This window comes from Cobetia sp. MM1IDA2H-1 (assembly GCF_002916775.2).
Taxonomy (GTDB): Bacteria; Pseudomonadota; Gammaproteobacteria; order Pseudomonadales; family Halomonadaceae; genus Cobetia; species Cobetia marina.
The window spans coordinates 1,493,385-1,551,055 of sequence record NZ_CM133225.1; the positions used below are offsets into that span (position 1 = coordinate 1,493,385).

At 54.7% G+C, this 57,671-nt stretch carries 48 protein-coding genes and 1 pseudogene (2 of these 49 cut by a window edge); 46 read left to right on the top strand and 3 right to left on the bottom strand.

The window, feature by feature from the left end:
* The 11 genes and pseudogenes from BOH68_RS06390 to BOH68_RS06440 all read left to right on the top strand — a co-directional run.
* Positions 1–1,152, top strand: partial view of a type VI secretion system Vgr family protein gene (locus BOH68_RS06390; protein ID WP_077373031.1) — the end only. Its footprint begins 1,455 nt before the window's first position; the window shows 1,152 of its 2,607 coding nt (coding positions 1,456–2,607); the start codon falls outside the window, past its left edge; the stop codon is at positions 1,150–1,152.
* A 1-nt stretch (position 1,153) separates the two neighbouring features.
* Positions 1,154–2,047 (top strand): DUF4123 domain-containing protein, encoded by an 894-nt coding sequence (locus BOH68_RS06395; protein ID WP_170877361.1) that lies wholly within the window; start codon positions 1,154–1,156, stop codon positions 2,045–2,047.
* Positions 2,048–2,051: 4 nt separating this feature from the next.
* Positions 2,052–5,588 (top strand): T6SS effector BTH_I2691 family protein, encoded by a 3,537-nt coding sequence (locus BOH68_RS06400; RefSeq protein ID WP_139345422.1) that lies wholly within the window; start codon positions 2,052–2,054, stop codon positions 5,586–5,588.
* Positions 5,588–6,448: a tetratricopeptide repeat protein gene (locus BOH68_RS06405; protein WP_083730704.1), complete on the top strand. Its 861-nt coding sequence runs from the start codon at positions 5,588–5,590 to the stop codon at positions 6,446–6,448. Before BOH68_RS06400 ends, BOH68_RS06405 begins: the two co-directional genes overlap by 1 nt.
* Positions 6,449–6,561: 113 nt before the next feature.
* Positions 6,562–7,425: a tetratricopeptide repeat protein gene (locus tag BOH68_RS06410; RefSeq protein WP_077373040.1), complete on the top strand. Its 864-nt coding sequence runs from the start codon at positions 6,562–6,564 to the stop codon at positions 7,423–7,425.
* A gap of 183 nt (positions 7,426–7,608) precedes the next feature.
* Positions 7,609–8,487 carry a tetratricopeptide repeat protein gene (locus BOH68_RS06415; RefSeq protein ID WP_139345423.1) on the top strand — a complete coding sequence of 293 codons (879 nt, stop codon included), beginning with the start codon at positions 7,609–7,611 and terminating at the stop codon, positions 8,485–8,487.
* Positions 8,488–8,547: 60 nt separating this feature from the next.
* Positions 8,548–9,401, top strand: a protein-coding gene (locus tag BOH68_RS06420) for an IS5 family transposase (RefSeq protein ID WP_456821148.1) whose coding sequence is annotated in 2 segments (ribosomal slippage) — positions 8,548–8,902 and positions 8,902–9,401 — 855 coding nt in all. Because the reading frame shifts where the segments join, the coding sequence is not laid out codon by codon here.
* Positions 9,402–9,767: 366 nt separating this feature from the next.
* A pseudogene (locus BOH68_RS06425) lies at positions 9,768–9,984 on the top strand (IS481 family transposase); the annotation flags it as partial.
* A gap of 103 nt (positions 9,985–10,087) precedes the next feature.
* On the top strand, positions 10,088–10,537 hold the full coding sequence (locus BOH68_RS06430; RefSeq protein WP_139345482.1) for a tetratricopeptide repeat protein: 450 nt from the start codon (positions 10,088–10,090) through the stop codon (positions 10,535–10,537).
* Positions 10,497–10,820 (top strand): tetratricopeptide repeat protein, encoded by a 324-nt coding sequence (locus BOH68_RS06435; protein WP_374700422.1) that lies wholly within the window; start codon positions 10,497–10,499, stop codon positions 10,818–10,820. The genes BOH68_RS06430 and BOH68_RS06435 overlap by 41 nt, the downstream gene beginning before the upstream one ends.
* 7 nt (positions 10,821–10,827) lie before the next feature.
* A protein-coding gene (locus tag BOH68_RS06440; RefSeq protein ID WP_456821148.1) for an IS5 family transposase occupies positions 10,828–11,681 on the top strand; the annotation gives its coding sequence in 2 pieces (ribosomal slippage) (positions 10,828–11,182 and positions 11,182–11,681; 855 coding nt in all).
* 445 nt (positions 11,682–12,126) lie between these two features.
* Here the strand turns inward: BOH68_RS06440 and BOH68_RS06445 are convergent.
* A complete protein-coding gene (locus BOH68_RS06445) occupies positions 12,127–13,116 on the bottom strand; it encodes an IS481 family transposase (RefSeq protein ID WP_456821157.1) in 990 nt (329 codons plus the stop codon).
* 158 nt (positions 13,117–13,274) lie between these two features.
* Here BOH68_RS06445 and BOH68_RS06450 point away from each other — a divergent pair, with 158 nt between their 5' ends.
* Together BOH68_RS06450 and BOH68_RS06455 are read left to right on the top strand one after the other, a co-directional pair.
* Positions 13,275–13,964: a tetratricopeptide repeat protein gene (locus BOH68_RS06450; protein WP_139345499.1), complete on the top strand. Its 690-nt coding sequence runs from the start codon at positions 13,275–13,277 to the stop codon at positions 13,962–13,964.
* A 111-nt stretch (positions 13,965–14,075) separates the two neighbouring features.
* Positions 14,076–14,939 (top strand): tetratricopeptide repeat protein, encoded by an 864-nt coding sequence (locus BOH68_RS06455; protein WP_077380232.1) that lies wholly within the window; start codon positions 14,076–14,078, stop codon positions 14,937–14,939.
* 377 nt (positions 14,940–15,316) lie between these two features.
* Here BOH68_RS06455 and BOH68_RS06460 read toward each other — a convergent pair.
* A protein-coding gene (locus tag BOH68_RS06460) for an IS5 family transposase (RefSeq protein WP_456821148.1) occupies positions 15,317–16,170 on the bottom strand; the annotation gives its coding sequence in 2 pieces (ribosomal slippage) (positions 15,317–15,816 and positions 15,816–16,170; 855 coding nt in all).
* A 649-nt stretch (positions 16,171–16,819) separates the two neighbouring features.
* On the opposite strand from BOH68_RS06460, the gene BOH68_RS06465 reads away from it, so the two are divergent.
* The 31 genes from BOH68_RS06465 to BOH68_RS06615 all read left to right on the top strand — a co-directional run bounded on the left by BOH68_RS06465 (position 16,820) and on the right by BOH68_RS06615 (position 54,566).
* Positions 16,820–17,254 carry a copper resistance protein NlpE N-terminal domain-containing protein gene (locus BOH68_RS06465; protein ID WP_170877445.1) on the top strand — a complete coding sequence of 145 codons (435 nt, stop codon included), beginning with the start codon at positions 16,820–16,822 and terminating at the stop codon, positions 17,252–17,254.
* Positions 17,255–17,300: 46 nt separating this feature from the next.
* Positions 17,301–18,050 (top strand): hypothetical protein, encoded by a 750-nt coding sequence (locus BOH68_RS06470; protein ID WP_077377261.1) that lies wholly within the window; start codon positions 17,301–17,303, stop codon positions 18,048–18,050.
* A gap of 98 nt (positions 18,051–18,148) precedes the next feature.
* Entirely contained in the window at positions 18,149–18,676 is a 528-nt protein-coding gene (gene tssB, locus BOH68_RS06475; protein WP_077377258.1) for a type VI secretion system contractile sheath small subunit, read from the top strand.
* Positions 18,677–18,691: 15 nt separating this feature from the next.
* Complete coding sequence (gene tssC, locus BOH68_RS06480; protein WP_077377255.1) at positions 18,692–20,191, top strand: type VI secretion system contractile sheath large subunit; 1,500 nt, start codon at positions 18,692–18,694, stop codon at positions 20,189–20,191.
* A 116-nt stretch (positions 20,192–20,307) separates the two neighbouring features.
* Positions 20,308–20,796: a type VI secretion system baseplate subunit TssE gene (gene tssE, locus BOH68_RS06485; protein ID WP_233593521.1), complete on the top strand. Its 489-nt coding sequence runs from the start codon at positions 20,308–20,310 to the stop codon at positions 20,794–20,796.
* Positions 20,796–22,631 (top strand): type VI secretion system baseplate subunit TssF, encoded by a 1,836-nt coding sequence (gene tssF, locus BOH68_RS06490; RefSeq protein WP_077377252.1) that lies wholly within the window; start codon positions 20,796–20,798, stop codon positions 22,629–22,631. The genes tssE and tssF overlap by 1 nt, the downstream gene beginning before the upstream one ends.
* Entirely contained in the window at positions 22,595–23,812 is a 1,218-nt protein-coding gene (gene tssG, locus BOH68_RS06495; RefSeq protein ID WP_077377250.1) for a type VI secretion system baseplate subunit TssG, read from the top strand. Before tssF ends, tssG begins: the two co-directional genes overlap by 37 nt.
* Positions 23,809–26,481, top strand: coding sequence for a type VI secretion system ATPase TssH (gene tssH / locus BOH68_RS06500; RefSeq protein ID WP_077377247.1), 2,673 nt, complete (start codon positions 23,809–23,811; stop codon positions 26,479–26,481). Before tssG ends, tssH begins: the two co-directional genes overlap by 4 nt.
* 10 nt (positions 26,482–26,491) lie before the next feature.
* Positions 26,492–27,100: a type VI secretion system lipoprotein TssJ gene (gene tssJ / locus BOH68_RS06505; RefSeq protein ID WP_170877444.1), complete on the top strand. Its 609-nt coding sequence runs from the start codon at positions 26,492–26,494 to the stop codon at positions 27,098–27,100.
* 71 nt (positions 27,101–27,171) lie between these two features.
* Complete coding sequence (tssK, locus tag BOH68_RS06510; protein ID WP_077377241.1) at positions 27,172–28,515, top strand: type VI secretion system baseplate subunit TssK; 1,344 nt, start codon at positions 27,172–27,174, stop codon at positions 28,513–28,515.
* Positions 28,512–29,273 (top strand): type IVB secretion system protein IcmH/DotU, encoded by a 762-nt coding sequence (gene icmH, locus BOH68_RS06515; RefSeq protein ID WP_077377238.1) that lies wholly within the window; start codon positions 28,512–28,514, stop codon positions 29,271–29,273. Before tssK ends, icmH begins: the two co-directional genes overlap by 4 nt.
* Positions 29,274–29,284: 11 nt before the next feature.
* Complete coding sequence (locus BOH68_RS06520; protein WP_077377235.1) at positions 29,285–33,292, top strand: type VI secretion protein IcmF/TssM N-terminal domain-containing protein; 4,008 nt, start codon at positions 29,285–29,287, stop codon at positions 33,290–33,292.
* Positions 33,293–33,296: 4 nt separating this feature from the next.
* Positions 33,297–34,379: a type VI secretion system-associated protein TagF gene (gene tagF, locus BOH68_RS06525; protein ID WP_077377232.1), complete on the top strand. Its 1,083-nt coding sequence runs from the start codon at positions 33,297–33,299 to the stop codon at positions 34,377–34,379.
* A complete protein-coding gene (tssM, locus tag BOH68_RS06530; RefSeq protein ID WP_077377229.1) occupies positions 34,376–36,868 on the top strand; it encodes a type VI secretion system membrane subunit TssM in 2,493 nt (830 codons plus the stop codon). Before tagF ends, tssM begins: the two co-directional genes overlap by 4 nt.
* Positions 36,869–37,104: 236 nt before the next feature.
* Positions 37,105–37,650 (top strand): Hcp family type VI secretion system effector, encoded by a 546-nt coding sequence (locus BOH68_RS06535; protein WP_065392475.1) that lies wholly within the window; start codon positions 37,105–37,107, stop codon positions 37,648–37,650.
* Positions 37,651–38,038: 388 nt separating this feature from the next.
* Positions 38,039–39,151 (top strand): type VI secretion system protein TssA, encoded by a 1,113-nt coding sequence (tssA, locus tag BOH68_RS06540; protein WP_077377226.1) that lies wholly within the window; start codon positions 38,039–38,041, stop codon positions 39,149–39,151.
* Complete coding sequence (locus BOH68_RS06545) at positions 39,151–40,308, top strand: hypothetical protein (protein ID WP_077377223.1); 1,158 nt, start codon at positions 39,151–39,153, stop codon at positions 40,306–40,308. Before tssA ends, BOH68_RS06545 begins: the two co-directional genes overlap by 1 nt.
* A 144-nt stretch (positions 40,309–40,452) precedes the next feature.
* Positions 40,453–43,050: a type VI secretion system Vgr family protein gene (locus BOH68_RS06550; RefSeq protein ID WP_077377220.1), complete on the top strand. Its 2,598-nt coding sequence runs from the start codon at positions 40,453–40,455 to the stop codon at positions 43,048–43,050.
* Between the two features lie 10 nt (positions 43,051–43,060).
* Positions 43,061–43,981, top strand: a complete 921-nt coding sequence (locus tag BOH68_RS06555) for a DUF4123 domain-containing protein (protein WP_170877443.1) — start codon at positions 43,061–43,063, stop codon at positions 43,979–43,981.
* Complete coding sequence (locus BOH68_RS06560; RefSeq protein WP_139345474.1) at positions 43,978–46,743, top strand: T6SS effector BTH_I2691 family protein; 2,766 nt, start codon at positions 43,978–43,980, stop codon at positions 46,741–46,743. Before BOH68_RS06555 ends, BOH68_RS06560 begins: the two co-directional genes overlap by 4 nt.
* Position 46,744: 1 nt before the next feature.
* Positions 46,745–47,782: a DUF6708 domain-containing protein gene (locus BOH68_RS06565; RefSeq protein ID WP_139345473.1), complete on the top strand. Its 1,038-nt coding sequence runs from the start codon at positions 46,745–46,747 to the stop codon at positions 47,780–47,782.
* Between the two features lie 227 nt (positions 47,783–48,009).
* Positions 48,010–48,189: a PAAR domain-containing protein gene (locus BOH68_RS06570; RefSeq protein WP_374700416.1), complete on the top strand. Its 180-nt coding sequence runs from the start codon at positions 48,010–48,012 to the stop codon at positions 48,187–48,189.
* Positions 48,180–48,278, top strand: a complete 99-nt coding sequence (locus tag BOH68_RS06575) for a hypothetical protein (protein WP_456821159.1) — start codon at positions 48,180–48,182, stop codon at positions 48,276–48,278. The genes BOH68_RS06570 and BOH68_RS06575 overlap by 10 nt, the downstream gene beginning before the upstream one ends.
* A gap of 156 nt (positions 48,279–48,434) precedes the next feature.
* On the top strand, positions 48,435–49,388 hold the full coding sequence (locus BOH68_RS06580; protein ID WP_139345472.1) for a DUF6708 domain-containing protein: 954 nt from the start codon (positions 48,435–48,437) through the stop codon (positions 49,386–49,388).
* Positions 49,389–49,537: 149 nt separating this feature from the next.
* Positions 49,538–50,491, top strand: coding sequence for a DUF6708 domain-containing protein (locus tag BOH68_RS06585; RefSeq protein WP_139345471.1), 954 nt, complete (start codon positions 49,538–49,540; stop codon positions 50,489–50,491).
* Between the two features lie 43 nt (positions 50,492–50,534).
* Positions 50,535–50,813, top strand: coding sequence for a PAAR domain-containing protein (locus BOH68_RS06590; protein ID WP_077377212.1), 279 nt, complete (start codon positions 50,535–50,537; stop codon positions 50,811–50,813).
* A 180-nt stretch (positions 50,814–50,993) separates the two neighbouring features.
* Positions 50,994–51,932 carry a DUF6708 domain-containing protein gene (locus tag BOH68_RS06595; protein WP_139345470.1) on the top strand — a complete coding sequence of 313 codons (939 nt, stop codon included), beginning with the start codon at positions 50,994–50,996 and terminating at the stop codon, positions 51,930–51,932.
* Positions 51,933–51,972: 40 nt separating this feature from the next.
* Complete coding sequence (locus BOH68_RS06600; RefSeq protein ID WP_077377209.1) at positions 51,973–52,251, top strand: PAAR domain-containing protein; 279 nt, start codon at positions 51,973–51,975, stop codon at positions 52,249–52,251.
* Between the two features lie 131 nt (positions 52,252–52,382).
* On the top strand, positions 52,383–53,315 hold the full coding sequence (locus BOH68_RS06605; RefSeq protein ID WP_139345469.1) for a hypothetical protein: 933 nt from the start codon (positions 52,383–52,385) through the stop codon (positions 53,313–53,315).
* A 41-nt stretch (positions 53,316–53,356) separates the two neighbouring features.
* The gene (locus BOH68_RS06610; RefSeq protein ID WP_077377206.1) at positions 53,357–53,635 is read left to right on the top strand and encodes a PAAR domain-containing protein; all 279 of its coding nucleotides are present in this window, start codon (positions 53,357–53,359) and stop codon (positions 53,633–53,635) included.
* Positions 53,636–53,933: 298 nt separating this feature from the next.
* Positions 53,934–54,566: a putative quinol monooxygenase gene (locus BOH68_RS06615; RefSeq protein ID WP_077377203.1), complete on the top strand. Its 633-nt coding sequence runs from the start codon at positions 53,934–53,936 to the stop codon at positions 54,564–54,566.
* A gap of 106 nt (positions 54,567–54,672) precedes the next feature.
* Here the strand turns inward: BOH68_RS06615 and BOH68_RS06620 are convergent, their stop codons facing one another.
* Positions 54,673–55,437: an SDR family NAD(P)-dependent oxidoreductase gene (locus BOH68_RS06620; protein ID WP_077377201.1), complete on the bottom strand. Its 765-nt coding sequence runs from the start codon at positions 55,435–55,437 to the stop codon at positions 54,673–54,675.
* A gap of 237 nt (positions 55,438–55,674) precedes the next feature.
* Between BOH68_RS06620 and BOH68_RS06625 the strand changes: the two genes are divergently transcribed.
* Together BOH68_RS06625 and BOH68_RS06630 are read left to right on the top strand one after the other, a co-directional pair.
* Positions 55,675–56,457, top strand: coding sequence for an SDR family NAD(P)-dependent oxidoreductase (locus BOH68_RS06625; protein ID WP_077377199.1), 783 nt, complete (start codon positions 55,675–55,677; stop codon positions 56,455–56,457).
* 339 nt (positions 56,458–56,796) lie between these two features.
* Positions 56,797–57,671 carry the 5' portion of an EamA family transporter gene (locus tag BOH68_RS06630; RefSeq protein ID WP_077377196.1) on the top strand. 22 nt of this gene lie beyond the right edge of the window, so 875 of the gene's 897 nt are visible here — the first part of the coding sequence; its start codon is at positions 56,797–56,799; the stop codon falls past the right edge of the window.

Below are 57,671 nucleotides of genomic sequence, written 5' to 3' on the forward strand. Positions count from 1 at the left end.
GTGCCGCGTATCGGCCAGGAAGTCATCGTCGATTTCCTCGAAGGCGACGTGGATCGGCCGCTGATCACCGGGCGGGTCTACAACGGCGACCAGACCCCGCAATGGCACTCCAACGGTCTGCTCTCCGGCCTCAAGAGCAAGACTTACCGCGGCAACAAGTACAACGAGCTGGTGTTCGATGACGCGACGGATCAGGAGCGCGTGCGCCTGAATTCGGAGCACGAGAAATCCCAGCTCAACCTCGGTTATCTGATCCACCAGCAGGGCAACACACGCGGCAGCTTCCGCGGCACCGGATTCGAGCTGCGCTCGGACGGCTATGGGGCGGTCCGCGCCAACAGCGGCCTGATGCTGAGTAGCTGGGGCCAGATCGCGGCCAGTGGCGAACAGCTGGATCTCTCTCCTGCGCAACAGCAGCTCGCCAGCGCCTATCAGCTGGCCAATACACTCAGCGACAGCGCCACCAGCCACAACGCCGAGGCGCTTGCGGCGCGTACGCAGATCAAGCAGGCCAGCGACGATACCCAAGGCACCTATGGCGCCGATGACAGCGGTAGCCGCTTTGACGGTAGTTCAGCCCAAAGCGCTACCAATGGCGGGCGAGGGCAGGCGGCGCGCCTGAATGCACCCTGGCTGCATCTCACATCGCCCGCCGGCATCGCCACCAGTACGCCGGAATCGACGCATTTGGCACAGGGCCGCTCGCTCAGCGTCACCAGTGGCGAAGACATCAACCTGGCTACCGGGCGCAGTCTGGTAGGCGCCGTGGTTGAGAAGTTCTCGCTGTTCGTGCAGCGCTCCGGCATCAAGCTGTTTGCCGGCAAGGGCAAGGTCGAAGTTCAGGCGCAAAGCGATGCGATGGACCTGACGGCGGAAAAGGACGTCACCATCACCTCCACCGAGAACGACATCGATATCAACGCCGCCAAGGAGATTCTGCTCACCTGTGGTGGTGCCTACGTCCGCCTCAAGGACGGCAATATCGAGCTCCACGCGCCGGGCAAGATTGATGTCAAAGGTGCGCAGCACAGCTTCGGTGGGCCGACGAGTCTGAATGCCGCGATGACGGAATTGCCGGAAGGCGAAGACTTGCTGTGTCCGAGTAAAGGACAAAGCGCTGCCGCCAATGGCGACGGTGTGGTGGAGTCCTGATATGGCCATGCTGGATGAGACTGAATTTCTGCAGGTGGCAAGACAAGCGGCTACCGAGTCACGCCTGTATCGCGTGGTAGATCCGTGCAATACGCCGCAGCGCGCATTGAGTGCGAAGGACCAGAAATCTGCAGGGCTTGTGCGCAACGGCTTCTATGCCCAGACGCCATCGCAGAAACTCTATCTACAACTGGTGCCGCCAGAAACGCACTTGGGCAAAGAGTTGGAGAAGGAGAGGCAGCAACGCTCTGCAAGCCTCACGACTCCGGTCGCGTTCGGTGGCTGGGTCATTACAGCCCAGCCGCTCTCCAGCGTGGTGTCATATTTCCAGCGCCAACTTGAGCAGATGACCCCGGAAGGCAAGAAGGCGCTGCTACGTTTTCATGATCCGCGGGTATTGGAGCGCCTCGAGGCCATTCTTGACCGTGAGCAGCTATCGGCATTGCTGGGGCCTATCGATCAGTGGATCTACCTGGATAACGCCCACGCACTGCAGAGCATTGCACCACACAGTGAGCAGCGTCACCTCGGGAGATTGAACCTGACATTGCCGCAGTGGTCTGCCATTAGACGGATAGGGATGCTGAATCATTGTCTGGAGCTATATCGCACGCTGCCGGAAGAGAGCAAGGTAGGTTCTGCGGATGCCGCAACCGTCGATGCGTTACTGGTCGCCGCAGTGGAGTGTGGTCTGGAAGAGCGACAGGATATCTCGGTATTCGTGCTCCACGGGATGGTCACATATCCGATGTTCTATCAGCACCCGATCATGCGCCAGTTACTGAGCGCCCGAGCGACACCTGATTCACGCAGCACTCACAGCTATATCAGCTTGACCAGCAAGCTTGAGAGCGCCGATTGGGACAAGATCATGGAAAGCAGGGAAAAGGTATAACCTCATGTCAGGTCAAATAGTTAATCAGCATGTCGCTTTGAGTGTCGTGAATGGCGAATGTCGTTTCTGCAAGCGCACTGGCTTTCCGATACTGCCTGTTCGATATGCTGTCTGCCAACGTAATGATGCCAATCAGCAAATCCCTGAATTGTCAGAAGACAGGGTGAAGGCTTTTACTGATATAAAGCTTGACCAGACACTTGAGAACGGTAAGCGCACCACGCGCGTGGTTCCCTCTGAGGTCAAGGAAGAGATAGCCCATAGCACCTCCAGTCAGGTCAATAAATATATCCTTCGCCAATTGCGCAGCGGTTATCTTTACTTGTTCGATAAAGACAACCCTGATGGCATGTATTGGTCTGCATTTGCGATCACCGCTGATGGAAAATATTACCAGTTCCCCGTCAAGCAGCCTCCATCTCTGGACAAGATGGCGATGCCGTGTACGCTCGAGTCGGCCAATAGGGATGGCGAGAGTGATGAAGAAAAAGTCACACGCGTCAAGAATGAATCCCTACAAGCCTCTCTGGTCACTATCACGACTCCTGACAAGAGCGGTGATGTGTATTATGCCTATACGGAACATGCATGGCCTGAAGGGTTTCTGGATGAAGTGAAATCCAGGATTCTCAGCGGTGATTCCTGGTGTGACAAGTATCTGCAAAAATTCAATGTTCCTGACTGGAAAGCAGGGGTGGCACAAGATCATGCTTTCAGCTTGGAAGAGCTGGATCAGGTCGCTGAATATAGTCCCGGCGCAGCAGGGCTGGATGAGCAATTCTGGTCCAGTGGACCGAAGCGTGATCTCTATAGCCCTGAAGAAATGAAGCAGACGATGAGCGAGCGTCTCAGATATGCCTCGACGGACTACGAGGGCAGAGGCTTGATCCTCGCGGTCAATGACGAAATAGGCATTATCCAGGAGCTCAACGCTTATCGTCACCAGGCGCTTGCTGCGGTAGAAGACTTTTTTCATCCAGGTGAAGATGAATCTTCTAAGAGATTAGGTGAGGAGCGACGTCGCAAACTTCTTTGTAAACAAGCAATTGATGCATTTCAGAAGAATTTTGAGCGTTCGTATGATGCCAGTCAAAAATCTGAGATCGAAGCACCACTTAAAAAAGCGAAAAAAAAGCGAGAAGATTATCTAGATGCAGGGAATAATCGCAAAGAATATACTCGGGCGAAAAACAACAATATTGATGCACGTAACAACGAGATTTATTTAAATGTTCAGGCGCTAGACAAAGAAATCTTAAGTGCAAGATCTCAACGAGATCAGGAGCTCATCGAATATAACAATAATAAATCAGAAAAAACCACGAATGTGGATAGTAATAGCAATGAAGTGATGTCTCAAAATCCTGGGTTTAAGGTTTTGAAACGAAATGATAAAGAAAATAGTATTTTTAAGACGCCATCAGAAAGGCACTTGGAGGAGCTAAAGAAGCAGTATGATGCTAGCTCACTGAAGTCTTTTGAGGAGGAGTATGCAACGCATACTTATATGTGTGACAAGTTGCTCATGGTGCAGGACAGTGATTATTCATTATGGGTACAAGATCACTTGATTTCGGCAGTCATGCGTAACAGCCAAAGTGATTTTTGTGTGGGTTTAGAAGTTTGCAAGAATATATTTAACTCGTTGCACGGTGGTATGCTGTCGCCTGCTAGCGTAAGTTTATGGAAATACTTGGCTGACGACTTTTCAAGTGAAGACTCTCTCTTAATGTTAGGGCTATTTTTTAATAACAAAGAGTTGGTTTGTAAGGCCTTAAAACAGGTTGATAGCCTCTCTGAAGAAAGCTATTTGGATGCTGTAATGCTTCGCAAGTGGGCAGAAGCATTTAAAGCTCTTCGTGAAACTTCAAGTCTCTCGATGTTTAATGAAGATAATGCTGGACTAGCTATAAAAATTGAAGCAGCGAGTGCTATCATGTCAACTATGATAGGTACCTCATTCTCTTCGTTGAAAATCTACAGCCATGTTGCTAAATACAATGGTGAAGAGGATTTGCAACAAGAGCGATCACTAAATATAAAAAAATTCCTATGCTATAACCAAGCAGTTTATATGGCGAGTCCGTATGCTCTAGACGATAACTTTCAATTTCCCTTAATTCAAACGATTGATGTAAAGTTCTCTGACTATCAAAATTGGCTTAAAGAAGTAGTTTCAAAAATAGATGGTGGCGATAATAGTGACATAGATAAATCTCAAGCATTGAAAAATATGCAGGGAAATATAGGGAATTTTGTAGCCCCGCCTGCTGATATGGATAGTTATATAAATGTCGCACTGCCGGCTCCAGCTGCGTTAGTAGATATACAAAACACTGAAGGGGAAGAGTCGACTTATAGGTTTAAAGATAAAAAAGAAACTGACTCAGATCGAACTTCTCAGAAATACGACATGCTGAGAGCAATAAGTACGACTTTCAGCAGTGAAGAAATTTCAAAGCATGGTGGCAGTGGTCGCTTAGCTAATGTATTCGTACTTGTTGTAATTTCAGCTACTACCTTTAATGCAAAGTGGGATGACTTAGTCCTAAAGAATAATGATGAGTACTTTGCCAAATTCTTAGGTGCAGCTTCCAGTGTAGGTAGTAGTGTTACAGCCATATTAGAAGGCGCACAAAAGGTAGGATGGGTCAGTTTTGCAACAGACACTAATGTATTTTGGAAAATAACAGGTAAAGGTGTTGGCTTGATAGGCGCAGGTGCATCTCTACTCGATGCTGCATCAAAGTTTGGTGAATCCTTAGATGCTACTAAAAAGGGACACTCAACTTCTTCAACTTACAGCTTAGCTATGAGTGGTGCATCATTAGTTAACGGCCTAGTGACTATTGCAGCTGTTATGATGGCTGGTGCAGTAGTTGGTATGGCAATTGGTGTTGCCTTAGGTATATTGACTTTATATATTGCTTACCAGTTTATCAGTATTGTTGCGCCATCAGTACAAGCTTGGGTTGATAGAAGCATCATTGGCCGGCATATATCCCAGGTTTTACCCTTTGACGATATCGAATCAGAACAAAGCTCTCTTGAATTAGTGTTTAGTGGTATACTTGTGGAGTTTACTTCTAGCAGCTCAGATACACAAAGCGTTAAAATGGCAAGAGCATTAATAGATAAAGATTATGATGAATATGAAAGACAGTTACATTTTGATGAAATGCATAGCAATCTTGCAATTAACATCGAAGTCCCTCGAGATGTTTGTAAATCTATGAATGTTAATTTAATTGCAAAGCAAAGTTCTGATTCAGTTTTAAGCTGGAACTGGACAAATGACGACGCGAATAAAACATCTAGAGAAGGATTATTGAGTAACATTTCAGAGCCGCAGCACACTAAATTAGGATTTTCTCAAAATAATGATGTAAATATTATAGAAAAAGATAATAAGCTAGTATTTTCATGGGAGAAAGATGTATCAAAATTTTCTTTAGGTAGGAGCTATGAACTAAGTATAAAGATTGCTACTGATGGTTCTGAAAAATTGCTAAGTGATTTCTTTTATTTAGAGGTAGAATAATGAAGATTTTAGTCCTTATATTAACACTAGTTTCTAGCAATAATGCTTTTGCTCTAGTTTTAGTACAAGAGCCTACAGGAAAAGTATTGTCGCAAAAAATTAATAAATATACTGAAAAAGAAATTAAAAACGTTGGATCGAGTGAAGAAAAAAAATATTATTTGGGTTTGCTAACGATCAATGGCGATAAAGGGTTTAATATAGAAAAAAATTGTGGTAAAGGTGTAGAATTATTAAAGATGGCTAGTGCTGATGGGGTTTCTGATGCTGATTATGTCTTGGGTTCTATTTATTATAATGGATATTGTGTAAAAGAAAACAGGGATTTATCTTTAAAATACTATTTGACTTCAGCTAAAGATGGATACCTGTTGTCTCAGCGTGCGTTGGGGAGAGCCTATTGGGGGCGACAATGGGAAGATCTGGTTCCAGTCGATATGAGTAAATCTATATACTGGTTATCTTTAGCAGCTAAGTCTGGGGATAGACAATCAGCTGGGAATCTTTCATATATTTATAGAGACGGTATTGGCGTCGAAGAGAATCCAAGCAAGGCCTTTTATTGGATGAAAGCCTCAACTAAAGCTAAGTACACAGAGTCGGAAGGAATTGGTTTTTCTACTCTCGCCTCTTATTACGAACTAGGATATGGTACTAATGTTGATCTAATTAAATCGTATAAATATTATGATCTTAGCGGAACTGCTGGTGTCGATGGAAAAAATAGAGTAGTAAAAAATATGACTGAAGGTGAGATCCAAGAAGCCATCAAGCAGTCTCGTGCGTGGCAAGAAGAGCATAACACGTTTGTTCCTAGTTATTACGGGCTTGAGCATCAATCTGATGGCAGCTACCGCTAGTCGACTCTCTTGACCCCGATGTATGCAGACAGCCCGAGCCCCTCCAGGTCTCGGGCTTTTCAGTCAGCAGATTAATCTTTACTCAATATATTAAGTATCGATGAGTACTCACTATGAAATTTTTAGTTATATTTTTTACTATATTCATGAATATAAGCCACGTTGATGCTAAAGTATACTTCGATAATCCCAATGAGGATAATATACAGAATGAAGTCGAAGCGTTAGACTTTGATGTTTTAAAGGAAGCTGGTTCGACTATTAAGCCTGTAGAAAGTTATTTGTTGGGGTTGCTATATGCGCAGGGGTACGCAAAACAAGATATAGAGGTGGATAAGACTAAGTCTGCAAAGTTTATGAATCAGGCGTGGGAAGGCAATGTGGCTGATGCGGGTTACGCATTAGCGCAATTCTATTATAATGGCATTGGTGTTCATGAAAATATTGAAAAAGCAAAATATTTCTTAATTGAGTCAGCTACGCAAGGCTACTCGAAGTCTCAGACAAGTTTAGGTATTGCTTATTGGGGGAAGTCTATTACATTCCCAAATATAGTTGATAAAGATTTGGATAAAGCTGAGCACTGGTTGTTAAAAGTTGCGGAAAGAGGCTATGGACAATCTGCATCCTCCTTGTCTAAGTTTTATTTGTCACAAGGTCAGGAAGATAAATCATTCCTATGGGCTAAAAGATCCGTTGACGCAAAATTTAAAGGGGTTCAAATGATCAATTTGGGAGATTTGGCTCCTTTTTATGAAAAAGGAATAGGCACTACGAAAGATCTTGTTTTGGCTTACAAATATTACGATCTATTAGGTACAGCTGGTGTAAAAGAAAAAAATAGAATTGCGAAAGATATGACTGACGCTGAGATCGAAGAAGCTATTCAACAGTCGCGTGCTTGGCAAGAAGAGCACAATATATTCGTGCCTAGTTATAATGGCCTTCAGCATCAATTTGATGGCAGCTACCGTTAGTTATATTTGATGACACAGTCGCAAGATGTAGCTCGAGACTAATCCAGTCTCGAGCTATCATGTATGGCTAAAGTGAAATTATTATTGACTGGCTAAAGCTAGAAATTATCTTTTAAAACATAATGTCTTTAGGGGATACGGTTTAATTTAATAATTGTGATATGAGTGTTTGAGCGAGGTAACATGATGCGCATTTTTACTTTCCTAATACTTCTAGTTTCGAACTATTCTTATGCCACTTCTCTATTCCAAGATCCTAGGGGGGCAGACTTTAACAGATTACTAAGTACTTACTCATCAAATGATATAAGCTGTGTGCCAGGTTGTGTTGAAGATAATAATAAAAAAGGCTATGTAAAAGCAGTATTAAGCCTGTCTGATGGTTATAATGAACTTGGTGTTGATAAAGACTGTACGTTCGCTTTTAATACGTTGAGTGATCTTTGGGATCATGGTGTCAATGATGCTGGTTATGAGTTGTCAAGAATGTACTATCATGGGGTCTGTGTGGATGTCGATCTAGAAAAGTCAAAACAATTACTAGCTGCTTCAGCAGGCAGTGATTATGTACCAGCGCAAAAACTCCTCGGTAAGTCTTATTGGCGAAAAGAAATTCAGTCTAAATTATATGACAAGAATACTGAGGAAGCAGCATTCTGGCTAATGAAGTCCGCTCAAGCTGGTGATGCTGAGTCAGCCGCAATTATTTCAGTCTATTATCGGGAAGGTATCGTATACGCTAAAGATCCACAAAAATCTTTTCTTTGGGCTAAGCGGGCTTTTAGCTCTAAGTATGGTGGAGGAATTGGTGGTAATAGTATCCGTCTCGCAAGCTATTATGAAAAAGGGTATGGAGTTGATAAAAATTACATTAAATCCTATAAGTATTATGACTTGTCCGGTACGGCTGGTAATGATGATAAACAAAGAATTTCAGAATACATGAGTGACGCCGAAATCCAACAAGCCATCAAGCAGTCTCGTGCTTGGCAAGAAGAGCACAATACCTTCGTTCCGAGCTATTACGGTCTTGAGCATCAATCCGACGGCAGCTACCACTAGGTTTTGTACGAAAAGTCGTTTTTGCTAATGTGACCCATGCACATCCAGCATAGGTGCGGTATGACAGGACGCTACGAAATCTCTGATAGCCAATGGCAGTTGATCGAAGACATTGTCTCACCGGCTCAATCGATGGGCAGGCCCAGGAAAGACGACAGGCAGATGCTGAACGGTATCTTTTGGGCCCTCTGCTCTGGCGCCAAGTGGCGCGACCTTCCCGAACGATATGGCCCTTGGAGTACTGTCTACGCCAGGTTCCGACAATGGCGTGATGACGGTACCTTTGAGGCGGTCTTGTCGCGGCTTCAGCTTCGGCTTCGTGAAGATGGCCTGATGGATCTCGAGACCTGGATGATCGACTCAACCGCCGTTCGTGCAACGCGCGCCTCCGCTGGTGGAGGCAAAAAGGGGGATTTGAAGAACCCTTAGACCATGCGTTGGGCCGGAGTCGTGGGGGCATCACGACCAAAATCCATATGATCTGTGATCGTCTTGGCTGGCCCATCGCTTTCACACTATCGGGAGGCCAAGAGTCGGATACCCGGTACTTCATGCCCACCCTGGAAAAAGTTCACCTACCGGGGAGTCTCGGTCGGCCACGAAAACGTTGCCGCTACATCGTGGCAGACAAGGGCTATGACAGTGATGAGCTGCGCCGTTACTGCGACCGCGTTCGAATCAAGCCGATCATCGCTCAACGAAAGATGAAGCGGAAACCCCGGCCAGGTCTCCCACGCGGTTTCGATAAACCCATGTACCGTAAGCGGAATATCGTGGAGCGCTCTTTCAGTTGGCTGAAAGAGTTCCGTCGTATTGCGACGCGGTACGAGAAGTTGGCCCGTAGCTTTTATGCGATGGTATGTCTAGCTTGCATACGTCGCTGCCTACGAGCCGACTTTTCGTACAGAACCTAGTAGACTAAGTCCACCCCAGCGTTGTGCAGACAGCCCGAGCCCCTCCAGGTCTCGGGCTTTTTCGTGCTTGAGGCTTTCAATGCTGGCTGATGATCGTGAACCAGTTCCGACGATGGGGAGGGAGAGCCATGAGTCTGTAGCAGAGTAAGGCGATCAGGATGGCCTGTGACTCGCTAGGTCGTGGACGAAAGAGGTTGGCTGCAGTTCTGCTGGCGCTGGTCGCCATGAGTGAGCATGAAGAGGCTGCATGGTTGCGCAATGGTCGCCTGCATGACTGAGAGGTCAGGAAGTGCGGCACGCGAAAGGAGGAGACATTGCTGATCAATAATAGGGGAATTATCAATCCGCCTCCTTTCGATCAGAAGTGGAATTGAGTATCGATTGATCAAGCTAGGCAGACCTCAGACGAACGGAATGGGGAGCATTTTAAGGGCACGACAATGATGTGCTGGCAGTTCGGTTCTACGACTCAGGTGAGGACTTGGGGTCGACGCTTGAGCACTATTGCTGGTTGCACAATCACCATGTCCCTTGAAAAGTTTTATAGCTAAAGGAGCCAATCGTAGCGATGAAGGAATGGTAACCCGAGCGGCTGGATTTATTTATTCGGTCCGTAGTGAATTAGTGGACCTGATAACAAGCTGGCTGTATCATAATACTTAACTCCCTTTTCAAGGATGTAATTAATGAAATGTAGTTCTTTTGTTATGTTGTTGATGTTTTTACCAAATATTGCGGTAGCAAAAATCATTTTCCCCGATACCACTGGCGACGAACTTAATAGAATATATCATGAGTTAACAAATGAAGATGTTGCTGAATTTAAAAATAGCTCTGAGGAAAAAGATAGGTACGTTTATGCTATAGCATTATTGAATGGCAGAAGTGACCTAGGGTTAGAGAGAAATTGTAAAGAATCAATAAGTATACTGAAGAATCTATCGCTTAATAATGTTTATGATGCCACTTATGCTTTGGCAGTTCAGTATTACCGAGGTGACTGCGTGGCGAAAGACTATGATCTCGCGTTACAATATTTTAAAAGAGGTGCAGAGTCAGGTTATGGATTAGCCCAGAAAAAATTAGGGCAAGCATATTGGGGGGAAGACCCTAGATGGTCTTGTCGAAGAAAATGATAAAAAAGCTCTATATTGGCTTGAAAAAGCGGGGGCTTATGGCGATGAAGAATCAGCTGGTAATGTCTCATATTTCTATCGAGAAGGTGTAGGAGTTCAGGTTGATCCAAAAAAATCTTTTTGTTGGCAAAAGCGATCTGCATTCGCTAAGTATTCTAGAGTTAAAGGTGTCGGTTTTCTCAAACTAGCTTCATACTATGAATCTGGATATGGAACAGAAGTAAATCTAGGTTTTGTACGAAAAGTCGTTTTTGCTAATGTGACCCATGCACATCCAGCATAGGTGCGGTATGACAGGACGCTACGAAATCTCTGATAGCCAATGGCAGTTGATCGAAGACATTGTCTCACCGGCTCAATCGATGGGCAGGCCCAGGAAAGACGACAGGCAGATGCTGAACGGTATCTTTTGGGCCCTCTGCTCTGGCGCCAAGTGGCGCGACCTTCCCGAACGATATGGCCCTTGGAGTACTGTCTACGCCAGGTTCCGACAATGGCGTGATGACGGTACCTTTGAGGCGGTCTTGTCGCGGCTTCAGCTTCGGCTTCGTGAAGATGGCCTGATGGATCTCGAGACCTGGATGATCGACTCAACCGCCGTTCGTGCAACGCGCGCCTCCGCTGGTGGAGGCAAAAAGGGGGATTTGAAGAACCCTTAGACCATGCGTTGGGCCGGAGTCGTGGGGGCATCACGACCAAAATCCATATGATCTGTGATCGTCTTGGCTGGCCCATCGCTTTCACACTATCGGGAGGCCAAGAGTCGGATACCCGGTACTTCATGCCCACCCTGGAAAAAGTTCACCTACCGGGGAGTCTCGGTCGGCCACGAAAACGTTGCCGCTACATCGTGGCAGACAAGGGCTATGACAGTGATGAGCTGCGCCGTTACTGCGACCGCGTTCGAATCAAGCCGATCATCGCTCAACGAAAGATGAAGCGGAAACCCCGGCCAGGTCTCCCACGCGGTTTCGATAAACCCATGTACCGTAAGCGGAATATCGTGGAGCGCTCTTTCAGTTGGCTGAAAGAGTTCCGTCGTATTGCGACGCGGTACGAGAAGTTGGCCCGTAGCTTTTATGCGATGGTATGTCTAGCTTGCATACGTCGCTGCCTACGAGCCGACTTTTCGTACAGAACCTAGTAAAAGCTTATACATATTATGACCTCAGTGGGTCTGCGGGCTCTGAAGGAAAAGCAAGACTGAGGAAAAAGTTAACAGACCACGACATTAAAAATGCAATCATTGCTTCTCGTGAATGGCAAGAAAACAATAAAACTTTTGTGCCTAGTTACTATGATCTTCAGTATCAGGCTGATGCCAGTTATCGCTAATTATATAAATTGGACATTACGTAAGTAGTAGTCTTGAGTTTATTTGCACTTAAGCTTGGCCGTATGGCAATTTGAGCTTAATATGCTAGAATGGTTGCTTTTCAAGATATAACAAAATAGAGGTTGCCTAGATGTGTAGAGTATTAATGTTTGCATTATTGTTTATCCCATCATTAGTTTCTGCTAAGTCACTTTTTCAAGATCCAAACCGAGATGATTTAAATTCTTTACTTAACTTATATGAGGAAAAAGATCTAGCTGTCGGGTTCCGCCTGATTGATTACAGTCTGGGTAAACAGCTCCGGTCGTTCGGCCTGCCACTCCTTCATTGCTGCAACAGGTGCCCTGTGGTGTAGTGCCTTCTGAGGAATATGGTGGTTGTATAACCAGCAATACCGCTCGAGAGTCTGTTCTAAATCCTCACTTGAGTCATAGCGCCGAGTCGCCAGCACATCGCAGATACGCCCATTGAAGCGCTCCACCATTCCGTTCGTTTGGGGTCTGCCTGGCTTGATCAGTCGATGCTCAATGCCATGGTTCTGACATTCCTGATCGAAAAGATGATGCCCACTGGGCTTACGCTCGCCGCCCACGGTGAAGCGATCGGTAAAGGATTTACCATTGTCCGTGAGCACGGTTCGAATCGTGAAGGGAGCCTCCTCTTCCACACGCTTCATGAACGCCCGGGCATCCTTTGCAGATTGACTTGATCTGACCTCCAGATACACCCACCGAGTGGCACGATCAATCGCGACGTAGAGATAACGCTTGTGATCTTCGTCAGGCATTTGGGGCAGATGTTTGATATCTATGTGCACATACCCGGGCTCATAATCCTTGAAAGGCCGATGCTTAGGCTTCTCGACGCCTTCCGCGTCTCGACGTGCCAGCTTGGCGAGAGTTGGCACTTCACGCCGTTTGAGCATGCGCTGAAGCGCGGAACGTGACAGTTTGGGGTTCAGGAATTCACGAGCAACGACAAGTAGATCATCGAGTCCCAGCCGTAGTAACTCACGAGCGGCGATGACTATCTCTTCCTGCTCTGAGGTCAGAGTCGCCAGTAGGTTATGACGTGTGTGGGAACGATCCAGGACATCATCACGATGACGCCAGCGCTGGATAGTTGAGACGCTGACCCCAAACTGACGAGCAAGATCTTTGTTGGTCATACCGGCAGGAGCTGCTTGGATGTCGGCACGAATTTTCGGTGTCGTCGTCGCTTGCTTATGCAGCTTGATGTCCATGAAGCCTTTCCTGAATAAATTGCTTGATGAGCTCACGCGAGGCTAACAAAGGATAGCTTCGTTGTGAAATCCGATCATCCGGCACCCTACATCTAGCATGCACCCCTGATTGTAGTACAGATGGTGATAGGAAAAATTATATTGTTTCGATTCTAGCCTTGTCGGATAAAAAAAATAATTTTGGCATAAGTAAAGACTGTGATAAATCGGTGCGCACTCTTAAAGAAATGTGGAGAGAAGGCATCAATGATGCTGGATATGATTTGGCTAGAATGTATTATTTTGGAGTTTGCGTAGATATAGATTTAATGAAAACAAAGAAGCTGCTTCTCACTACTGCGAATAATAATTATATCCCTTCGCAAAAGTTATTGGGGAAATCATATTGGAGAGAAGAAATTTTAGGTCGATTATATAGTAACGATGATGAGAAAGCAGCTTTTTGGCTTTCAAAATCTGCAGCATCGGGTGATGCTGAGTCCGCTGCTATGATATCTGCATTTTATCGCAAAGGTATTTATTTTAAAAAAGACCCAGTTAAATCATTTTACTGGATTAACAAAGCATTTAATTCCAAATATGGTAGTGGTTCAGGGGCTTATACTTTAGATCTTGCAGAATTTTACGAGAATGGTTACGGCACTGAGCAAGATTTAGTATTATCCTATAAATTTTATGATCTCTCTGGAACCGCTGGCAATGATGGAAAAAACAGAATTGCGAAAGATATGACTGAAGTTGAAATTCAAGAAGCCATCAAGCAGTCACGTACATGGCAAGAAGAGCACAACACGTTCGTGCCTAGTTACTATGGCCTGCAGCATCAGTCTGATGGCAGCTATCGATAATCGTACTTGTCAATAAAGTCACAAGGCTACATGTACGAGTCGTGGGCATGGGAGACGCATCTTCATTAAGTAATGGTTGAATACTAATTTATCGATAGATGAGATTTTAATTTGAATAACTTTTTCTTTGCTTTAGCTTTTATAATATTGCCTAGTATTTGCCAAGCTAAGGTGTATTTTAATGATCCGGATGATAAACAGCTGAATCATGCATATGCTAAGTTGGAGAAAAAAGATGTCGAAGAGCGCAATGGTGGCCCCGAGTTATATTTTATATTAGGCGTGCTTTACTCTAATGGTAACGAAAAATTCGATATAGAGAAAGATCCTGAAAGAGCATTGGAGCTCTATCATAAAGCTTGGGATCTAAAAGTATGGGATGCTGGGTCTGCTTTAGCTAAGGCATATTACAATGGCAGTGGCACTAATATTGATTATCAGAAATCTAAATACTACTTAGAAGAATCCGCAAAAAAAGGGTTCTTAATGTCTCAACGCTTACTAGGTAAGGCCTGTTGGGGTAAAAAAATGCATAAGCTCTACGATGAAGACATGGGGTGTGCTACTGAATGGCTGCAGAAAGCTGCTTTACAAGGCGATGAAGAAGCAGCTATGAATCTCTCGGGTATATATAAAAATGGTGAAGGTGTATTGGAGGATCCAGAAAAGTCCTTTTTTTGGATAATACAAGCACTAGAGTCAATGTACTCATCTAATAAAGGCGTTGTATTTTACTTTACTGCTGAATATTATGAAAAAGGTTATGGTGTGGCGAAGAATTTGGTTAAGGCCTACACATATTATGATCTAAGTGGCACCGCTGGTTCAAAAGGCAAAAGCAGAGTATCGAAAAATATGACTGATGCTGAGATTCGGGAAGCCATCAAGCAGTCACGCGCTTGGCAAGAGGAGCACAATACATTCGTGCCTAGCTACTATGGCTTGCAGCATCAATCCGACGGCAGCTATCGCTAGTCGACTCTCTTGACTCCAGTGTTGTACAGACAGCCCGAGCCCCTCCAGGTCTCGGGCTTTTTCGTGCTTGGGGCTTTCAATGCTGGCTGATGATCGAGGGGCAGCTCCTTCGAAGCGGAGGCAGTGCCATGAAAGGTGATCAGAGTGGCCTGTGACTCGCTAGCGCATGGGCGAGAGAGGTTGGTTGCGGTTCTGCTCGCGCTGGTCGCCATGAGTGAGCGTGAAGAGGCTGCATAGTTTCGCAATGGTCGCCTGCATGACTGAGAGGTCAGGAAGTGTGGCAAGCGAGAAAAGAAGACATCGTTGGTCAATAATGAGGGTTTTCATCAACGTGATGATTCTGTCATTTCACACAGTGAGGGGGGGTGTTTATTATATTAGGTTCTGTACGAAAAGTCGGCTCGTAGGCAGCGACGTATGCAAGCTAGACATACCATCGCATAAAAGCTACGGGCCAACTTCTCGTACCGCGTCGCAATACGACGGAACTCTTTCAGCCAACTGAAAGAGCGCTCCACGATATTCCGCTTACGGTACATGGGTTTATCGAAACCGCGTGGGAGACCTGGCCGGGGTTTCCGCTTCATCTTTCGTTGAGCGATGATCGGCTTGATTCGAACGCGGTCGCAGTAACGGCGCAGCTCATCACTGTCATAGCCCTTGTCTGCCACGATGTAGCGGCAACGTTTTCGTGGCCGACCGAGACTCCCCGGTAGGTGAACTTTTTCCAGGGTGGGCATGAAGTACCGGGTATCCGACTCTTGGCCTCCCGATAGTGTGAAAGCGATGGGCCAGCCAAGACGATCACAGATCATATGGATTTTGGTCGTGATGCCCCCACGACTCCGGCCCAACGCATGGTCTAAGGGTTCTTCAAATCCCCCTTTTTGCCTCCACCAGCGGAGGCGCGCGTTGCACGAACGGCGGTTGAGTCGATCATCCAGGTCTCGAGATCCATCAGGCCATCTTCACGAAGCCGAAGCTGAAGCCGCGACAAGACCGCCTCAAAGGTACCGTCATCACGCCATTGTCGGAACCTGGCGTAGACAGTACTCCAAGGGCCATATCGTTCGGGAAGGTCGCGCCACTTGGCGCCAGAGCAGAGGGCCCAAAAGATACCGTTCAGCATCTGCCTGTCGTCTTTCCTGGGCCTGCCCATCGATTGAGCCGGTGAGACAATGTCTTCGATCAACTGCCATTGGCTATCAGAGATTTCGTAGCGTCCTGTCATACCGCACCTATGCTGGATGTGCATGGGTCACATTAGCAAAAACGACTTTTCGTACAAAACCTAGTTTAAGCTGATCAAGAGTCTCAGAAGAAATGTCGTCGCGTGATTGGCGACTGTCTTGTCATATTTGTGTTACCCAATCTCGGTATTTTTGTAACACTTTTGTTCCAGTATGGTATATGGCAGCATGTCATTGTTCTGATGGTGTTTTCCCCACCTGCGTACCAGGTGGTGGCGAGTCGGGAGTGGTGGGGCAGGATTGAGTCCTTACTATCGCTCCAGGGTAGGTACAGCAGGCCTGCCTGTCAGATGATTGCGACACCATGAAAGATGGAACCGTCCGCTCTGTGGCGTGGCGGGCATAGTGTTAATCGTTATTTAAACGATACTTGTGTTGCTTTTCTTGCTGGAATCTCTACCTGCAATATGTTTCCATATTCGCGTCTGCGCTAGAACAAATATACAGATTTACCTTCTATGTATCGTCAACGCTTTTCCTTCCGTATGCCCGCCGCAAGATGTCACCTATTTACGGTATCGAGCACGTCAATCAGAGGGTAGTGGTGGCAAGACGTTGTCTTGATTTATCTGACAGGGAAGCAGATTGATGTCAAGAAATGGCGGCATGTCCTTACCAGGCGGTGAAACCTTGAAGACTCCTTTTATTGCCATTGTCCGGTCATTGGTGGTGGGGCTCCTGCTGCTGAGCGGTTGCAGCTCTGCGCCAGACACAGGTCCTGCCGACTACACGCCGCCGCCGATCGAGCGTTTCGTCGGCACGCTTCCCTGCCAGGATTGTCGCCTCATCCGCGCGGACCTGACCCTGCATCGCGATTCCGAGAGTGGCAAGCCCACGGCGTTCTTCCTGCAGGAAGCTCACGTCGATGCCATCGGGGGCGATTTCGTGACTACGCAGTGGGGCGACTTCGAGGCCGAGACCTCTGACAGCACTACCTATCTGCGTCTGGAGCGGGATGCGCCGCTGATGCTCAAGATGGAAGAGGGCGGCGACACCCTGGAGTTGATGGGGCAGCAGGACACTGACAGCGATTACCAGTTCACCCGTGCCGAGCCGCTTGGCTGAGGTTCATCACGCGTTGCGCAAGGTCTGCGCACGGAGAGTATCTGACATGGATTCGTCCTTTGACATTGAAGCCTTCATCCGTCAGCGCAAGCAGACTCGCGTCGTCAGTGATCTGTTGTATGACAATGCGTCGGATTATCTGACGACGCTGGGGGCCTTGATTCGCCCGCAGATGATCTTTGGCGAATACCTGCAAGGGGCGCCGCGCGGTAGCGGCCGTGAGGCACAGCATGCCTTCAAGGAATTCACCGCTCTCTATGACTCCACGGCCAATGCCGAGCCTTTCCGCTTGCTGCAGGAGCTGGATGTGCCGCTGGAGCTTCTGAGCACGGCCCCGCGCCTTTATCCGCATGAATATGACGTACGCCTCACGACCACCGGCAAGGTGATTCGCGTCACCAGCCCCACACGTTGGGTCGTGGGCTTTGACGGCTTCTCGCTGCAGCGCTTCCGCCACATCATCAAGGACCCCAATCGCAGCACGGCAGAATTGCTGCGCTACGTGGTGCACTACCTGATGCTGTTCTATTGCGTCAATCGTGCCCCGGGCCTCGGGCGTCTGTTGCTGGGTCTGCGCTTCCCGGTCAGTTTCGAGAAGCTGGACGAATTCGGCAGCATGCCGTTCTGCGTGGTGGGGTCGCCCATCACCTCGCACCTGCCGGAGCAGGACACCATCCTGCGCAGTACCGAAATCGCCGGCAACGACACCTTTGAAGAACTGATCGATGTCGCGGATATCGAGTCGATGGATGACGCCGTCAAGCAGCGGCTACTCAAGGCGATAGCGGCAGTCTGACGGGCTGATGTCGCTCAAAGATGCGCCGGACGGCTCAGATTGATCCCCCATTTTTGACACGCGCAATCACTTCACAACTGCACATAAGGAAATGCCCCATGGCGGAGAGGGATAGCACACAACACAAGCTGGGACGCATTCGCGCACCACGCGTCCAGATCACCTACGACGTCGAGATCGGTGACAGCCAGGAGCAGAAGGAACTGCCGTTTGTGGTCGGTGCCGTCGGTGACTACACCGGCAACCCGCTCAGCCCGCCGCCCAAGCTCAAGGACCGCAAGTTCGTCGCCATCGATCGCGACAACTTCAACGGCGTCCTCAAGGGCTTGAAGCCGCGCCTTGCCTATCGCGTCGACAACACGCTGAGCAAGGATGGTACCCAGCTGCCGGTCGAGCTGAACTTCAACTCGCTGGAAGACTTCGAGCCGCAGAATGTCGTCAAGCAGGTCGAGCCGCTGCGCAAGCTTCTGGATGTGCGCAACAAGCTCGCCGATCTGCGCAACAAGATGGGCGGCAATGACAAGCTGGAAGAGCTGCTGATGGACGTGCTGCAGAACAGCGAGAAGCTCAAGACGCTGGGCGACGAGTTCGGTCGCGAGCAAGCCGTGCGCAAAGACGACAACTGATTGCGGAGTCAGACCATGAGTGACAATCGTAGTGAATCAGCAGTGGCACCGCAGGCACAGGATACCGTCTTCGCGCCGCAGTCTTCCTTGCTCGACAGCATCATCTCCGAGAGCCGCGTGGCGCGCTCCGAGACGGAGCGCACCCGTGCGCGCGACCTGATCGAAGAGCTGGTCGCCCAGGTGCTGGATGGCGAAGTCATGCCCAGCAAGGACCTCATCGCCGTGCTGGATGCGCGTATCGCCGAGATCGACGCGATGCTCTCCGAGCAGATGAACGAAGTCATGCACGCCAGTGAGTTCCAGAAGCTGGAATCCTCCTGGCGCGGTCTGCGCTATCTGGTCGATCAGACCGAGACCGGCAGCAACATGAAGATCCAGATGCTCAACGCCACCAAGAAGGAATTGGTGCGTGACCTGAAATCGGCGCCGGAATTCGATCAGAGCGCGCTGTTCAAGAAGGTCTACGAAGAAGAGTACGGCACCTTCGGTGGCGCGCCCTTCGGCATGCTGGTCGGCGATTATGAATTCTCGCGCAGCCCGGAAGACATCTATCTGCTGGAGCAGATCTCCCACGTGGCCGCCTCGGCGCACGCCCCCTTCATCTCCGCGGCGTCACCGGAGCTGTTCGGCTGGGACTCCTTCACCGAGATGAGCGGTCCGCGTGATCTGTCCAAGATCTTCGATACCGTCGAATACGCCAAGTGGAAGTCCTTCCGCAACTCCGAAGATGCGCGCTACGTCGGCCTGACGTTGCCGCACGTGCTGGGCCGTCTGCCGTATGGCCCGGACACCACGCCGGTCGAGGAATTCAACTTCGTCGAGAACGTCGATGGCCGCGAGCACAACAAGTATCTGTGGATGAACGCGGCGTACGCCATGGGCTCCCGCGTGACCGATGCCTTCGCCAACTATGGCTGGTGTGTCGCCATTCGCGGTGTCGAAGGCGGTGGCCTGGTCGAGAACCTGCCGACCCACACCTTCCAGACCGACGATGGCGAAGTGGCGCTGAAGTGCCCGACCGAGATCGCCGTGACCGACCGTCGCGAGAAGGAGCTGGCAGACCTGGGCTTCATCCCGCTGGTGCACTGCAAGGGCACGGACTACGCCGCCTTCTTCGGCACCCAGTCCGCCCAGAAGCAGAAGACGTACAACACCGACGTGGCCAACGCCAACGCGCGCCTGTCCTCGCAGATGCAGTACATCTTCGCCACCTCACGCATCGCGCATTACATGAAGGCGATCATGCGTGACAAGGTCGGCAGCTTCGCCTCGCGCACCAGTGTCGAGCGTTACCTGAACGACTGGCTGTCCCAGTACGTGCTGCTGGACGACAACGCCAGCCAGGAAGCCAAGGCGCAGTTCCCGCTGCGTGAAGCACGTGTCGAAGTCGCGGAAGTCCCGGGCAAGCCGGGTGTCTTCAAGGCCGTGACCTTCCTGCGTCCGCACTACCAGCTGGATGAACTGACTGCCTCGCTGCGCCTGGTCGCCGAGCTGCCGCAGTCCACTCGCAGCTGATGACGTCTCGTCACTGAAGACCCCTCGCTCTTTTCCCTGCGTGTCCTGCACGCCCGCATCGTCAGACCGGCCAACGCCGGACTGACGATGCGGCTTATCGCCATGAAGGAGGCGACATGCGCATGAATGGCACCCGCCGCCTCATTCCCACCCTGTGGGATCGGTTGCAGGACGATGCACCGCATCAGGGAGAAGCTGCGGAGGAGCAACGCTTCGTCAGTCTCGACGAGTACAAGCGCACCATCGTGCGAGACCTCGAGATTCTGGTGAACACGCGCAGCGAATTGCTGGGAGGGCGCTTGAATGACTTTCCCGGGCTGCGCGGCACGGTGCTGGGCTTCGGTCTGCCGGACTTTCTCGGCCGAGGCCTGCACAGCAGTGAAGACCGCCGCTTGATCCAGCGTCAGCTGGAGTACGCCATCGAGAGCAATGACCGTCGCTTTCGCAACGTGCAGGTCAAGCTGCTTGACCAGGACGGCCAGGACCGCCTCTTGCGCTTTCGCGTCGAGACGCTCCTCGTTCTCAAGGATGCAACGCGGCAAGTGGCGTTCGATGCCGTGCTGCATGCCGACACTCAGCAATACAAAGTGCAGAACCTTTCCTGATGCTTGATGAACTGCTGCCTTATTACGAACAAGAAATCTCGCACCTGCGCTTTCTGGGCCGGGAGTTCGCACGTGAGTACCCCAAGATTGCCGCACGACTGCAATTGGAAGGCGACCACTGCGAAGACCCGCACACCGAGCGTCTGGTCGAGTCCTTCGCGTTCCTGTCGGCACGGGTTCACAAGAAGCTGGATGATGATCTGCCGGAAATCGTCGAGGCCTTCCTCGATGTGCTCTACCCCCATTACCTGCGACCGACGCCTTCGCTGTCGATCGCACAGCTCGACCCCGGTGAGCAGACCTCGCTGACCGGGCGCTATCAGGTCGCGCGGCATACCGAGATGTTCTCGCGTCCGGTGGAAGGCGTGGCCTGCCGCTTCCGTACCTGCTATCCGGTGGATGTGTGGCCGCTGCGCGTGGAAAGCGCCGGCTTCTCGCTGCTGGAACGCTCGGCCTTCAATGGCCGCGACAAGGATAGCGTCGCGCGGCTGGATCTGGCCTTCGAGGCCTTGAATGACCAGTCGGTGGGCAGCTTCGGGATCGACCGCCTGCGCCTGTTCCTGGACGGCGAGGGTGCCTTGATGCACCCGATGTACGAACTGCTGTTCAACAACCTGACTCGCCTGAGCGTCAGCTTCGATGAAGGCGGGCAGCGTCGTGAAGTCTCGCTGCCGACGGATTCGCTCACGCCGGTCGGGTTCGCGCCCGAGGAAGGGCTGATCGACTACCCCGAGCGCTCCTTCCTCGGCTATCGCCTGCTGCACGAGTACTTCACCTTCCCCGACAAGTTCATGTTCTTCGATGTCGAAGGGCTGACACGACTGTTGGCGCGCGCCAGTGGCACGCGCTTCGAGCTGCATTTCCACTTCGCGGACTATGCGCTGGACGAGCGGCTGTCGCGTCTGTCCCAGAGCCTGGGGCGCAATCATTTCCGCCTCGGCTGCACGCCGGTGATCAATCTGTTCGAGCGCCAGGCAGAGCCGATCCTGCTCACCCATACCCAGGCGGAATATCCGGTGGTGGCCGATGTGCGCAACCCGCACGGCGCCGAGGTGGTCTCGATCGACCGCGTCACGCGCGTGCAGAAGACCGCCGAGCGCGATCACGTGCGCTATTGCCCGCCGTTCTTCGAGCCGCAGGGCAGTGCACCGTCACGCGAGACCAGCTACTGGCTGTCGCGGCGGGTGCCTTCCGCCCGTGAGCGGGATGCCGGCACCGAGCTTTTGCTGCGCCTGGCGGACCGCGAGCTGAATGCCATCGAAGCCACCAGTGACGTGCTGAGCCTCAAGTTGACCTGCAGCAATCGTGATCTGCCGCAGCGTCTGAGCTTCGGCCATCCGCGTGGCGATTTCACCCTGCCGCGCGAGCAGGTGGTCAAGGCCATCCGCTGCCTGCGCAAGCCGACGCCCTCGGCGCGGCCGCCGATGGGCAAGGGCGTCATCTGGCGTCTGATCTCGCATCTGTCGCTCAACCATCTGTCGCTGGTGGAGCGCGGCCGTGAGGCGCTGCTGGAGATGCTCTCGCTCTACAACTATCGCGACCTCGAAGCCACGCGTCGTCAGATCAATGGCATCGCCAGCATCCACAGTGAGCCGGCGATGACGCGAATCGGGCATCCGCGCCCGGCCTTCGTGCGCGGAATCGGCATCACCCTGGAACTTGATGAACAGGAATTCATCGGTAGCGGCATCTACGTGTTCGGCATGGTGCTGGATCACTTCTTCGGGCAGTACTGCTCGCTCAACAGTTTCACCCGGCTGACATTACGCAGCCGCCAGCGTGAAAAGGACGTCGTGACATGGCCCGCCAGAACCGGCACTCAGCCCCTGGTCTGATCGACCAGGCGCGCGCTGAGCCCTACCGGTTCAGCTTCTTTCAGCTCGTACGCTTGCTGCGGCTGCACTACAGCCGTGCCGGTCGTCTCGAACCCGAGCTGCGCCCGCACGAAGACCCGCTGCGGTTTCGCAGCCAGCTTTCGCTGAACTTCCCGGCCAGCGAAGTGAGTGACCTTGTCTTCGAGAGCGAGGCGCTGCGTTCGCCCACCGACCAGCCGCTGACCCAGGTGCAGGTCACCTTCATGGGGCTGATCGGGCCGTCTGGTGTACTGCCGCGCCCGTACACCGAGACGCTGATCGACCGCCATGTGCAGCTGCGCGATGACGGCGCCCATGCCTTCTTCGATCTGTTCTCGCACCGCATGACGGCGCTGTTCTATCAGGCATGGCAGAAGTATCGCTTCCACGTCGAGTACGAGCGGCGAGGGCAGGCCGATATCGAGCGCCAGTTGCACGCGCTGTGTGGCCTGTCGGGTGCCTCGGCCGAGCTGTTGTTTGCTCCGCAGGCGCCGTTGGCACTGCCTGCCGCCATGACGTCAGTCGAGGCGCCGGAGGTGGACGAGAACCGCGACAACGCAGCACCCAGCTGGGGCATTGGCAGTCAGAGCAGCGGCAGTCAGAACCGTGACAACCACGGCACTGACGAGCAGCGCGCCGGCAGCCGCGAGCTGCCGCGTGAGCTGTTCTCCTTCTTCGCCGGGTTGCTCGGGCAGCGGCCCCGCAATCAGCAGAACCTCGAGACATTGCTGGGCGTGTTCTTCGGTGTGCCCTGTCAGGTGAAACCGTTTCAGGGCCGCTGGCTCGACATCAGCGAGCCGGAACTGACGCGCCTGGGTCAGGCAAACGCGCGTCTCGGCCAGAGCGCCGTAGCCGGCAAGCGTGCCTGGGACTACCAGTCCTGCCTGCGCATGGTCGTTGGCCCCCTGCGCCTGGCGGACTTCCGCCGTTTTCTGCCCGGGGGTGAAGACCACCTGCGCATGACGGAATTGATCCGTTTCTATGTCGGGCCGGAGCTCGATTTCGAGCTGGAATTGCAGCTCGACTCCAGTGAAGTCCCGTCGGCCCGCCTGGGAGGTGCCAACGGCATCTCGCTGGGTCGTCTGGGTTGGCTGGGCCAGACACCACGCAGCACCTCGGGAAGTGTGCTGTTACGAATCCCCTTCGATGGAGTGACCCCGTGAGTCTCAAGACGCTATTCGCCAAGCTCAATGATGTCAGCCGCGGTGCCATGGAAGAGGCGGCGGGTCTGTGCCTTGCCAAGCGCCAGTATGAAGTCGATGTCGAGCATCTGCTGATCAAGCTGCTGGATGGCGATGACAACGACCTGCTGCGCATCGCGCGTCACTACTCGCTGGGCCTGGATCAACTCGCCGATCAGCTGGATCGCTCGCTGGAGCGCCTGAAGACGGGCAGCACCGCGACGCCGGCACTCTCACCGCATATCACGCAGCTGATCGAGAAGGCCTGGTTGATCGCCTCCATCGATCATGAGGTCGCCCATATCCGCAGCGGTCACCTGCTGCTGGCACTTCTGGAAGACCCGGAACTGGCGCGCGTGATCCGAAGCGACATGCCGGGTCTCGAGAGTCCTTTCGAGCGCATCGATGTCGCTGACCTGCGTCTGCACTTCACCAGCCTGTTGGCCGCCAGTCCCGAGGCCGAGCTGTCCCAGCCGTCTCAACATGCCCCGCGCGCGGGTGAGCCGACGTCAGGTGAGGACGCTGGCGCTGCCCGCCCGGGCAGTCACAAGACCCCGGCGCTGGACCAGTACACCATCGACCTGACCGCCAGTGCGCGTGACGGCAACATCGACCCGATCCTGGGGCGTGATGATGAAGTGCGCCAGATGATCGACATCCTGACGCGTCGGCGTCAGAACAACCCGATCCTCACCGGCGAGGCGGGGGTCGGCAAGACGGCGGTGGTCGAAGGCCTGGCGCAGAAGATCGTCGCCGGCGAAGTGCCCGCGCCGCTGGCACGTGTCGAGCTGCGCACCCTGGACCTCGGCCTGCTGCAAGCCGGCGCCAGCGTGAAGGGCGAATTCGAGCAGCGCCTCAAGGGCGTGATCGAGGAAGTGAAGCGCAGCCTGCACCCGATCATCCTGTTCATCGATGAAGCCCACACCCTGATCGGCAGCGGTGGTCAGGCGGGTCAGAACGATGCCGCCAACCTGCTCAAGCCCGCGCTGGCGCGTGGCGAGCTGCGCACCATCGCCGCCACCACCTGGGCCGAGTACAAGAAGTACTTCGAGAAGGACGCCGCCTTGGCGCGTCGCTTCCAGGTGGTCAAGGTCGAGGAGCCGGCCGAGCCGCAGGCCATCGACATGCTGCGCGGGCTGGCGACGCGCATGCGCGATCACCACAAGGTCGAGATTCTCGATGACGCCATCGTGCAGGCGGTGCGTCTCTCCAGCCGCTATATCACCGGCCGTCAGCTGCCGGACAAGGCGGTCAGCGTGCTGGATACCGCCTGCGCGCGTGTCGCGCTGGGCCAGCAGACCACGCCGGCACCGCTGGAAGATGCCCGTCAGCGCCTGCGCGATCTGGAGGCCGAGCGGGAAGCGCTGGCCCGGGAACACGAGCGCGGCGATGACAGTCATGCCCCGCGTTTGGACGAGATCGACACGGAAGTACTGGCCATCACTGCTCAGGTCACGGCGCTGGAAGCCGACTGGACGCGTCAGCGTGAGGCCGTCGAGGCAGTGCTCAAGGCCGACGCCGCTCTGAACGAGATCAATGACGAGGCCAGCGACGCGGCCCGTGAAAGCGCACTGGAAGAACTGCGCGCCGCGCGTGCGGTGCTGGAAGAAGCCGGTGGCGAGGCGCCGCTGGTGCACGCCTGTGTCGATGGCAACGCCATCGGCGAGGTCGTCGCCGCCTGGACCGGCATCCCGCTGGGCAAGATGCAGCGTGACGAGATCGACACCGTGCGTCGTCTGCCGGCGCTGTTGGGCGAGCGCGTACTCGGGCAGGACCACGCACTGGAAGAGATCGGCAAGCGCATCAGCCTGTCACGCGCCAAGCTCGAAGACCCGAACAAGCCGATCGGTGTCTTCATGCTGCTCGGCCCGAGTGGTGTCGGCAAGACCGAAACCGCGCTGGCCCTCGCCGACACCCTGTATGGCGGTGAGCGCAATCTGATCACCATCAACATGTCCGAGTACCAGGAAGCGCACACCGTCTCCTCGCTCAAGGGCTCGCCGCCCGGCTATGTCGGCTATGGCGAAGGCGGCGTGCTGACCGAAGCCGTGCGTCGCAAGCCGTACAGCGTGGTGCTGCTCGATGAAGTCGAGAAGGCGCACCCGGACGTGCTGGAAGTCTTCTTCCAGGTGTTCGACAAGGGCGTGATGGATGACGGGGAAGGGCGCGAGATCGACTTCCGCAACTGCGTCATCCTGCTGACCTCCAATGTCGGCACCGACGAGATCATGAACCGTTGCCTGGGCGTGGCGACTCCGCCGGCGCCCGAGGCGCTGGTCGAGGGCCTGCGCGACACCCTCAATGGCGTCTTCAAGCCGGCCTTCCTCGGCCGTCTCAAGGTGGTGCCGTACTACCCGGTGCACAGCGACATCCTGGCGCGCATCGTCGACCTCAAGCTGTCGCGTCTGGCCGCGCGCTTCACGCGCAATCACGGCGCCCATCTGAGCTTCGACTCATCGCTTGCGCATCATATCGCCGAGCGTTGCACCCAGACCGACAGTGGCGCACGCAGCATTGATCATCTGCTGAGCGGTTCGATGATGCCGCCGCTGGTGGAGTGGGTGCTGGAGCGCATGGCCGATCAGCAGCCGGTGGGCGACATCCGCATCGCGCTGGATGACGCCGGCCAGTTCACCTACGAGATGCAGTGAGGACCATCACATGCCAGTCCGGGGATATCACGTGAAGGCTGTCCAGCGCGCCAGGTCACTGCGCCCGCGCCATTGGTTGCCGGCCATGCTGTGCGCCAGCCTGCTGCTCGGTGGCTGTGGCGTCGGCAGCCGTCTTGGCCAGCAGATGGATGGCACGGTGGGCGACATCCTGTTCAGCCAGGACGAGACGGTCGCCTTCACCCTTGATGCCGATGAATCACTCAATCCGGATGTCGACGAGGTGTCGCTGTCGGTGGTGGTGCGCATCTATCAGCTGGATGCGCGTGAAGCCTTCGCCAGCGCCTCGCCCGATGGCCTGTGGGACCAAGCCGACAAGGTGCTGGGTGACACGCTGCTGGATACCCGCGAAGTGGTGATGGTGCCGGGCGGGCATGTCGTGGATGAGGCGCCGCTGAAGCCGGGCGCGCGTTACGTGGCGGTCGCGGCCTATTTCCGCCAGACCCCGGACGCGCGCTGGCGCGTGCTGTTCGATGCCGATGCGATGCGCAAGGACGGCCTGTTCACCTCACCGGACGGTGTCGAACTGACCCTGGTCGATCACTACATCACGGTGGCGCCCGACAGCGAAGACCTGCTGGCGACGGCGACCCGGCCCTGACACCCGGGGCATGAACCGCGTGGCTGACACGTCACGGGCGACACCGGACGGACTTTATAAAGGATGGATTCGTGAGCAAGCATAATCGCGTGAGGTGGTCCGAGGGCATGTTCCTGCTGCCCCAGCACTTCCAGTATCAGGATGAGTATCACCAGTGGCAGCTCGGCGAAGCCAGCACGCGCAGCGGGCCCTTCGCCTTTGGCGTGCAGCGTCTGGAAATCGATGAAAGCGCGCTGGCCCAGGGCCGCCTGCAGCTCAGTCGCCTCAAGCTGGTCTTCCCCGACGGCACGCTGTTCGATGCACCGCAGCACGATAGCCTGCCGCGGGCGCGCGACCTGGGTGAACTGGCCGGCCACAGCGAGATCAAGGTGCACGCTGCGCTGAGCCTGGTACAACCCTACGCCGGCAATGTGCAGGAAGATGAGCAGCAGCGGGGCGCGCGTCGCCGCTTTCGTCAGCGCTTCGATTCCCTGCCGGACCTGCTGGACGGCGATGGCGAGAACGAGCTGAGCCTGCTGGAACTCAATGTGCGTCTGTTGCTGGAAGGCGATGACCTGGAAGGCAGCACGCATTGCCCGCTGGCCGTGCTGACGCGCAATGCCGCCGGTGGGTTCTCCGTCTCGCCGCGCTTCGTGCCGCCTGCGCTTCACCTCTCGAGCAGTGAGACGCTGATGGCCATGGGCCAGCGCCTGGCCGGCATGCTGCAGGCCAAGCACGAGACGCTGTCAGGCCGTCGCCGCGAGCGCGCCGATCAGGTCGCGGAATTCGGCTCAAGCGACGTGGCGCTGTTCTGGCTGCTGCATACGGTCAACCGTGCCTACCCGGCGCTGGCGCATCTGCTGCAACACCCGCAGCAGCATCCCGAGAAGCTCTACACCTTCCTGTCGGATCTGGTCGCGAGCCTGATGACCTTCTCGATGGATTACCGCCTGAGTGACCTGCCGCCGTACCGCCATGAAGACCCGGTCCAGTCATTGACGACGCTGGAAACCATGGCGCGCGAGCTGCTGGATACCGTGGTGCCCAACCAGTACATCCCCATCGCGCTGGAACAGACCAAGCCGTCCTATTACATCGCCCATCTGCACGATGCGCGCCTGTTGGATGCCGACTTCTATATCAGCGTGCATGCCGACATGCCCGGCGCCAAGTTGCTGGAGCTGGTGCCGCGTGCCTTCAAGGTCGGCTCGCCGGATGACATCGAAGTGGTGGTCAACAGCGCCATGCCCGGCGGCTCGCTGGTGCATGCCTCGCGTCTGCCCACCGCGATTCCCTCGCGCCTCGATAACCACTATTTCGCGCTGGAGCCCCAGGGGCGCATGTACGAACGCATGATGGCCGCCCAGGCCATCGCCTTCTATGTGCCCGGCGGCTTCCACAACCTCAAGATTGAATTGATGGCGGTGCTGAAATGAACCAGTACACGGCAACCCGGCCGAATGACGCTGCCCAGACCGGCAGTGCCCAGTCTGGCAGTGCTCAGGCCAATGGCGCGGCGGCGGATACGCGTCTGCGTACGCTGTCCCAGGACTTCTTCTCGCTGATCCTGATGATTCGTCGCGGTAGTGAAGCGCGCAACGTGGATGAATTCCTGACCCGTGTCGCCGACTACTTCCGTGAGCTGGAAGCCCAGGCGCTGGCCGTCGGCTACAGCATGGACCAGGTGCGTGACGCCCAGTACGCGCTGTGCGCCTTCCTCGATGAAAGCGTGCTGGGCGCCGGCGCCAGCAACATTCGCCAGCACTTGGAACTGCACCCGCTGCAGTACACCTATTTCGGGGTGCATCTGGCCGGTGAGGGCTTCTTCGAGCGTCTCGAGGCACTGCGCACCGACGTCAAGGCCAACCTGGACGTGCTGGAGGTCTATCACCTGTGTCTGGCGTTGGGCTTCGAGGGCAAGTTCCGCCTCGAACACCGCGATCAGCTGCGCTACGTGGCCAGCACGCTGGGCCAGGATATCGCGCGCTATCGCCAGTCTTCCGCCGTGCTGTCACCGGGTTGGCAGCTGCCTGACCAGGTGGGCCAGCTGCTGCGTTACGAAATTCCGGTGTGGGTCTACCTGCTGGTGATCGCGCTGTGCTGTGGCGCGGTCTATCTGGTGCTCGACAACCTGCTGGATGCTCAGGTCACGGCGCTCATCGAGCGACTGTCGTCCCTGTTCGCAACGACATGAGGCGTGACTGAATGAAACGGGTGCTAGGGTTCCTCAAGAGTTTCTGGCTGGCGTCGTCACTGCTGTGGCTGGCCGGTGTCGTGCTGTGTGTCTGGTGGGTGCCGCGTCTGGGTGGCTCGCTGGAACGCCTCGCGATCGCCGTGGCCCTGCTGACCGCGGTGTGGCTGCTGGCCATCGTGCTGCGCAAGTATCGCAAGGTGCGCGCCGAGCGTGATCTGGAAGACCTCGTCCAGCTGGAAGTGGACCGCGAAGCCGCGGATGCCGCTACCGAAGCCGGCGACTACGAAGTGCTGCGTGAGCGTCTCAAGTCGGCGCTGCGCATGCTGCGGGCCCAGCGTGGGCTGCACAAGGGCGGCAGTGCCTCGCTCAGCGATCTGCCCTGGTATCTGGTGCTGGGCCTGTCGTCCTCCGGCAAGACCTCGCTGCTGACACGCTCCGGCCTGAGTTCCAGCGTGGCGGGACTGGGCGGCGATTCCGGCACCCAGTACTGCGACTGGTACTTCGGCAATGATGCCCTGATGATCGACACCGCCGGGCGCTACGTCGCCGAGGAACAGCCGGCGCGTGCCTTCAGTGACTTCCTGCGTCTGCTGGCGCGTCGCCGTCGCGGTGCGCCCATCAATGGCCTGGTGGTCGTGGTCGACCTGCCGGCCTTGCTGCATGCGCCGCGCGACGAGAACCACGCGCTGGCACGCCAGCTGATCGAGCGCATCAATGACTTTCGCGACGCTCTAGATGCCTCGCCGCCGGTCTACCTGATGTTCACCAAGGCCGACCAGCTGCCGGGCTTCACCGCCGCCTTCAATACCCTGGACAGCGATGCCCGCCATGCGCCGTGGGGCATGACGTTCTCGGTGGCCGAGGCACGCCAGAAGGGCGTCGTGGCAGCCTTTTCCAGACACTTCCCCGAGATGGTGGCGGGGCTGCGCGGCCATGTGGAAGCGGCCCTGCGTGAACGTGGTCAGCAGGCGGACAGTGAGCTTTTGCACTTCCCGGAATACATTGCCGAGATGGAAGGCCTGCTGGCCGACTTCCTCGAGCCCTTCGATCTGCGTCGCAACAGCGCGCGTGGGCCGCTGACGCGCGGCATCTATTTCACCAGCGCCTTGCAGGATGGCAGCGCGATGCCGGCGATCCTCGATGAGCAGGTCCGTCAGGGCTTCGCGCTCAAGGAGCCGAGTGTCGCCCAGTCCGCAACAGCGGCGAGTGCTGCCGTCGGCGATCGTCCCTATTTCGTCGGCGGTGTCTTCCGTGACGTGATGATTCCGGACCGCAACCTGGTGCGTCACTACGCACGCGATGGCCAGGGCCGCTCCCTGAACCCGCTGTTGATCGGTGTGGGCGGGGTGGCAGGTGCGGTGACGCTGGGTCTGCTTGGCAACGCCTACTACCAGAGCCGCACCAGTCTCGAGGCTGTCGATGCGCAACTGACCTCGCTTGATGGTGCCGTGACGCCGAGCGTGCAGCTCGATCTGCTCCACGATGAGCTGTCGCGCGTGCGGCAGGCCCGTGAAGACGGTGGCTTGCCCTGGTATCAGCACATGGGACTGGATGGCGGCGAGCGCCTGGGCACCACGCTTGAAGCGCAGTATTTCGCGACGCTCAAGCAGCAGGTGCTGGCGCCGCTGGCCGAGGACCTGGACGCCCGCCTGCGGGCCGTCGGTCGCCTGGCGGTGTCGCTGGGCATCGTCTCCGAGTCTGCCTCGCTGCAGGCCATGGGCGGGGAGAGCGCATCCGAGGCCGGTGCCTCCGATGTGCTGATCGAGGATGGCAAGTCACTTTTGACCTCCAGCGGTGAGCGCCTGCGTCAGCGCCTGACTGAGCGCCCGACGCTGGGCAGCGTGCCGCGTTCGCCGGGCGAACTGGCCAGTCAGCTCAAGGGCGAGGCGGATTATCGCCTGCGCGGTGGCGTCAATGACGCCTACTGGAGCACACGCCAGCAGGGCCGTGAGGCGCTGCGCGACAAGGCAGACGCCCTGCGTGGCTCGCCTGCGGGGTTCGGCGGTGATGGCACCGTGCCGGGAGACGGTGGCCCGGCCGAGGGTGGCATGCCCGGCGGGCCTGCCTTCTCGAGTGAAGTGCTCAATCAGCTGACGCCGGAGCAGGTCGCCGGTCTCATCGATGCCTACGATGCGCTCAAGCTGTATCTGATCCTGAGTGATCCCGTCGCGCACCCAGATGTCGCCTTCGTGCGTGAAGCCTTGCCGCGTGCCTGGCATCAGCTGGCCGACAGCCATCGTCAGGTGCCGGGCGGCGATCAGCGCATCGCCGACAACGTTGCGCTCTACAGCGAATACCTGGCGCAGGGCCAAGCGCCTGCGCTGGTGCGTGATGAGGACCGCGTGGCGCGTTCACGCCGTGACCTGAAGGCCTTCCTGCTCGACAACTCGCCGGCGGAGCGCGAATACCTGCGTCTGCGTCTGGCGGCCGAAGCCCGTTTCCCGTCGATGACCCTGTCGGTGATGCTGCCGGATGAGGGCGCACGCGGCCTGCTGTATGCCGGGGAATCGGTGCCGGCCTTCTTCACGCGCCGTGTGTGGGACGAGTTCGTACGCCCCGAGTTGCTCAAGACGCTGAGTTCGGACCTGCCGGTGGAGCATGACTGGGTACTGGAAGACGAGAACCCCGATGCGGCCCAGGGCAAGAGCGAATTCGCCGCGACCATTCTGGCCCACTACAAGCGTGACTACGCCGAGGCCTGGGAGCGCTTCCTGGCCGATGTCGGGGTGCGTCGCTTCGAAGGGCTGGCGCTCTCGCGTCAGCGCCTGGCGCGCTTCAGCGATTATCAGCGCTCACCGCTCAAGACACTGATGGCCGTCGTGGATGACAACACGCGCTGGGACAGCCGTGATGCCGAGGCCCGCAAGGCACCGCAGCCGCAAGGTGAAGGTGATGACACCGCACCTGCCGTCGAGTCGGCAGGCATGTGGGATCAGACAGTGGCGTGGCTGGAAGGCAGTGGCGCCGAGGTGGCCGAAAGTGCCGGCGTGATGCAGGGGCTGCCCCGCGTTCATGATGGCCAGCTTGCGGACCACTTCGCGCCGGTCGCCAGCCTGTTCGCCCAGGATGAAGGCCAGGGCGGTGATGCCTCGGTCATGAATCGCTATCAGCTGCGCCTGCGTCAGCTCAAGGTGCGCCTCGATGGCCTCGAGCGTGGCGATGTCGGCAAGCGCACCAAGCAGCTGCTGGCCGAGATGATCGGCGGCAAGCCCAATGAAATCTCGGCGGCCCGTGACTATGTCGCCGCCAATGTCGATACCTCGCAGGAACCGCTGGTGCAGTCGCTGCAGCGCCTGTTCCGTGCGCCCATCGATTACTCGGTGGCCAGTCTGCAGGGGCCGGTGGCCTCACAGCTGGCCGCCGCCTGGGGTGAGCAGGTCGTGTCGCCGTGGCATCGCATGGTCAGTGGCCGTTATCCGGTCAGTGATTCCGGCAACGAGACGTCCGTGCGTGACCTGCGCCAGTTCATCGATCCCGATACCGGTCTGCTGACCCGCTTCGACAATGAAGAAGTCGGCAATCTGGAAGAGGGCGAACAGGACGGCACACCGCTGGTAGACCCCAAGATCACCGCCACCATCACCAAGGGCACGGCAGTGGGCCGGGTACTGGAGAGTCTGGCGGATGTGGAAAACGGCTTCGAAATCATGATCCGGCCTTCCTCCCGGCTGATCTCGATCCAGCTGACACTGGATGGCCAGCAGCAGGTGTATCGCAATGGTCGTCAACACTGGCAGCGCTTCGTCTGGCCGGGCGACCCGGAAGTCTCCGGCGCGCGACTGGATGTGGTGACACGTGACGGCCGCCGCATCACGGTCTTCAACTTCCCCAATCGCTGGAGTCTGTTGAAGCTGATCGAATCCGCGGACGTGACCGATCTGGACACCGCCCGTCAGCGCTTCACCTGGTACACCCCGGTCGGCCCGGTGAGCTTCGAGGCGCGCAACTTCGGCGGCGTGAAGCTGACGGACCTCAAGCAGGTGCGCAACCTGTCGATGCCTTCGGTCGCCGGGAGATGACCGCATGATCGGCTTCTTCGGCAAGCTGCCCGGCAGCGCGGACTTCATCGCCCATCACGCGGGCCACAAGGACATTCGGGAACTGGATGGCTGGTGGCAGCGGGCGCTGAATCGCATGGCCGAGCGCGACGAAGACTGGCAGGCACGCTTCGACGCCTTGCCGCTGTGCTTCTTTCACTACCGTGCCAGCGGTGGCGCCTGGTTGATGGGTGCCATGTCGCCCTCGCAGGACGCCTCCGGGCGACGCTACCCGCTGCTGGTCTTCCAGCGGCTGGCTGTCTCGCCGGTGGTGGAAGGCAGCGTCGGGGTGCATACCCTCGGCGAGACCTTCGCGGGGCAGGTGCGGGAGTTGTTGCGCGATGTGATGCATTGCGCAGACCCCCAGCAGGCGCAGGAGCGTCTGCTGGCGGGCATCGAGGCGCTGCGCCCGCTGGATGATTCCGATCTCAAGCTGCACCGGCGTCTGTTCGCGCGCTTTCTGGAAGACGTGCGCTATGGAGACCTCACGCGTGCATTGGCCAGTGGCTTTCCCGATGTGAGTGCCAGCAGATTGACCCGCGACATGCAGGCATTGCGCCGACAGTCGGCAGCCAGGCATGGCCAGCGAGGCCATGTGGCATTGCCGCTGCCACCGGAGCGCGCGTTGAAGCGTCCGGCGGCGGATCTGTGGCTGCACTGGCTGGAGCATGACAATGGCGCGCCGGGGCACATCAGCGTGATCGTCGACGACTTCATGCGCCCGACGCTCGTGCGTTTCACGCGCGATGACCAGGAGGCACTGCGCATCCTGGCCGAGTCGGCCCCCGAGGCACTCGGTGGCTGGCGCCTGCTCGGAAGCGCGCAGGGCGAGGCGGCTCAGGTAGCGGGGCCGGCAGCAGATCAGGTATCAGAGGCGGCGCAGACGCTGGGCATGGGGGCCTACCTGCTCGCGTTGAACGACAGCGCCGCGCTGGAAGATGGCGTCGCACTTGCAGATGGCGCTGCGCTTGCAGACGCGGCCGACAAGGCGGGGCAGCCAGCCAGACACCCGGGCAGTGCAGAGATGGCATACGGCGACATATCCAAGGATGAATCGGCACCGACATGAACAAGCTCAAGCTCCACGTTCTCAAGTACTACATCCTCAAATACCGCCCGTATTGGTTGGGCGTGCTGTTCTTCCTGGGCATCTTCCTGATCTGGGGCGTCGGCGTGAGCCTGGGTTTCCCGTCACTGGATAGCCTGCTGGTCGGCATTCTGGCATTCCTCGTCGCCTCCGCCTTCTATCTGTTGCTGCTCTACCGTGGGGTGGGCGAGCGTCAGGATGTCGAGTCGTTGCTGATCCAGAACGCCGATGACGCCGTGCTCAGTGCCGCGCCCCAGGACCGCGAGGAAGTCAGCCTGCTGCGCGAGCGACTGCTGGCGGCGCTGGACCGCATGCGCAAGAGTGCCAGCGAGAAGCGGGGTGGCTGGTTCAACCGGCAGGGGGACGTGCTCTATACGCTGCCCTGGTATCTGGTGATCGGTCAGCCTGCGGTGGGCAAGAGCACGCTGGTCTCGCGCTCAGGGCTGGATTTCCCCTTCGCGGAGCGCGAAAGCGCACGTGTCGCGGGCATCGGCGGCACCCGTCACTGTGACTGGTTCTTCAGCAGTGAGGCCGTGCTGCTGGATACCGCAGGACGTTACGTCAGCTCCGAGGAGGAAGTCGGCAAGTGGCGTGCCTTCCTCGACATGCTGCGTCGCTATCGTCCGCGTCAGCCGCTCAACGGGTTGATCGTCGCGGTCAGCATCGATGAAGTGCTCCAGAACCGCCATGACGTCGAGGCACTGGCACATCAGCTGCGCGAGCGCATCCAGGAAAGCTACGAGCGTCTCGGTGCGGCTCTGCCCATCTACCTGGTGTTCACCAAGAGTGATCACATTCCCGGCTTCCGTGAGTTCCATGCGCAGCTGGCCCCGGCGCAGCGCGATGAAGTGCTGGGCATGAGCTTCCCGCACCAGGGCTATGCCGAGGCGGATTGGCGTACTCGTTTCAGTGAGGCGATGACTCGCCTGGTGGCACGTTGTGCGGGCACCGGTGAGCGCTGTCTGGTGGAGGGCGACATCGTGCGCACCCGCGAGGCACCGGCAGCGGTGGAATTCCCGCGTGAGCTGGAAGCGCTGGCTCCGCACCTGACCGATTTCGTCACCGAGCTGCTCAAGGTCAATCCCTATCAGGCGGCACCGCTGCTGCGCGGCTTCTACTTCACCAGCGCGCTCTCCGAGGGGCAGGCCAGCACAGCAGCCCACGGGCGTAACGTGGCGTCACGCTTCGCCGTCACCGAGCGTCATGCGCCGGGCCATCAGGACGGCAAGCCGCTGTTCGTCTCGGGGCTGTTCTCGCGGGTGGTGCTGCCGGACCAGCACTTGGTCGGCCTTTATGGTGGTGCCAATCTCCAGCGTCGGCGTCAGCTGCGTTGGGTGTGGCTGGCACTGGCGCTCGCCGCGGCCATGTGCCTGGCCTGGGCGGTGTCCTTCACCGCCAATACCCGCGAGCTCGGCGCGCTGGACCAGGCATTGGATGCCGCCTACGAGGAAGATGCCGGCGAGCCGAATGCCTATGCCCAGTGGGCGACGTTGGATGCCCTGCGCGACAGCGCGGCCCGCTACGATGCTCGCCATCACGAGCATGGCGTGCCCTGGTCGCTCGGTTTCGGGCTCTATGAAGGCGAGACGCTGGAACCCGCGCTGCGAGACGTCTATTTCGGCGCGCTGCGTCAGACGATGCTGGTGCCGATCGCCAGCAACCTCAACCAGTCGCTGTTCATGCTGCCGACCATCAGCGTGCATGACCGCGAGGATGGCCCGCGCGAGACCGATATCCATGTTCCGGGTGTCGAGGACCACGCCCAGCCACGTGACAACTCGGCCCAGGCGCTGGCGGACTTCGGCAACAACACCCTGAAGACCTACCTGTCCCTGTCGCGCACGCCGCGCGAGGACATCGAGCCGGACTGGCTGCGTAGCGAGATGCCGGTCTACTGGTATCCGGCCATCACCCAGGGGGAGGATGTGCCGCGCGATAGCCGTGATCTGGAATATGCCAGCCGTCAGGTCAACTTCTATGCCGAGCAGGTCGTGCGCCCGGACGTGCCGCGTCTGGAAGACAACACCTTCCTGGTGTCATCCAGTCGCAACTACATCGATGGTCTGCTGGACCGCTCCCTGAGCACCGTCGAGACCATCACGCTGGAATCCGACACCCTGTTCGCTTTCGGGCGTGCGGATTACTCGGGGCTGCAGGGCGAGGGGCAGCGTCAGCTGAATGCCATCGCCGAACGACTTTCCAATACGCCGAACCTGGGACGCATCACCATCACCGGCCACGCCGACCCGATCGGGTCCGCCACTGCCAACCGTCGGATCTCACTGCAGCGCGCCGAGACCGTGCGCACCTATCTGGTGGGCAAGGGGCTGCCGGGTGAGCTGATCGGCGCGGAAGGGGCCGGCAGTGATCGTCCGCTGGTCAAGTGCGATGGCGAGATGTCGCGCACCGACAAGATCGCCTGTCTGGCGCCCAATCGTCGTGTCGAGATTGAAGTGCGTGCGCTGAACTGATGCGCCTGCGCTGAACCGTTTTCACTTTGCCGACTCATGGAGGAGTCGAGCTCTTGGATGACAGGCCTGAAGGCAGGCCCGGAGCACGAGAGCGGAGAAGCATGGACATACGCAGTGGGGGTGCCTGGATGGCATCTCCTGGCGGTAGCGTGTCCAAACGCGCGTTGCAGGTGGCAGCCAGGGAGTGCTGCTACCCGTGATGCCTACCCATCACATGACTGAAATGGAGTTTTACCATGGCTTTTGACGCCTACCTCAAGATCGACGGCATCCCGGGCGAGAGCTTGGACACCAATCACAAGGACTGGATCGAGCTGCTGAGCTTTGAATTCGGCGCCAGCCAAGCGACTTCCGCGACGGCCAGCTCTGCGGGCGGCGCGTCTGCCGAGCGCGTCAACCTGAGTGAGTTCGCGATCAAGAAGTTCATCGACAAGGCTTCTCCGAAGCTGTTCGAAGCGTGCTGCCGCGGCCAGCACATCAAGGAAATCACCCTGCAGGTTCACCGTGCCGGTGGCGAGCAGGTGCGTTACATGGAAGTGAAGCTTGAGGAAGTCATCGTGTCTTCCGTGGACCTGGAAGGCATGGCGTCCTTCTCCCAGGCCGGCGGTGGCGGTGCGACCGATTCCGTGCACGACTCGCGTCACGATCTGCCGTCTGAAGAGATCAAGCTGAACTTCGCGCGTATCAAGGTCACCTACACCCAGCAGAAGCGCAGCGATGGCCAGGGTGGCGGTAACATCACCGGTGGTTGGGACCGCACGCGCAACCGCGTCTACTCCTGAGTATCGGCTCATGGCGCGGCGGCGTGAGTCGCCGCCCATGAACAGGAGGGTGGCATCCCGGGGCTTGGCCAGCGTGCTGGCGTGAGCTCGTTTTCAGGGGATATCACGTCCGGGTAGAAGGCATGCCGGGGGAGCGAAAGGCTCTCCCGGCATGTCTGTTTTCCCCTTGCGCATCCCCGTTTGCCTCGATGAGCGCCTGCGAAATCATTGCGCTGTCAGTGCTGTGCCAACAGCTCTTTGCCAACAGTTCTTTGCCAACAGGGCCTGTGCCAATAGCGCTGTACCAATAGCGCTGTGCTAACTGGCTCTGACACAACAGCACTGCGCCACAGTGATTTCGCAGGCGTTGCCTCGCAACGCGATCAACACGTGATTCAGGAGAGACAAGATGGCCGACGAATGGGACCGCGATGAACTGCTCGCGCCAATCGGCGCTCATGGGACAGGAGAGGACCTGGGGTTCTCGCTGCTCTTTGATGAGATCAAGGAAGCGCGTCGCGCAGACCCGGCCTACCTGAGCCAGGGCGAATGGCAGGCCGATCTCAAGAAGTCCGACTGGAACGCCGTCATCTCGTTGACTGCCGACGGTCTGGCCGAGCAGAGCAAGGACCTGTCGCTGGCGGGCTGGCTTTGCGAAGGCCTGGCGCATCGTGATCACTTCACGGGCCTGGCCTGGGGATTGGAGCTGATGACGGCGCTGTGTGAGCAGTACTGGGAGACGCTTTACCCGACGCTCGAGGAAGGGGATGAAGAGCGTGTCGCACGTCTGACCTGGCTGGATGACACCCTCGCCGGCATGATCGGCACCTTGCCGCTGGTGGAAGGGCAGCTCTACGGGCTCGACCGCTATGAGGAGTCGCGTCAGGTCGAGAACCTGGCGCGTACCGACGTGGATGCCATGGAAGGCGCGCTGGCGGATGGCAAGATCAATGCCGATATCTTCCAGCGCTCCGTGGTGCTGACCGAGACGGCGACCTTCCGCGAGCGTCATCAGCAGATCGTCAAGTGCCAGCAGGCGCTGGCCGGTCTGGTGGCGCAGCTCAATGCCCAGCTGGGGGTGAGCGCGCCGACCTTCAGTCAGCTGCAGCGTGGTCTGGCGGATTGCACCCAGTTGATCGAGCGACTGCTGGGCGAGCGCGGGGTCAGCCTGGACGATGAGGCCCAGGCATCTGCCGAGAGCGATGTAGAGGTGACGGACGCCGCAAGTGGCGATGCCTCCACCGGGGATGCGAGTGCCACGCCGTCCGCTCAGGCGGGCATGGCACCGGCGGCACTGCGCACCACGCCGCAGACCCGCGAGGAAGCCTTCGACATGCTCAATGGCGTCGCCCAGTACTTCAAGGGCAGCGAGCCGCACAGCCCGGTGCCGTATCTGGTCGAACGCGCCGTGCGCTGGGGTCGCATGCCGCTGGAAGAATGGCTGCGTGATGTCATCCGCGAGGAACATGTCGTGGATGGCATCCGTGAAACCCTGGGCACTCAGCGGCGTGATGATCACTGATGATGTTCAAGAGCTCGATCTATGACCGCCTGCAGCAGGTGCGCCCGGCAGAGCCCGAGGCGCCGATCGTCAAGGTGCGCAGCGACTACCGCACCGACACCCTGTGTCTGCTGGATGGCGTGGCGCTGACCTCGGCAGGGGCGGTGGCCAAGGGGCAGCTGCCGTCATCGGCGGCGGCCGAGATCTCCGCGACCCTGCGTGGCCCGGATGGCTATGGCCTGCTGGTACACGAAATCGCGCTGGGGCAGGCGGGCGCATCGCCTGCCTCCGGCGAGCAGGTGGCACGTCTCGATCGCCGCCATCAGCGGCTCGAGACCTTGATCCAGGCTCTGATCATCGACGCGCTGCTGATGCTGGAAGCGCTGCCGGAGGGCGCGCCCTTCGATATCGTGCTGAGTGCGCCGATCCGTCATGCCAGCCTGGTGGAGGGGTTCATCGCACGCCTGCGCGAGACGGTGGCGGCCACGCCCTTCGCCGACGCGCTGGGCAGCGTCACGCATCGCGCGGCGGCCGAGCAGGACCTGCATGAACTGCTGGCCGCCGAAGCGTCGGGTGGCATGCCGCATGTCATCTGGCTCAGCGTCGACTCGCTGTTGTTCGACAGCAGCGTCTCGGAGCTGTCGCGATGCGGTCAGCTGGCGTATGCCTCCCGCCCGAGCGGTCTGTTTCCCGGTGAGGCTGTCGCGGCGCTGCTCTTCGAGCGTCTCGCGCCTGACTCACCGGCGCCCTTGCAGGGCTGGCAGGTGCCGCTGGCGGCAACGCTGTCTCATCCCGAGCGAGGCAGCCGCGAGCTGCGCCGCACGCCGGCACCGCTGACACAGCTGATCGAACGCCAGTGGCCCGCGCAGGCGGAAAATGACGAGCATGCCTCTACCCGCGAGCCGTTCGAGCCCATGCGTCTGGTGATGGATAGCCTCGGGCTGCCTGGCCGCGCGGTGGAAGCCGGCACCAGCCTGATGAACCGCTGGCCGGGACTGGACATGATCGAGGATGGCACCACGCTCGACAGCTTCTGCGGCTGGCCGGGCGATGCCTGGCTGGCGTTGGCGCTGGTGCTGGCGATCGCGGAACTGGAAGACAACGACAGCGCCCTGGTCGTGTCGCTGCGGGACGATACCCGGACCCGGATGCTGGCACTCACGCCCTGTGCCGGTTAGCGCTGACGACTCTGCGCTTGCCCTGTGCTGACTGTGCTGGCCTTGTGTGGAACATCGCTGCGTCTTGAGACGCATGACCCGAACTGAATAAGCCGGTGCACTCGCTTGCCGAGCGAACAAGCGCGCACCGTGAGGATGTTAAGGATGGCAGAGAATTCCTGGCTGGATAGCCTGCTGGAGTCGTTCGAGATTTCACTGGATCAGAACGAGCGCCTGCTCACGCTTGAGATGAGCGGCGCGGACTTCATCCCTCATCGCCTGGTGGGGGAAGAGCGCATGTCGCGTCCCTTCGCCTATACCCTCGACTGCATTTCCCAGAACGGCGATATCGAACTCAAGTCCCTGATGGCGCAGCCGGCGGCGCTCTCGGTGCGTCAGGCCGATGGCAGTTACCGCAAGCTCTCGGGACTGGTCGAGTCCGCCGCACTGCTCGGTGAGGACGGTGGCGTCTTCTATTACCAGCTGACGCTGGTGCCGTGGATGGCGATGCTTAAGCTCGGGCGTGACAGCCGCATCTTTCAGGACCTCACCGCCGTCGAGGTCATCGAGTCGGTGTTCTCGCATCATGCCATCGCGCAAGGCGAAGCCCAGGGCGGCTGGCGGCTGGACCTGCGCCGCGAGTATCCGACGCGCAGCTACTGTGTGCAGTATCGTGAGAGCGACTTCCAGTTCGTCAATCGCCTGATGGAGCAGGAAGGGCTGTTCTACTACTTCGAACACGCCTCTGACGACAGCGATTTCAATGGTCATCGCCTCGTCATCACCGACGATGTCGCGACCTGTGCGCCGGTCGAGCCGCAGGTGATTCGCTTCCACCGTCAGGATGCCACTGAACTGGAAGACTCCATCACCCAGTGGAGCGGCCGCCGTCAGCAGCAACCGACTCGCGTCAGCCTCGGCACCTTCGATTACAAGCAGCCGGGCCTGGAGAAGCGCTCAGGCCAGGACACGCGCAGTGATCAGGGCAACCTCAGCGAGCAGGAAGTCTACGACTACCCCGGCGAGTACTACTTTGATGACCATTCGCGCGGCGAACGCCTGACCGTCAATCGCCTCGAGGCCCATGAATCCCGCGCCAAGCGCTTCTACGGCGCCGGGGGCACCCGCCAGTTGAAGGTCGGCCGCTGGTTCGAACTCAGCCAGCACGCTCGCCATGAAGATGGCGATTCCAGTGAGCGCGAATTCCTCGTACTGGGCCTGACCATCTGCGCCGAGAATGCGCTGCCGGTGTCGGCACACCTCAAGGCGCTACCGGGTAGCCTGCAGGCGCGCATGGCCGAGGCGCGCCAGGCGCATGGCCTCAATGAAAGCGCTCATGAAGACTACGCCGATGTCGGCACCGGTCAGTACCTGATCGACTTCGAATCCCAGCGTCTCAGTCAGCCGTATCGACCGTCTCTCGATCATCCGCGCCCCAATCTGGGTGGCCCGCAGACTGCGATTGTCGTCGGCCCCGAGAACGAAGAGATTCACACCGACTCGCTCAACCGCGTGCGCGTGCAGTTCCATTGGGACCGCAGCGAGAAGGGCGCCGCCGACGCCAGCTGCTGGCTGCGTGTCGCGCAACCCAACGCCGGTGCCGGCTGGGGCAGTGTCTTCGTGCCGCGCATTGGTCAGGAGGTCATCGTCGACTTCCTCGAAGGCGACGTGGATCGCCCGCTGATCACCGGGCGCGTCTACAACGGCGACCAGGCCCCGCAATGGCACTCCAATGGCCTGCTCTCGGGCCTCAAGAGCAAGACCTATCGCGGCAACAAGTACAACGAGCTGGTGTTCGATGACGCCACCGATCAGGAGCGTGTGCGCCTGAACTCGGAGCACGAGAAGTCCCAGCTCAATCTGGGGTATCTGATCCACCAGCAGGGCAACACACGCGGCAGTTTCCGCGGTACCGGCTTCGAATTGCGCTCGGACGCCTATGGCGCCATCCGCGCGCATCAGGGCCTGCTGCTGACCAGCTGGGGCCAGATCGCCGCCAGTGGCGAACAGCTCGATCTCACGCCCGCTCAGCAACAATTGGCCAGCGCCTATCAGCTCTCCAATACGCTCAGCGAGAGTGCCACCAGCCACAACGCAGAAGCGCTAGAGTCGCGCATCAACCTCAAGCAGGCCAGTGACGATGCCCAGGGGCGTTACGGTGCGGCAGATAGCGGCACCAACTTCGATGGCAGCTCTGCCTCAAGCGCCAGCGCTGGCGGGCGTGGTGAAGCCGCACGGCTCGACGCCCCCTGGCTGCATGTCAGCTCACCGGCAGGCATCGCGCTGAGTACGCCGGAATCCACCCATCTGGCCCAGGGCAAGTCACTCAGCATCACCAGCGGCGAAGACATCAATCTGGCCACCGGCCGCAGCCTGATCGCCTCGCTCTCCGAAAAGTTCTCGCTGTTCGTGCAACGTGCCGGCATCAAGCTGTTTGCTGCACGTGGCAAGGTGGAAATGCAGGCGCAGAGTGATGCGATGGAACTGACCTCCGAGAAGGACATGACCATCATCTCCACCGAAGGCACCGTCACCATCCAGGCCAAGAACGAGATTCTGCTCACCAGCGGCGGCGGCTATATCCGCCTGAGTGGCGGCAACATCGAAGTGCATGGGCCGGGCAAGGTCGATGTCAAAGGCGCACAGCACAGTTTTGGCGGGCCTGCGAGTCTGGAGGGCGCCATGCCTGAGTTACCCGAAGGTGGCTGCGAGACACAGATGACAGGGGCCGATGACGACAACGCCGGCGCTGTCGCGTTATGAGGAAGTTGTCATGACGCAAGTGATGAGAGACGGCACCCTCGCCGAACCTGCGACCGAGACGGTCAGCGAGCCGTTGGCAGAGTTGCTGACCCGGCAGCGATTCGCCTTGCTCAATCCGCTGACGGTGGAAGAGGTGGACTGGAGTGATCTGCCATCTCAGCCATTGGAGAATCCCGCTGCCAAGATACGCTCGCATCTGATGCCGCGTCTGGTTCGGTTCCATGAACTGAACAAGGCACAACGCCTCGCGCTGATAGCGCGCATCGAACGTTATCAAAAGCGCGGTAGTGCGTTCTTCTGTGCGCTTCTCGAGACCCAAGCCTCGGCTGAACGTGTGGCGGGGCATCTTCAAGAACACCTCGTCCAGCGACGGAAGGGTGACTCACGGCGCTGGTGGCTGCGCTTCTACGATCCACTCGTGTTTCGCCACCTGTGCTGGCAATGGCAAGACGAGCACCTGGATCGCCTGTTAGGGCCAATCTCTGCATGGTGCTGGCAGGGGGAGGGGGGGCAATGGCAGCGACGGCGCTATCAAGCAGAGACGCCTCCACGGTTCAGTTATCTGTTCCTGGAGCCGCAGCATTGGGCAAAGATTGACCGTATCACCCTGTTGAATGCCTGCCTGATGAATCTGCAAGTCTTCGCGCCACAGCAACCTCAGACGCCCGGATTGTGGCGCTGGGTCGATGAGCTGATCGTCCGCGCCAGAAACATTCCGCTGGCCAGTGATCGAGACTGCCAGCGCTACGTAGAACAGGCTGTCTGCCACCATCCCGATATTCACGCCCATCCAGAACTGTGCGCTCGTCTTGACCGCATTCGTGAGCAAGGCGGCAGCTACATCACAGTCTGTAAAGATCTCGACGCTGCCACGCTGGAACGCCTGGCAGCCGATATGAATTCCCGCATTACCCGCAAGGAGGCCCCATGAGCGCCGACGACACGACATCCATCGCCAACTGTTCATTCTGCCGTGGAGAAGGCCTGCCTATCTTGCCAGTGCGCTACGCCATCGCACGCACTGACAGCAAGATCCCTGCGCCACGTGCACCAGTCGTCAATGGCCCCTTTGGTGAAGGAGTGACAGATGTCGCGACGTTGCCCGATGGGCAGGACTACACGCTACGCTTGATGCGTGCTGGCTTCCTTTACGTCTACAACGAAGCGGCGGGGACATGGTCGGGTTATGTGGTCACAGAGAAGGGATATCTCTATGCCTACGTCAAAGAGATAGAGCATTCATTGCTGGTGGCAATGGATCCTGCAAATCCAAATTCTGCCTTGGATAAAAAGCTTGAACCACCTGCCATGTGTGTTGAATTCTCATGTTCCAAAAATCCACAACATGAATATGCAGGTCGATTCATAACGATTTCTAATTCTACCGATGCAGATAACATTTATTTGGTATTTTCTGATACTAAATGGACTAAGCGTGTATGGCACGAATATGCGACGAATGAACCGATCGACAGTACTGGACTTTGTCGTAGAAACTATATGCGAAAGATCTCACTCAGCGAACGGCGCAAAGGCTGGACAAAGCATTCTGCACCCATTTCAGATTTATCCGATCATGTTGTAGAGTCATTAATAAGTAATGATTTTTCATTAGATATGACTGATGAGTACATAGCAGATACTGGATTAGATTTCGGTCTCGATACTGTGAACGGTATCTCAGGTCATGCAAATGAAATTAAAAGATGGTCTGAATGTCAGGCAGCTGAAGAAGGTGAAATCAATCCTTTCTTAATAGCTTTAAATGACCCTGTAGGAATTACATCTGATATTGCGATGTTAGTAAAGAAAAGAACTGATGAATTCAATTCAGACCCTATACGGAAATGGCCTTTAGCAACATCTATACAGATAAGCGCTATACAAGAATCTGTTAAAGAAAAAGCAGAAGAAACTTATCGTGAACGAGAAATACAATCATATTTAGCAACTAGATCAGACCCTAGAATCAAATATTATCTCGAGTCTGAGTTTGAAAAAAACAACAATGATAATGAAGTAACTTATGATCAATACATAGAGCAGAAAGCCTTAGATAATGTTGATAAAAATAAAATGAGGGAATATGCTAATGAAGAATGGAGTAAATATAGAAGCTGTATGAGTATGGATGATACAGGAGTTACAAAAAGGAAAAAATGGGAATCCTCTTATGAAAATAATTTAAAGAATTTCGATAATCAAGTGCTCGTACCCTTGGTTGAATGTTATTATAATTGGTTGACATCAAGTATTTACCTAAAAGCAATGTCTTCAAACCATGACGATATATCATTAGAATCAGGAGTTTCTTTTTCGAATATATTATCTAGTTGCATTTTAGACACACAAAATTATACTTTGATAAATGAATTATATAAAGAGTGGTTGTCTGCAGAAATAATATGCCCAGATAATATATTGCTGAGAGGGTTGGTGCTCGATAATGTAGCTATTAAGAGCCTGATTGATGATGGAAAGAAAGCAAAGAAGTTTGAAGAGATTGATGGTAAAACAATACTACATCTGCCTTGGTCTGGTTTGATTGAGGGTTATTCTGATGTGTTAGAGAAATATTCACCTACTATTGTAAATAATGCGAATATTGCTATAGCAAGACTATTAGGTAATACAATGGGGGCCAGTGTATCTATTTTTACGAAAGATAATGTTAATAAGTATACGCGACCGTTGTTCTTTATAATGGGTATGGTTTCGCAAAAAGCAATAGTAAATGTTAAGGTAATGGCGGGTGTAAAGACTGATTTTTATGCGGAATTAAGAAAAAGTATAATTATAACAAATGAAAAATTCGGTGACCTAGATGAAAAGAAATTTTATCGTCGTATAGACATAGCAACAAGAGGTGAGGGCTCCACTTCGGAGCCCATAGGTAAAGGGAAGTGGAATAGAACTACGGGGTATGACTATTACTTACTCTCTGATTTTGATAAAAATGGCCTGTTAAAAAACAGTCTAAGTAGTGAGGAATATCATAAAGCAATGTTTAAGGTTATATCTGAAGGTATAGTCTCTAGATCAGAGTTGAAAAGTAATGATAAATATCGCTTTAAAAGTTCAGCTTTGAGTGGATTAAGGTCAAACGCAAGTGTTGGACTTAATGTAGTGTCTTCTATACTGGCTTTTGCTACGTTGTGTTCACAAATTAAAGTAATTACTGATTCCGGTTCTTCTAAAAATATGTCATCATTACTCACTAAATGTGGTGCTATTTTAGCAGGGTTTGCTAGTAGTGTGCTAAGTATTATAGAAAGTAATATGGAGAAGCGTGCTATTTTAACCAATACTATAGAATTAAATAATGGGTCGCGGATGTTTAAGGCCGTGCGAGGAGCTGGTCGCCTCGCGGGAGGTGTCGCTGCTATAGTATTTGCTGGATTAGATCTTATATCAGCTGGTGAAGCTATTAAAAAAGGTAGAACTGGACTAGCTTCTGCATATGTATTATCGGCAGGATTTGGAGTATCTGCTTTTGTGTTATTAATTGCTTCAATTCCAGGGTGGGGGTGGGCATTTGCTGCTGCTGCTATATTTGTCAATCTAGTAATTGCATTTTGCTTTAATAACGATGTACAAGATTGGATAGATCGTTCTTATTTCGGTACATCTGATGATAAATATAAAACCTTTGAGCAACAAGCTAAAGGTCTTAAGCTAATAAGTGAGGCTTGATATGGATTGGGAGGGATTATCTGGTATAAAAAGTATGCGTTTTCCTTTGGATAGAAACCTAACTACATACGAGAAAAATAATGAACTTGATAAACAAGAAAAGATTAATGTAAAAAAGAATGACTACCTAACAGTAGTCGAAATAGGTAAAACACATATGGAGTTGGTTGATCGTTGGTATGCTCAAAGAGGAGGTGTGATCTTCTTTGCTCTATCTCTAATGCTTGTTCCTTTACTTTTTTTGTTATCTATTTTTCCAGTCATGGTATTAGGTGATAATCCCCGTGATTCTATTTACTTCTGTCTTTTTGTCTTGATATTGTCTCCGCCAATAATAGCATGTATTTATGGTCTCTCCTTGGAAGCATTTAAGAAAACCTATTATCCCATCCGACTAGACAGACGTAACAGGCTTGTTCATGCGATGTTGCCAAGGGGGGAAATAATATCTGTCAAGTGGGATGATTTATTCATATTTATAAAAAATAATCATATTCCGCTGATGGGTAATGGTTGGTATGAAATTCGTGCTCATGTACTATCAGAAGACAAAACCACAGTGTTAAAGACATTTACACTAGGTTATCCTCCATGGGCTAGCAAGGAAGATGCATTATCTCTGTGGGAGTTTATACGAGGCTATATGGCTAAAGGTAATGAATATCAAGAATGTATAGAGAAAGTCAAGCTATGTATGCCAATTAAAGATAAAAGAGAACCAATACGCTTTTGTATATTTCGTGGTATGTCGTGGTTTTACAATGCCCCTACTGCGCAATTATTACTTTCCCCAGTCTTAGCTGTTTTTATCTGGTGCAGAGTGATTGCTGTATATACAAGCAAAATACCAAAGTGGCCGATCGACATCGAGGAATACAATGATAATATTAAAGGTGAAGAGCTAAAAAACTCAAACAATAATATTAAACTTAAGAGTAGAGATTGGTTATGGCCGCAATTTTGTTTTTATATAGGAAGTGTTGTTTCTGCTGTTTCTTTATACTTTTCTATTCAATATTTCTTAAACTCTATTTCTTAGAATATACTCGTAGTTAATTTTGTTGCTTATGCTACGTTAGTCTTTAAGGTACTAGTATATCTTGAGTTTGAAGTATGGTGTCGGACGTTACTTATGTGAATCAGTGAGTGCTTCTGTGCTCTGCCAAAGACATGGTAGGAGAATTTAACATAAGATGATTTAGTCATTAGTGTTTCAGTATTAAAAGTTTTAATTGTAATTTTCCTGATTCTTTAGGAGGGCTTCTAATGTTCAGTTCCGGCGATGGCGTTATCGTACTAGGTGATAGCACCACCCATGGTGGCAAGGTGGTGTCTGCCCAGTCCAACTATCTGCTGGAGGGCAAGCCGGTGGCAGTGGTGGGGGACGCCCCAAGGATGGCCACAGCACCTGCAGCATCATCGAAGGGCATCCCACCATCAGCTTGAATGGCAAGCCGGTAGCGTTTCACGGCTGCCATACGGGATGTGGGGCGGCGTTGATCTCTGCCGCGAGTGGCAAGCACGGCCTAGGATGAGTGAGTTATTCGCATTATCTCCAAAACCCTCATGGTCACTCCGTGAGGGTTTTTGGTATTTATAGCTCCATACCGATTATGAATTACCTACTTATATCATTGGCCTAGCATCAAGATAAGCGATAGAGAGCTAAAGAAGGTATTGGAGAACTGATCATGAATAAAGCCCAGAGAAAGATACTCGAAGCGGTCGGAGTTTTAAGCAACAATCGACTTGATTGTTCATCGTTTTCCAAAAAACATATATTGAATGTAGAGAAAAATTTCGATGAAGTAAAAAAGCCAGAATTTGTGTGTGCTAAGCGAGATGGCTGCCTAATATTAGCGGAATCTTGGTTCCGAGAAAGGGGGGTGTATTTGTCATGGGGGAGTATTGGCAGTATATTTCTTGTTTCTATCTGCAGTTTTTTTGCTGCTATGATTTTTATAAAAGAAGGTGTTCTGAATATTCCAGTAACATTAGCTGCACTAGCTGCATTAGGCATGGGATGGGTGAGTGCCTATCCTCTTTTTTTGGCTGCCAAAAGTGAACTGAAGTTACAAGGGTTACAATATACTGTCTTTAACTCTAACTCTAAAAATATTCATTTTGTCAGCGAGGTCGATTTTCAATCCAAAACCTGTCGCTGGGATGAGTGCACATTCTGTCTTGCCTACTCGGCTGGAAGTATCGAAGGCTACTATTATGAACTCAAAGGCTATCTGTTCAACGAAGATGGTAGTGTAAGGGATAGTTTCTCGTTCGACGATTACCACTACATGATCACTAATAGTGATAATACTCGTCAAATGATGATCAAGGATCTTTCCGCCAGGTTCGAATATGTACGCCGGTTCATGGAAGAGGGGCCTGATTCTGTAGAGGCTGTTACAGGGACATTGGATTTGAAGCCAAGCCTCTCCGAGGCAGCCCACCGATTTCAGCCCAGGTCCAAAGCATCAGAGGGAAAGAAGTTTCATATAATCTATTCCATCGTACGCGCAGTGTTTTTGATCCCCTTTAGCGTACAAGTCGTGGGTCACTACTTTTTCTGTCGCTATTGTCGTTTACCACAGTGGCCACAAAGTGTGATTGATGAGTGCGGTGAAGATATATTCCCAAAGCGGTGATCTCCACCATGTTATGTACCACGGCCGCAGACTTTAAGTGTAATACCCCACAGGGAAGTTCAGGTGTTGCACTCAGAATCTGCGGCCAAGTTTTATATAAATTGTAGAGGGCAATAACCATAAAGTATTCATCAAATCCTGACGGTCTCTTGGCCCTTCCAAAATCCAGGCAAGACGGGATTATTCCAGATTCTTATGGAAGTTTGATAAAGCTGAATTCTACGTACGCTGAATTCATTGATAGAGCTGATCGGCACCGAGGAATGTCAAAAACAACGTTCGGCTTTTTATTGGTTGCATTGATAAATGGTTTAGGTGTTTTTTCTGCAATATATGTAGGCGGCTATATAGATTCCATTGATGTAATGTCAATACATGTGGTTACATTTCTCATTATTGCTTTGATATTGTCTTTAACAGATTATTTTGTCTGGAAGCATCATCTAGGTAGAGATTTTCTTACTGTAAGCTTTTATCCTATTAGGTTCAATCGTAAAAAAAGGATGGTGTATATTTATCGTGATCGAGAATCTGGTGGTGTTCTAAAGGTTAATTGGAATGACATATTTTGGCACATTGGTAAAGGGTATCAACAGGAATATAATTGTGACTTGCGTGGGCATGTAATGAAAAATGGAGTCATTGTCGATACTTTCAGTGTTGGCAATTTTTATGATGATAGTCGTGTCAATCAAATAATGGCTATGTGGGAATTTATCAGGCGTTATATGGAAGAGCCGCTTGATAGCTTGTTTGATGAACCTTTGGATAGGCATATAGATAAGTCAACAGAGGTCTCTTTGAAAAACTGCTATATGCATGTTTATGCTAACATGTGGCCCTTTGCTATCGACTATCGGTATTATCTTGCTCCTGTTTTTTATCCATTACTTTGGATTTTGACGCTTGGCAGATGGTTCACTTTGGGCACCTGTAAGAAGCCTGTATGGCCTTCGTCAGTAGAGGCCGAATGCATCGTTGTATCAGATGATCCAATGATATTACAAGAGCCAAAGTATACAGGTGAGTTTTCAGAGGACCCTGCTGTCGCTGATCGTCAGTTTGAGCGACATTCACAGCAGCGTAAATATGAAATAATGTAAGTATTTCCTTTTCTTGGAATCCCCTAAAGCGGAGATAGTGCTCATGTTCAGTTCCGGCGATGGCGTTATCGTACTCGGTGATAGCACGACACATGGTGGTAAGGTGGTGTCTGCCCAATCCAACTATCTGTTGGAGGGCAAGCCGGTGGCAGTGGTGGGGGACATGGTGACGTGCGCCAAGGATGGCCACAGCACCTGCAGTATCATCGAGGGGCATCCTACTATCAGCTTGAATGGTAAACCAGTAGCGTTTCATGGCTGCCATACGGCATGTGGGGCGGCGCTGATCTCTGCAGCAAGTGGCAAGCACGGCCTGAGGTGAGGGCGTGAGCTTACCCATGTGGTATCTGTATTCGATGAACCCGTAGCCTTGGCTGTGGGATTTTTCGTCAGGAATCTACGTGAACTTACCAAGTTGGTATATCTGTGAGGATGCGTACCGGCATGCCGCTCAAGCTTGGATTTGTAAATGTAGCAGAACATAAATTGAGGAGTCAATCAATTGAATGTCAATGAGAAGGTATTGAATGGCAATTATTTGATTTCTGAGTGCAATAATCATTTTCTTGAAATAGTTGGCCGCGAGAACGACTCACGTGGCAGATTTAATTTCACGGCTTTTTTAATAGCTATCTCTGTTAGCATAATTTTAGCTTTTGCGATTATAGTCATTTCAGATGAAAGAGTGCCTATGGGACTGCTTGTAATAGCAGCATTAGGCGGACTTATAGCTATTCTGATGTATGTGGCTGTTTACTTTTTGTTTATGTATGATTCTTTTAAGGTTAACCAGTATTCAGTAAGAATACTTAAGGCTGAACGAAAAGTCTCTGTCATAATGCGGGATGGTTCCGTAGCTATTTTAGATTGGGATTCAGTGAGTGTCGAATATACAACCTCTGATGGGAAAGGGAATCCTGTATTATTTATCCCCGGCGTCGTGTGGTTAAGCTCTATTGAAGAAAAGTCAGGTAAAACACAGCGCATACCTATTGGCAGTGACATGCTTGATAGAAAATACATTTTGGAAAATATCTGGAATATAGCTAAGGATTATATGGATAGGCCTGATGGAGTTGAGCTTACTAAAGCAAGAATTAATTTTTGTGTTCCAGGTTCTTCCGTCAGAGAAGGTGCCAGATATGGGATTTTGCATGGATACGCTATTTTCGATAAGCCACTGTTGAAAGTCATATTCTCACCTATCGCTACTCCTATGGTATTAGGCCGTTGGTTGTCCATGTTTACCTCAAAGATACCCGCATGGCCTAAAGAGGTGCTTGAAGCTTGCCAATTAAAAGATGATGAGGAAACGCTGAATTGGAAGAATTATAATACAATGTCATTCTGGGAAAACGAGTGGGTAATTATATGTTTCTCAATTGGGATGATAGTAGATTTGATTGGTGTATATTACTTGATCCTACGCCTTACTCATTGAGTATTGACTATCGTTCATTCGTTTTCTAAGGGGTTGATCCATGTTCAGTTCCGGAGATGGCATCATCGTGCTCGGTGATAGCACCACTCATGGTGGCAAGGTGGTGTCTGCCCAGTCCAACTATCTGCTGGAGGGCAAGCCGGTGGCAGTGGTGGGGGACATGGTGACGTGCCCCAAGGATGGCCACAGCACCTGCAGCATCATCGAGGGGCATCCCACCATCAGCTTGAATGGCAAGCCGGTAGCGTTCCACGGCTGCCATACGGCATGTGGGGCGGCGTTGATCTCTGCGGCGAGTGGCAAGCACGGCCTAGGATGAGGGCGTGATCTTGTCCATGAGGTATTTGTATTCGACGATCCCGTAGCCCTAGCTGCGGGATTCTCATTTAATAAGTATCTGATAAATCGATTTTTTATAGCTTGGATAAAATTGGGCCCAGAGTGATTACTGTGAAAGACTCACCAAATGGCAATTATTTAGTAACAGAATGCAACGACCACTTCCTTGAAGTAGTTGGGCGAGAAAATGATTCTAGAGGAAGATTCAATTTTACTGCTTTCATAATAGGTATCGCAGTAACTACAACGCTAGGTTTGGCAATTGCTATAATTTCAAATGAAAATGTTCCTGTGTATTTAGATGTAATGGCTATCATAGGTGGAGTGCTACTTACATTTTTTTATATCGTTGTGTATTTTCTTTTCAAATATGATATTTTTAAAAGTAGTCAGTATTCTGTAAGGTTTTTGAGAATAGAAAGAAAAGTTACAGCGATCACTTATGATGGCTCAACATTGACTTTAGATTGGGATGCAGAAAATGTTGAATATACAACTGCGGGTGGAAAAGGGAGTATTCTGACGCTGGTTCCTGGCATTGTCTGGCTTGGAGATGCGAATTTTTCCAATACTGATAAAAATCAACGTATTGCTATTGGTAGTGATATGCTCGATAGAAAAGACGTATTGAGAAATATATGGCTAATTGCTAGCGACTATATGGATAGGCCTGACGGTGTTGACATCACCAAGTCGAGAATTAATTTCTGTGTGCCTGGTTCGTCAACAAGGGAGGGAGCCAAGTATGGCGTTTTACATGGTTACTATTTTTGCGATAAGTCATTGATGAAGCTGATGTTATCACCTATCGTCACGCCTATGGTATTAGGGCGTTGGTTATCCATGTTTACGTCAAAAATTCCCTCATGGCCTAAAGAGATAATTGAGATGTGCCAGTTGAGAGATGATGAAGAAACTGTGAATTGGAAAAATTATTATAGGATACCTTTCTGGGAAAACGAGTGGGTAATTCTATGTTTCTCAATTGGGCTGATGGTGGACTCGATTGGTGTATACTACTTGATCCAGCACCTTATTCATTGAGATATTAACTATCTTTCATTCGTTTTCTAAGGGGTTGATCTATGTTCAGTTCCGGCGATGGCGTTATCGTACTCGGGGATAGCACGACACATGGTGGCAAGGTGGTGTCTGCCCAGTCCAACTATCTATTGGAGGGCAAGCCGGTGGCAGTGGTGGGGGACATGGTAACGTGCCCCAAGGATGGCCACAGCACCTGCAGCATCATCGAGGGGCATCCGACGATCAGCTTGAATGGTAAGCCGGTGGCGTTTCACGGCTGCCATACGGCATGTGGGGCGGCGCTGATCTCTGCGGCGAGTGGCAAGCACGGCCTGGGATGAGGGCGTGAGCTTGTCCATGTGGTATCTGTATTCGATGATCCCGTAGCCCTGGCTGCGGGATTTTTCGTTCTGGATCTGCGTGAGCGCCGCGGTCTTATGTTTCAAGCGGCGCATTGCTGTGGCGGGGGCTGCATTCACGTTCAAGGTTTCATTGAAAGTCTTTCTCCGTGCCGCGGGTTTTTTCAGCCAGGCAGCGAAAGATAGTGTCAGTCACTTCCCGAGACAGACCTGCTGCCACGTGACGCAGCAGATCTTGCCGTTGGGCCGATGACAACCATTGACTATAAGGGGCATCTCCATGCTCACCTTGATCGTGAAATTTGACGTCAAGCCCGAACAACTCGATACCTTCAAGCAGGCCTTGGCTGACAATAAGCTGGGCTCAGCGGCTGAACCGAGGATGCTGGAAATGCGTTTCTTCGCGGCCAAGGATTCTCCCACCACCATCTTCGCCTACGAGCGCTGGGCAAGCGCCGAAGCGCATCAGGCACATGTGAATCAGCCCTACGCGCAAGCCCTGCTGAAACTGGCTGACACGGTGTTGGCATCGCCATTCGAGGTGATGCCCTTGAACGATACTGACCCGGCGCCATTGCATGAGGCGAACCCCAGGCACGTGCAGCCGGAAGATGAGGTATTCAGTATCTTCTTCATCTTCAAGATCAAGGAAGAATATCGCGCTCGGTTGCTGCAGCAATTCACCACGCATGTGGCGAAGACGCGCAGTGAGGAGCCGGGCAATCTCGTGTTTGATCTGTATACCATCGAAGGCCAGGTCGACACGCTGGTGATATACGAGCATTGGCGCACGGAATCAGACCTGTGGGACATTCATTTCCAGCAGCCCTATGCCATCGAGACAGGCAAACTGTTGGAGCAGGCCATGGTTGGTGATATGCAGCAGTACCTGAACATCGTCAGCGAGTTCTGAGCTGACTGGCAGGACATACTCTCTCTACACCTCCATCTTGAAGACAAGGCGCAGCCACCTCGGGCTGCGCCTTGTCTATTTCAGTGGTTTCCAGTCGACATGAGCGTCAGCGTGCCATCCAGCCGCCATCGACCGTCAGGACGGTGCCATGCACATAGTCCGAGGCAGATGATGCCAGGAACACCACCGGGCCCTTGAAGTCGTCTGGTGATCCCCAGCGCCCGGCGGGGATGCGCGCGAGGATATCGCGGGAGCGCTGTGCATCCTGTCGCAGGGCTTCGGTATTGTCGGTAGCGATATAGCCCGGTGCGATGGCGTTGACGTTGACGCCGTGAGCGGCCCACTCATTGGCGAAAGCCTTGGTGAGCTGTGCGATGCCGCCTTTGCTGGCCGCGTAGCCCGGCACGGTGATGCCGCCCTGGAAGGAGAGCAGTGAGGCGGTGAAGATGATCTTGCCGCTGCCGCGCGCGACCATCTGTTTGCCGATCTCGCGGGTCAGGATGAACGGAGCGGAGAGGTTGGTATCAATGACGCGATCCCATTGCGCGTCCGTGTGCTCGGTGGCCGGGGCGCGCTCGATGGTGCCGGCGTTGTTGACTAGGATATCCACCCGAGTCGAACTCAACTGCGCGGCTAGCTGCTGGATGGCGCTGCGGTCGGAAACGTCGCATGCGATGCCCTGGAAGGTGCGCCCCAGGGCGCGGATACGTTCACCTACATCACCACCATCGGTGGTCATGCTGGCACTGATGGCAATGATATCGGCGCCGGCCTCGGCGAGGGCGATCGCCATGGCGGCCCCGATACCGCGACTGGCACCGGTCACCACGGCGGTCTGATGACTGAGGTCGAAGGGTTTGACGTCATGCATGTCGCGGCTCCTATATCAGTAAAGTCTCACGCAAGCCTACTGCAGAAAGAGGGCGACCACGAATGCCCCAGGAGAGGCGACTGCCGGCCACTGGGTGTCAGGCTGGCGAGGCAAGGGTTGTGAAAAGGCCAGGATATGCCCAGTGAGCACCTTGTGAATGTGGTAGTTTCTGGGCAATTCCCCTCTCTTGGCGGGACACGTATGCCGAGCATGACATGACATGACAGGAGCGACTCAATGACAGCAATCGATACTTCTCCTTCCCCCGAAACACGTGCAATCACTCAGTCACCCGGGCAGCGTGTGGCACTGGTGACGGGGGCTGCTGGAGGCATCGGACGTGAGATAGTGCGAGGGCTGATGGCACGCGACTATCTCGTCTATCTCAGCTCACGTGCGGCTGAGAGTGCGCAGCAAGCGGTGGATACTCTGATGGATGAGGCGCCCCGCGGTGAAGCCAGACCCTGTGTGTTGGAGATGACCTGCACTGAGCATCTGCGGGATGTCATCGCGATGATCGAGGCGCGTGATGGCCGCCTGGATGTACTGGTCAACAACGCTGGCATCTATTTGGAAGCACCGCATCTTGAACCCGCCAGGCCGACGTTGGCCCTCGAGCAGCCGGTCGAGATGGTGCGAGAGAGCCTGGAGACCAATCTGCTGGGGGCCTATCAATTGACACAGTTGGCGGTCCCGCTGATGCAACGCCACGGTGAGGGTCGTATCGTAAATGTCTCCAGTGGATCAGGGCAGTTAGCGGAGATGGGCGCTGGCGATATCGGCTACCGTCTTTCCAAGGCGGGGCTGAATGCGATGACACGAGTCTTCGCGGCCGAACTCCAAGGCAGCGGCATTCTGGTTAATGCCATGTGCCCCGGCTGGGTGAACACTGGCGTCGGGGGCCCTGATGCTCCCCGAACCCCACAGCAGGGTGCCGATACGGCGCTCTGGCTTGCCACTTTGCCTGACGATGGCCCTAGTGGTGGTTTCTTTCGCGATCGTCAGCCCATTGCTTGGTGATGAGCTGTATTGATGGAGTTTCGTCAGATAACGCTCACCAGTACCGTCATGCGATAGGCAATCCTCAGATGCCGTTGTCTCAGCCGCTTTTCTTGATTGATATCACTTTGGGTGAGGCTGAATTTGATGAGAAGAGCTCGCGGGAGCCTTCCTGGAGGTCCTCTCGAGATCGTCGAATCGCCCCTGTCACGATATTCATGCTTCCGCCACCGTGCTGGAGTTTTCCTCGTACAAGGAAGTAGACATCCGTAATGATAATCGCCGCTTGGCTAGCCGCTCACGTCACAGTGTTCAGGCGATGACCCTTGCCTTGGAAATCCTGAACGCAATGCGTGTCTCATGAGCTCATTGGCTTTGGGACTCATCCTGATCTCGGTCTGTCTGCATGCCGGCTGGAATCTGCTCGGCAAGGGGCGGGCGCCGTCGCTGACCTTCTTCATGCTGTCCATGGCCAGTGGTGCGCTGATCTTTGCGCCGCTGCTGGGGCTGGGGCCGTCGTTTGCCGTGCTGCCCGCTGAATTCTGGGGTTGGCTGGTGGCCACGGGGCTGTGTCAGGCGCTCTACATGGGCGGGCTCGCCTGGGCGTATGCGCGCGGCGAGGTCAGTGTGCTATATCCCATCGCGCGGGCCTTGCCGGTGGTGCTGGTGCCGCTGGTGTCGCTGAGTCTGCTGGGCAGTCAGGCACTCACGGCGTTGGATCTGGTCGGCATGGGGTTGATCGTGCTCGGCGCGTTGGTGCTGCCCTTGAGCAGTCCGCAGGGCCTGCGCCCCTCGACCTATCTGACCCCGGCACTGGGGTTCGCGCTGCTGGCAGCAGTCGGCACCACCGGCTATTCGCTGATCGACAAGCAGGCACTGGATATCATGGTGAGTGTCGGCTACTCGCCCACCTCGGCGGGCGCTGTCTTTCTGGTGTTGCAGGCCATCATGACCGTCGCCTGGGGCGCGCTGCTGGTGATGTTGCTGCCGGCAGAGCGTCGCCGCCTGCCCGCGCTATGGCGGGGTGAGCGGGGCAGCATGGTGTTGACCGGCGTGATGGTGATGGCGACCTATGGGCTGGTGCTGGTTGCCATGACGCTGACGGAAGAGGTCAGCCTTGTGGTCGCCATGCGTCAGTTGTCGATCCCGCTTGGGATGGTGCTCGGCGTGGTCTGGTTGCGCGAGCGAGCGGCCATCGCCAAGTGGCTCGGCATCCTCATCATGCTGGCGGGACT

Excerpts from the sequence above, each read along its gene's own strand:
- BOH68_RS06395 (WP_170877361.1), top strand. The coding sequence starts at position 1,154 with ATGGCCATGCTGGATGAGACTGAATTTCTGCAGGTGGCAAGACAAGCG.
- BOH68_RS06400 (WP_139345422.1), top strand. The coding sequence starts at position 2,052 with ATGTCAGGTCAAATAGTTAATCAGCATGTCGCTTTGAGTGTCGTGAAT.
- BOH68_RS06405 (WP_083730704.1), top strand. The coding sequence starts at position 5,588 with ATGAAGATTTTAGTCCTTATATTAACACTAGTTTCTAGCAATAATGCT.
- BOH68_RS06410 (WP_077373040.1), top strand. The coding sequence starts at position 6,562 with ATGAAATTTTTAGTTATATTTTTTACTATATTCATGAATATAAGCCAC.
- BOH68_RS06415 (WP_139345423.1), top strand. The coding sequence starts at position 7,609 with ATGATGCGCATTTTTACTTTCCTAATACTTCTAGTTTCGAACTATTCT.
- BOH68_RS06430 (WP_139345482.1), top strand. The coding sequence starts at position 10,088 with ATGAAATGTAGTTCTTTTGTTATGTTGTTGATGTTTTTACCAAATATT.
- BOH68_RS06445 (WP_456821157.1), bottom strand. The coding sequence starts at position 13,116 with ATGGACATCAAGCTGCATAAGCAAGCGACGACGACACCGAAAATTCGT.
- BOH68_RS06470 (WP_077377261.1), top strand. The coding sequence starts at position 17,301 with ATGGATTCGTCCTTTGACATTGAAGCCTTCATCCGTCAGCGCAAGCAG.
- tssB (WP_077377258.1), top strand. The coding sequence starts at position 18,149 with ATGGCGGAGAGGGATAGCACACAACACAAGCTGGGACGCATTCGCGCA.
- tssC (WP_077377255.1), top strand. The coding sequence starts at position 18,692 with ATGAGTGACAATCGTAGTGAATCAGCAGTGGCACCGCAGGCACAGGAT.
- tssE (WP_233593521.1), top strand. The coding sequence starts at position 20,308 with ATGCGCATGAATGGCACCCGCCGCCTCATTCCCACCCTGTGGGATCGG.
- tssF (WP_077377252.1), top strand. The coding sequence starts at position 20,796 with ATGCTTGATGAACTGCTGCCTTATTACGAACAAGAAATCTCGCACCTG.
- tssG (WP_077377250.1), top strand. The coding sequence starts at position 22,595 with ATGGCCCGCCAGAACCGGCACTCAGCCCCTGGTCTGATCGACCAGGCG.
- tssJ (WP_170877444.1), top strand. The coding sequence starts at position 26,492 with ATGCCAGTCCGGGGATATCACGTGAAGGCTGTCCAGCGCGCCAGGTCA.
- icmH (WP_077377238.1), top strand. The coding sequence starts at position 28,512 with ATGAACCAGTACACGGCAACCCGGCCGAATGACGCTGCCCAGACCGGC.
- BOH68_RS06520 (WP_077377235.1), top strand. The coding sequence starts at position 29,285 with ATGAAACGGGTGCTAGGGTTCCTCAAGAGTTTCTGGCTGGCGTCGTCA.
- tagF (WP_077377232.1), top strand. The coding sequence starts at position 33,297 with ATGATCGGCTTCTTCGGCAAGCTGCCCGGCAGCGCGGACTTCATCGCC.
- tssM (WP_077377229.1), top strand. The coding sequence starts at position 34,376 with ATGAACAAGCTCAAGCTCCACGTTCTCAAGTACTACATCCTCAAATAC.
- BOH68_RS06535 (WP_065392475.1), top strand. The coding sequence starts at position 37,105 with ATGGCTTTTGACGCCTACCTCAAGATCGACGGCATCCCGGGCGAGAGC.
- tssA (WP_077377226.1), top strand. The coding sequence starts at position 38,039 with ATGGCCGACGAATGGGACCGCGATGAACTGCTCGCGCCAATCGGCGCT.
- BOH68_RS06545 (WP_077377223.1), top strand. The coding sequence starts at position 39,151 with ATGATGTTCAAGAGCTCGATCTATGACCGCCTGCAGCAGGTGCGCCCG.
- BOH68_RS06550 (WP_077377220.1), top strand. The coding sequence starts at position 40,453 with ATGGCAGAGAATTCCTGGCTGGATAGCCTGCTGGAGTCGTTCGAGATT.
- BOH68_RS06555 (WP_170877443.1), top strand. The coding sequence starts at position 43,061 with ATGACGCAAGTGATGAGAGACGGCACCCTCGCCGAACCTGCGACCGAG.
- BOH68_RS06560 (WP_139345474.1), top strand. The coding sequence starts at position 43,978 with ATGAGCGCCGACGACACGACATCCATCGCCAACTGTTCATTCTGCCGT.
- BOH68_RS06565 (WP_139345473.1), top strand. The coding sequence starts at position 46,745 with ATGGATTGGGAGGGATTATCTGGTATAAAAAGTATGCGTTTTCCTTTG.
- BOH68_RS06570 (WP_374700416.1), top strand. The coding sequence starts at position 48,010 with ATGTTCAGTTCCGGCGATGGCGTTATCGTACTAGGTGATAGCACCACC.
- BOH68_RS06580 (WP_139345472.1), top strand. The coding sequence starts at position 48,435 with ATGAATAAAGCCCAGAGAAAGATACTCGAAGCGGTCGGAGTTTTAAGC.
- BOH68_RS06590 (WP_077377212.1), top strand. The coding sequence starts at position 50,535 with ATGTTCAGTTCCGGCGATGGCGTTATCGTACTCGGTGATAGCACGACA.
- BOH68_RS06600 (WP_077377209.1), top strand. The coding sequence starts at position 51,973 with ATGTTCAGTTCCGGAGATGGCATCATCGTGCTCGGTGATAGCACCACT.
- BOH68_RS06610 (WP_077377206.1), top strand. The coding sequence starts at position 53,357 with ATGTTCAGTTCCGGCGATGGCGTTATCGTACTCGGGGATAGCACGACA.
- BOH68_RS06615 (WP_077377203.1), top strand. The coding sequence starts at position 53,934 with ATGCTCACCTTGATCGTGAAATTTGACGTCAAGCCCGAACAACTCGAT.
- BOH68_RS06620 (WP_077377201.1), bottom strand. The coding sequence starts at position 55,437 with ATGCATGACGTCAAACCCTTCGACCTCAGTCATCAGACCGCCGTGGTG.
- BOH68_RS06625 (WP_077377199.1), top strand. The coding sequence starts at position 55,675 with ATGACAGCAATCGATACTTCTCCTTCCCCCGAAACACGTGCAATCACT.